Consider the following 57,671-nt stretch of genomic DNA (forward strand, 5'->3'; position numbering starts at 1 on the left):
GGGTCGTGCGGTTGCCCTGGGCGAGCGCGGTGGCGAGTTGGGCGTCGCCGGCGTTGTCCAGGTGGGCGGTGGTCTCGTCCAGCACGAGGACCCTGGGCTGGGCCAGCAGGGCGCGGGCGAGCGCGATACGGGCGCGCTGGCCGCCGGAGAGGGTGGAGCCGCGCTCTCCGACGAGGGAGTCCAGGGGGACGATCCCGTCGACGCCGCACAACCGGGCGGTTTCGGCGAGGAGTTCGTCGTCCGCGTCGGGTGCGGCGAGGCGCAGGTTCTCGGCGAGGGTGCCGTGGAAGAGGGGGGTGTCCTGCCCTACGACGGCGACGGCACGGCGCAGTTCGGTGTCGGCCGCTTCGCGCAGGTCGATCGGGTCGCCGTCTCGGGGCACCAGGTGGACGGCTCCTTCGGACGGGTCCCAGAAGCGGGCCAGCAGGTGGGCGCAGGTCGACTTGCCGGCCCCCGAGACTCCGACCAGGGCGAGGGTCTGCCCGGCAGGAACCGTCAACTCGATCCCGTCCAGCACGCGTTGCCTCCCGTAGTCGAAGCTCACCCCGTGCAGCCGGACGCCCAGCGGGCCCGGCGGGAGCGGGCGGGGCGAGGCCGGCGGCGGGGCGAGAGAGGGGGCCTTCACCGCCGCGTCGACGCGGGCGGCAGCGGCGCGCAGACCCACGGCCTGGCTCAACGCCCTGGCCGACTCGGCGACCGGGCCCAGCACCGACAGGGCGAGGGCCATCGCCGCCGGGGCCCACGCGCCGTGCAGCCGCCCGGAGGTCACGGACTGCGCGGCTGCGGCCACCACGCCCACGACCGCGAGGACGATGAGGAGGTCGCGTACGGCGGCGGCCATGGCCTCCCAGGTGGCCTCGGCGCGCTGGGCCTGGCCCACCCTCCGTCCCTGTTCGGCGAGTTGACCGCGCCGCTCGGCCAGCCCTCCGAAGGCGAGCAGTTCACGCAGCCCGTCGACGGTGTCCACGGTGTCGGCCGACAGCTTCGCGGCGGCCGTCCTGGTCCGGGCCCCGCGCGCCGCACGTCCGCGCGCGTCGGCGAAGGGAGCCACGGCGAGCAGCGCAGCTACCGGCAGCACCGCCACCAGCAGCCACGGCTCCACCGTGGCCAGCGCGGCGGCTCCGCCGGTGAACACCACGCCGGATGCGAGGAGTTGGGCTGTGGTGTGGGCGTAGAAGAACTCCAGCGCCTCCACATCGGCCATCGCGGTGGCGGCCAGATCCCCGCTGCGCCTGCCCGCCACGCGGGCGGGTGCGCTGCGGGCGAGCCCGTCGAAGACCCGTACACGCAGCTCGGCCAGCACCCGGTAGGCCAGGTCGTGCGAGAGGTCCATCTCGCGCCAGGTCATCAGGGCGCGTACGAGGACGAGGGCGACCAGCGCGGTGACCGTGCCGGCCGAGGGGGCGCGGTCCTCGATGACGGCGGTTCCGACGCTGTGCGCGGCCAGCGTCAACAGCGCCACCAGAGAGCCCTGTTCGACGAGTGCGGCGGCACAGGTGCGGGCCATCATGACCCGGTGCCCGGCGAGGGCGGGCAGCAGGGCGCGCAGTGAGCCCCGTGGGGGCACGGCCCCATGGGCCTGAGTGTCGATGGTGCTGCTCATGCTGCGAGCCCTCCTTCGTAGGTGCGACCCGCTTTGACGAGCTCGGCGTAGACGCCGCCGGCGTCGAGGAGGTCGGCGTGTTCACCGATGGCGTCCACGCGTCCGCCGTCGAGCACCACGATGCGGTCGGCGTGCTGGACGGCGGCGAGCCGGTGGGCGACCAGCAGGACGGTCCGGCCGCCCGCGGCGTCCAGCAGTTCGCGGACGATACGAGCCTCCCGGCGTTCGTCCACCGAGCTCGTGGCCTCGTCGAGGACGAGCACCCGGGCGTCGGCGAGCAGGGCCCGGGCGAGGGCGAGGCGCTGGCGTTGTCCGCCGGACAGGGTGGCGCCGCGTTCGCCGAGCACGGTGGCGTAGCCGTCGGGGAGGGCGGCGATCTCGTCGTGGATGCCGGCGGTCCGTGCCGCGCGGACCAGTTCGTCGTCCGTGGCGGCCGGCCGGGCCAGGCGCAGGTTGTCGGCGATGGTGGCGTGGAAGAGGTAGGTCTCCTGGGAGACGACGGCGATGCCCTGCCGCAGTGAGTCGAGCGCGTACGCGGCCACGTCGTGGCCGTCGACGGTGATCCGGCCCTGCTGCGGGTCGCGGTGCCGCAGGAGCAGGGCGAGCAGGGTGGACTTGCCGGCGCCGGAAGGGCCGACGATGGCGGTGGTGCGCCCGGCCTCGGCGGTGAAGGTGACGTCGCGGAGGGCCGGTGCCTCGGCACCGTCGTAGCTGAACTCGACCTGCTCGAAGCACACTTGGGGCGGATCCGGCCAGTGCGCTCGTGCAGTCCCCGTGTTGGGGACCTGAAGTTCGGCGGTGCGCAGCGCCGCGAGCCCGTCGGCGGCCGACACTCCCAGATACCCGGCGTGCCACTCGCGGGACAGGTCGCGTACGGGCCTGAAGCACTCGGAGGCCAGGAGCAGCACCAGATAGGTGCCGGTCGGCGTGGTCGATCCGGTGACGGCCGACCAGCAGGCGAGCAGCGCGGCGGCCACGGTGCCGCCCTGGATGGCCAGGTCGGTGAGTCCGGTGTCGACCAGTGACACGCGGAGCTTGGCGACGGTGGCGCGGTGCAGCGCCGCCGAGCGTTCCTCCAGCCGCTCACGGGTGCGTCCCACGGCGCCCGCGGCCCGCAGCGCGGGCATGCCCTGGAGCGCTTCGAGGTAGTCGGCGCCCAGTCCCTCGTACGTGTCCCAGTGTTCCTTGCCGCGCTTGGCGAGGAGCCGGTCCCAGGCGCGCGGGCCGAACAGGCCGAGCAGCAGGGCGGGTACGAGGCCGAGGAGGGCGACCGGTTCCACGGCGGCCAGGGCGGCGAGCAGCAGGGGCGGCACCGTGAGGGTGATGAGGAGTTGCGGCAGGTAGCGGGAGACGTAGGCGTCGACGCCCTCGACTCCGTCGACGAGGGTGGTGCGGACGGCTCCCGCACGCGCGGTCGTCAGATGCGCGGGTCCCAACCGTCCGAGGTGGGCGAGGAGTTCGTCCCGCAGCCGCACCCGGACCCGCGCCCCGGCACGGGTGGCGGTACGCCGCTGCCAGTAACCGAGCCCCGCCCGGGCGGCGACGACGCCGAGCACCCAGCCGAGGAGCAGCGGGAGCCGGTCCGCGTCGCCCCGGGCCACATCGGCGAGGGCGAACGCGAGCAGCACCGCCTGCGCGAGGTGGGCGAGGGTGACGGCCCCTTGCAGGAGAGTGGCCGCGAGCAGGGGGCGTTGTGCATGCCGTGCGGCGCGGCGCAGCTCGGGGTGGACGATCACGAGGTTCCCTCTTCGGAGTAGGTGGTGCCGAGGGCCAGGCCGTGGACGATCCAGTCCCTGCCCGGCGGGGAGCCGAGCGCGGCGCCGAGGTCGGCCTGCTGCCAGGAGCCGACGGGGCGGCCGGCCAGCCCGTGCCGACCGGCGGTCACGTGAGCCACGTGGACGGCGAAGCCGGCGCGCAGATGGGCCCGGCGGATCTGCGGTGCGTCGGCGTCCGTCGGGCAGCCGTAGCCGAGCAGGACGGCGCCCGCGTCCGCGATCCATGTCTGGCCCGCCGCCCAGGCGGCGAGCGTCGGGCGGGCCTCCCCCGCGGCGAGCCGCAGCAGCGTGCCGTCGGGCGCCAACTCGACGAGTTCGGCCTGCGGTTCACCGACGGCCGCACACCATGCGAGCTCACCGGCGCCCGCCTCGGTGGCGGCAGTGAGCACGGCCCGCAGGGCATCCCGGGGCGGGGTGCCGCGCAGCGGTGGCGGGGCGCTGCGGCGGGTCAGCAGCTCGCGGGGGGTGGGTGCGCCGGTGGCCGGGTGCGCTGCCTCGGGCGGGACAATCCGGCGTGTCCCCTCCGGCCGGGGAACCCCACCCGCCTCCTCGGTCTGGAGAATCCGGCGCGGGCCCACGGCCGCGTGGATGCCGCACGCTTCCTGGGCTGCGGGAACCTGTCGCGCCTCCCCGGGCGGCGCGAAGTGCAGTGCGGCCAGGGGGTCTTCGTCGGCCCCGTCGAGGTGTACCGCCGTCCGGGCCACCCCCAGCGCGCGCCCCGCAAGCGCCAGCGCTCCCGCGGCGTGCCCGGTGTCCAGCAGAACCAATGGCCAGGCCCGGTGGCCGTAGTGCGAAACCGTGCGCTGCGAAGTGACGGACAGCTCGACGGTCGCCCCGGGCAGCGCGCCGTCCGGCTCCGGGCCCAGTCGGTGCACGCGGTGGCCCAGCGGGTCGTAGCCGTAACTCCCGGGCGGCAGTGGGCAGTCGGTGCCCACGACGAGTCGGGCGTCCACCGGGTGCAGCGCGCCCGCGGACGGGGCGGGCCGCAGCCGTCCGGCACCGTCCGAGGCCGCCAGGGACAGACGGAGCAGCAGGCCCAGGTCCAGCTCCCCCGGGCCTGCCTCCGGCAGGGGACGCGAGGGTCCCGGCCACGGGCGTACGGCGGGCCCGGCGGGCGTGTCCGGTCCGGGCTGCTCGGGGGAACGGGCGCGGGCGAGAGCGGTGACGAGATCCACGGGTGGTCCTCACATGTGGGGCGGAGGAGCCAGCGTGAAGTCCTCCGGCGCGCTCGGCGCGGTCGTACGCCAGCCACGGGCGACGGCGGCGTCGGCGAGGCGCGGGGAGCCGAAGTACCCGAAAGCCGCAGGGGCGTTGGGGATGAGGCCGGAGACCAGGACCCGGGCGACGCGCAGCGGCGTTTCGGCCACGTCCTCGGTGGTGACGTCGAACGTCATGACCCGGTGGCCGCCGTCGTGGAGCGCGCGCTCCAGCCGGTCCCGGCTGCCGGGCTCGACCGCGTCGATGGGTACGGTCCCGTGCGCGGGCTCGGTGAACCGCCGGGCCTCGGCCGCCATCCGCTCGTCCAGCCAGACCTGTACGTGCGCGCCCAAGTCCCGTACGTGTGAGAAGTGTTCACCGCATGCGTCGAGGTAGCGACGGTCCTCGCGGTGGTCCAGGTAGAGCCCGCGGGCGAGCAGCCCTGCCTCGACGGCCTGGAACACCCAGCCGTCCGGATCGACGAGGCCCTGCGTGAAGACCCAGGTGTGGACGGCCTCCAGTACGGCCTTGCGGGCGGCCTCGGCCGGGTCGTACTTGCAGGCGAACCCGGCGGCGTAGAGGCCGAGCCGGCGGTCGTGGACGAGCGCGGCCATGCAGGGGGCGAACCCCGAGGGCATCTCGGCGAGATGGACGTCGAGCCCGCATCCGGCGAGGTCGTCGGCGAGGCCGGGCACGCTCGCCGGGTCGATGCCGCGGGTCGGGCCGTCGAGGTGCCACCACAGTTCGAGGGCGTCGCGTTCGACGATCTCCAGCAGTCCGCGCTCGACCGCGTCGTCGAAGCCCTGCCCGGTGGCGATGCCCGCGTAGTTGAGGTGGTGGGTGCGGGGCAGGGAACGCAGCTCGCCCTGACGCCAGTTGAGGTGGGTGAGCGCGACGGGCGCCCAGACCTCGGCCCGCTCCCCGCCGGGCAGCCGTTCCTCGCCGCGCGTCCACAGGGACGGGGTGTCGGGGGTCAGGGGGCGGTACGGGAACTTCTCGCGGGCGTACTGCCAGTCGGCATAGGCGGGCAACTCGTCGGGGCCGTACAACCTGAGGCCCTTCCCCAACAGCTCGGCGGCCGTGGCGCGCAGCGGGGCGTCGGGGTGGCCGGGCGGCGGTACGCGGTTGCCGCAGTACCGCTCGATGCCCTCCGCTATCGCGGCGATCCGGGCACCCTCGGGGTCGCCGAAGGTGGTGCCGAGCGAGACCCGGTCGGCGGGCCACAGGCCGAGCCTGCGGGCGTCGGATATCTCGGCGGTGAGCGCGGTGTAGCGGGGCGGCGCTCCTACGGGGTGCTCGACGGGCTTGACCTTGCGGACGATGCCGCACACGGGGTCGACCAGGGCTTCCATCGGCAGCGCCGTCATCGCAGGATCTCCTGTACGGGATCGGTGGGGGTGGGACGGGAGCGGAGCACGGGCAGCCGCAGCGCCACGTGCCCGGGGTCGACCTCGCGCCGGGAGGCGAGGAGCCGGGTGGCGGTGACCGGGTCGTCGCCGGTGTGGGGGTTGCGGGCGTGGGCGGGGAAGTGGTGTCCGGCGATCTCCAGTCGGAGCCGGGTGCCGGCGGGCAGCCGCCGTGCGAGCGGGCCGAGCCCCACGGTGAACTCGGCGGCCCGCCCCGGTGGATCCGTACGTCGTACGACTCCGACGGCGAGCCGCTCGGCCACCCCTTCGGGAGTGACCACGACGAGCCGCGCCACCCAGTCCGCGGACCGAGTGTCGGCGGTCGCCCTCACCCGGACCTCGGCGGCGCCGATGACGTCCAGCGGGCGCGGCAGCGGCGGGGTGACGAACAGACAGCGGTCGGGCGTGCCTTCCGTGGGGACGGTCGACTCCTCGGAGGAAACGGCCCGTTCGGGATCGGCCGTGAAGCAGGCACCATGCAACAGTCGTACGTTCTGAGTGCGCGGCTCGCCCTGCGTCTCGGCGGGCACCCACAGGGGGCTGTCGCCCAGCGCGACCGCGCCTCGGTGTCCGGACGCGAGGCCCCCGGTGAAGGCGAGCCGGGCCCAGCGCGCGTAGAGCTCGCCGAGGCTCACCCGGTGCGCGGGCCGGGCGTCGGTGCCGGGCGCGGCCACGAGGCCGTGCCCCCAGGGCCCCAGCAGCAGACGCGCCGAGGGTCCGCCCCAGTGGCGCCACAGGGCTACGGTGTCCTCGGTGAAGTGATCGTGGTGGCCGCCCACCGCGAGCAAGGGCATCCCGGCGCGCTCGGCCGGTGAGCCGAGCCGGCCGCGCTCGCGGTGCCGCCACACGCCCGGCCAGGAGGGGAGATTCCGGCCGAGCCGGGCAGGGAGGTCGGTCAGCGGCAGGTGGGCCAGCAGGTCAGGGTCCGTGGCAAGTGCTTTCGCCAGGGCGTCCTCGTCGGAGTCGCGCCGGTCGCCATGCGCGGCCCACCACCCGGCGCGGGCCAACAGCCGTTCCACGCCCGAGAGTTCACGAGCCGTCTCGGCGGCGCCCAGCGCGGGCACGGCGGCGATGACGGCGTCGGGGCGGGCATCCTCGGGCGCGTCGAGCGCGAGGGCGACGGCGCAGTGGGCGGCGTAGGAGGCGCCGACCGCCACGATGCGCCCGTCGCTCCAGGGCTGCCGGCGGATCCAGCGGGCGGCCAGCGCCCCGTCGTCGGCCTCGTTCTCGTACGGGCACCACTCCCCCGGCGACGCGTGCCGACCGCGTACGTCCTGAACCAGCGCGGCGAACCCGCGCCGGGCCCACCCGCGCAGCTCGGCACGGTGCCGGCGCCGGTCGTAGGGCGTACGGATGAGGATGGCAGGGAAAGGACCGTCGCCGTCCGGGAGTCGGACATCGGTGGCGAGGCCCTCGACGGCTTCGGTGAACGTCGTCATCCGGCTCTCGACGGCTTCGGTGACCGGCTTCATCCGGCCTTCCCCGGCATCGGGGCGACGTCGGGAACGGGCAGTACGGGGTGCTCGGTGACGGTCATCGTGCGCAGATCGACGCGCCGGAGCCGACGCCGCGCGGGCAGCCCGCCGGGGTGAGGGGCGTCGGTGGCCCATCGGGTGAGGTCGTCGGCGAGCAGGGAGGCGAGCAACGCGGCTGCGGGCGTGGTGAGTTGTACGGGCGCGCCGGAGGTGCGGGGCCCGCTCCAGTAGGCGGCCAGCTCACGGTGCGCGGGCGTGGCGGCGAGCCTGCGCGCACGGACGTGGGCCGAGGTGACGTCCCCCGGAGCGGCCGCGAGGGGCTCGACGCAGACCTGCCAGCCCTCGCGATGACAGCGCAACCAGGCGATGCCACGCCCGGGCAGCCGGTCGGCGGCGTCCCACAGCCCTTCCGGTACGGGACCGTCAAGACACCACACGACGGCGGCCGGCTCTGCCCCGGCCGGGGCGTCGGGTGCGGCCTGGTGCGCGCGGTCCAGGGCGTCGGGTGCCGGCGGAGTCGCGTTGGCCAGGCGGCCGGGTGCCGCGGGAGCCACGTCGGCCAGGTCGTCGAGTTCCGCCTGCCGCGGCCGTGCACCCGAGGCCCGCAGGAGCGCGGCCAGCGGCTCGGTCAGTACGGGGGCGCCCAGCAGCAGGACATCCCGGCGCTCGGCGGGCCATTCGGCGCACTGCGGCCCGTCCACCAGGTAGCCGGCGCCGTCGAAGGCCCGTACGAGCCGGTCGAGTTCGGCGTCCGGCTCGCCGGTGGATCGGCCGGAGAGCAGGGAGAGCAGAGCGCTGTCGTCCGCATCGCCCGTCCGTACGCTGAGGAACTCCCCGTCGGCCGTGCGGACGGCGAGCCCCCGCTCGGGTACGGCGACGATCTCGACACCGGATGCGAGCTGGCTGCGGGACACGTCGGTTCTCCTGTGGGAAGAGGGCCTGAGGGGGCGTGGGCCCGCCCGCACGGTGACGGGCGGGCGGGCCCACGATCGAGGGTGCTTGACCCGCGCTTACTCCTCGGTGTCGTCGAAAGGGTTCTCGACGAGCGCGTTGGAGTGGGAGGCGGAGTCGTGAGCCAGCTGGCCCGGGTCGGCGATGGGCGCGAAGACCTGCTCGTTGTCCATGAACTCTCCTTTATCGCAAGGGAGGTACGGCGTTCCGTTGAGCGCCGCCCACGAACCTAATGAATACGATTTTCATATTCAAGACCGTGAAGGGGGTGATCTGGGTAACACACCGGCCAACCCCCCTCGGGGTCCTGGCCGACCCGGCCCGCCACCTTGAGCACATCCGCGAGCAGCCCGGGGGTGACGACCTCCTTCGGGGTCCCGTCGGCCACCACGACGCCGTCCCGCAGGGCGACGATCCGCTCGGCGAACCGGGCCGCGTGGGCCAGGTCGTGCAGCACCATCACGACGGTGAGGCCGCGCTCCTCGCGCAGCCGCACCACGGTCTGCAGCACATCGAGTTGGTGATGCAGGTCCAGGTAGGTGGTCGGCTCGTCGAGCAGCAGGACGCGGGTGTCCTGGGCGAGCGCCATCGCGAGCCGGACCCGCTGCCGTTCGCCCCCCGACAGCGCGTCCACGTCCCGGTCGGCCCACTGCTCCACGCCGACGTCGCGCAGAGCACGCCGTACGACGGGGTCGTCGCCCTCGCGCAGCATGCCGAGGGGGCCGCGTGCCGCGTACCGCCCCTGCCGTACGAGGTGACGGACCGTCATGCCGGGGACGGCCGGGGCCGACTGGTGCAGCAGCGCGACCCGGCGGGCGGTGGCGCGCCGGGAAAGCCCGGCAACGTCGTCGCCGCCGAGCAGGACGCGCCCCTCGTCCGGCCGCAGCAGGCCGGCGGCCAGCCTCAACAGGGTCGACTTGCCGCAGCCGTTGAGGCCGATGAGGGCGGTCAGCTCGCCCGGTTCGACGCTCATGTCGACGCCGCGCAGCACGGGGCGGCCGGGGTAGCCGAAGTGGACTCCCTCGGTGCGGATCCCCAGGGGTTCGGTCATGTTCTGTCCTTCGTCGACATCAGAACGTTCGGCTCGGCGCCCGGCGTACGACGATCAGCAGCAGTACGGCTCCGAGGCAGGTGGTGAGCGCTCCGATCGGCAGTGTGAGCCGGTCGGAGTCCAGCGCGACCGCGAGCAGCCGCGAGGCGAGTTGCGCCGCCGCGTCAGCCCCGGACACCACGGCCGCCCCCACGAGGGCGGCGCCGGGCAGCGTCAGCCGCAGGTCCGCGCCGAACACGGCCAGAGCGAGGTGCGGTACGAGCAGCCCGACGAAACCCAGCGCCCCGACGGCGGCCACCGCGCCCGCTGTCAGCGCCACGGCGCACAACAGGGCGAGGGTCCGGGCGCGCGCGGCGGACAGCCCGGCCGCACCGGCGATCTCGTCACCGCAGCGCAGCAGGGTCAGCGGTCCCGTCATCAGCCACGCCATCGCGCCCCAGGCCAACGCCCAGGGCCACAGCAGGTGCCAGTGCTGCCACACCCGGCCCTCCGTCGTGCCGACGAGCCACTGGACGACACTGCCGAGCTCACCCGGCGCGACGAGCAGCACCATGGCGGTGAGCCCGCCGAGCACCGCCGACACGAGCACCCCGTGCACGGCGATCTGCGCGGGGTCGCCCCGGCCGCGTCCGGTGAGCAGCCACAGCAACGCGGCTCCCGTACACCCGCCCACGCACGCGGCGACGACGACGGCGAGGGGCGATTCCCAGCCCGCGAGTCCCAGACCGGTCGCGGTGACGGCCCCGAGCACCGCGCCCGGAGTCACACCCGTGACCTCGGGCCCGGCGAGCGGGTTTCGCAACGCGGACTGCAGGACCAGTCCCGCCACGCCGAGGCACGCCCCCGCGCCGAGGGACACCAGCAGGCGGGGCAGGCGGAGTTGGAACAGGATGTGCCGCTCCGTCGCGTCACCGCCCCCGCCGAGGACCTCCCAGACCACGGCCGGGGACATGCCGCGACCGGCCAGCAGTCCCCCGCAGGCGCACACGACGAGGAGTACGAGGAGTACGGCGAGCGCCCCGAAACGCCGGCTCACCGGGCCTCCTCCGACGCGGTCGCCCCACTGGATGCAAGACGGGTGGGAGACTTCGGCCTTCGCTTTCCCGACCGGAGCAGGGCGACACCGACGGGCACGCCGAACAGGGACGTCCAGGCGCCGACCGGTGTCTCCACGGGCGCCAGCGCAAGGCGGGCCGGAACGTCGGCGACGGCCACCACGACGGCGCCCCACGCGGCCGACCAGGGCAGCCAACGCACCGCGTCCGCCGTCGGGTTGAGCCGTCGTGCCAGATGCGGGGCGAGGAACCCGACCCACGCCACCGGACCGCACACGGCCGTCACGGGCGCGATCAGCAGGACGGCGATGGCCAGCGCGGCGAACCGGGCACGCTGTACGCGGACGCCCAACGCCTGGGCGTCCTCGTCTCCCAGCCGCAGCACCGACAGCACCGGCGCGCACAGCACGAGCGCGGGCACCGCGACGAGCAGCCAGGGCCACAGCCCGGTGACGTCGTCCCAGGTACGGGCGGAGAGCGAGCCGAGCAGGTAGCGGTAGATCAGCTGGAGGTCCAACTGGTCGGCCATCACCATGAGTACGAGCAGCGCGGCCTGCAGGGCGGCGGCCACCGCGGCCCCGGTGAGCAGTACGGCGGACGGGCTTCGCCCCAGCCCGGCGGCGAACAGCGTGAGCGCGCCGCCGAGCGCGGCCCCGCCGATGGCCAGCAGGGGCTGGGCGGCGGCGGGGATGGACACCGCCAGCACCAGGGGCGCGGCGACTCCGAGCGCGGCTCCGGAGGAGATGCCCAGCATCTCGGGGACCGCCAGGGGGTTGCGCAGCGCCTCCTGCAGTACGAGCCCTGCCGCGCCCAGGCAGGCCCCGGCGACCAGCGCCAACACCAGCCGGGGCACGCGCAGTTCGGTGACGACGACACCGGCGAGCGTACTGTCCCCTTCCAGCAGTGCTGCGGGCAAGAGGTGCAGTGGGACGTAGGGCGTGCCCAGGCTCAGCATGCAGGCAGAGGCCGCGACCAACAGCGCGGTGACCACGAGGAGTTGCCACCAGCTGCTGGGGCGCGGGAACCGTACGGACCGCCGCCCGCCCGAAGTCGCGTCACCGGCCGCGTTTTTGGTCGCGGTCGGCACACTCACCGCAGGGCGGCCGTGGCCTCGTCGAGGACGATGCCCAGCGAGCGGGTGCCCCGGCCCTTGGCCCACACCTCGGAGTTCACCTCGTGGACGTCCCCGTTCTTGACGGCCGGGATCTTCCCCCACAGCGGGTTCTTCGCCAGCTTCTCCGACAGCTTGCCGTCCGGCTCGCCGAAGCTGATCGTCTCGACGAACAGCACGTCGACGTCCCGCGCGAGGATCTCCTCGAGGCTGTAACTCCCCTCCACACCACGGGACTTCCAGGGGTAGTCGGCCAGCTTGGGGAACAGCCCGGCGGCCACGTCCGTCCCCGGCGTGGCGACGCCGAAGTTCTCGTCGCTGCCGTAGATGACGATCGTGGTCTTGTCGCTCTTGGTCCGCTCCGCGTCGGCGAGCTTGGTACGGAAGGTCTTCTCGGCCTTCTCGCCCTCGGCACTGCGGCCGGTGAGCGCGGCGACGTCGCGCAGGTAACCGACGCTGTCCTGCCACTTCTCGGGCTGCATGGGCCAGAACGTGGTGGCGTCCTTCAGGGCCGGGGCAAGCTTGCCGTGGGTGTCCTCGAGACCGATCACGAGATCGGGCTTGTGGGAGAGGATCGCCTCCACCTCGGGCGCGATGAACCCGCCGGGGATGACGTCGACCTGCTTCGCCTTCTCCTCCCCCAGGAATTCGGGGTGGGCCAGCAGGGCGCTGTTCGTGGCCGTGGGGACGATGCCCAGCTCGGTCAGGATGTCGTCGCAGAGCGCGAACAGGCAGACGATGCGCTGCGGTTTCTGCTTCAGGGAGATCTTGACGCCGTTCGCGTCGGTCAACTGCTGTGTCGCCTCGATGGGTTGCACGGCGACATCGGTCTTCGGGCCGGCCGCTGCGGCCTCTTCACTCTCATTCGCGGGTTCGGCGGATGTGCCACATCCGACCAGGACGGAACCCACTATCGCCGCGGTGATCCAGCTGCGGATGAATCTCGACGGTGAGCCCAGCATCGATGCCCTCGCTTCTTCTCTTGGTCCCGGAACGCGTCGAAGATACCTCATGATAATCGTTTTCATCAGATGCTCCATCAGGGAGCGCTCTGTCAGGGAGGTCCTAGATGAACGCCGGCCCACTGCTACTCGTCTCCGACCACATAGGCGGATCCGTCCATGTGCTGACCGTCCCGGACGGCGTGGAGGCACACCGGCTCACCGGCCGCCACCTCTCCGAACACGCGGGTTTTCTGGCGCTTCCGGGCGGACGGGCGGCCTGCGTCGACGAGCGCAGGGGCGAGCTGCTGGTGCTCGATCCGTACGGCCCCGAGCTGGTGGAGGCCGCGATACCGGTCGCCGTACCGGCCGAGCATCTGGCCTGCGACCCGTCCGGCCGGTGGGCGGCCGTCACGACGGGCCTGGGGAAGAACGGCGGTCCGTGGTCGGACCTGCTGACGGTCGTCGACCTGTCCACCAAAGACGCCGCCCGGGTACGCACGCGCGTGGGCGAACCGGGCGTGACGGTACTGGGCGGCGGCGCCCCCCTGGTCGTCCTGCGACACCGGGAACCCGGCGCACTCGCCGTCCACCGGTTCGCCGACCTGCTCGGCTCACCGCCCGGCTGCCCGCCGGTCACACCGCACGTACGCCTCCCCCTGCCGGACGACGGGCACGGTGACGCCCAAGACCCGTACACCGGCCGCGTGTTCGCGGCCACGGGCGAGGGCGTGCACCGGGCGCGCCGTGAGGGCGAGGCACTCGTTGCGGAGCCGGTGATCCCGTGGGGTTCGCCCGCCCGGGGCTGGTACCTGCGGCTCGACCCGCGGCGACGGACGCTGTGGTCGACCCTGCGGGGCGGCCCCACGGACCCGCTGCGCTGGCCTCAGTGGACGAACCACGCCTGGCGCCACGACCTGCAAACGGGCCGCACGACCCTGACGGACCTCGGCCCGGGCCTGGTCTTCCGGCTGGCCCTCACCAAGGCCCACACCGCGTTCACCCGCATCCACCCGGACGGCGACGAACTGCTCCTGCTGGACGCCGACGAGGCCGTACGCCGCGTACCCCTCCCCTCCATGGACGGCGCCCCCCGCCGCGGAGGTACACCCTGGGAAGGCGTCCAACGCCGTGCGGTGGCCGCCTCGTTGGCTACCGACTGGGTCGCCGTCACCCGCGGCGGCCACGGCGAAGTTCACGTCATCGACGCCCGAACGGCCTCCGAAACAACCCGCTTGAAGCTGGACACCCCCTTGCACCACGGCGGCCACGCGATGCTGCGCACACGGGACGACGGCGCCGAAGGGGACCCCGTGGGCAGGTGACGGCCGCAGGGCGGCGGCACAACGAGCAGGGACTCGTACGCCATCGCCGACCGCGACGACCGCACCGGCGGACGCCTACGACCACGGCGCCGCCATGGCGCTCGCCCGCACTGCCTCGCGCCTCGAGGGCCATGCCCTGGTGGTGTACGTGTACGACGCCCGGGACTGGCACTGACGAAGACCGGGGCATCACCGCATCCGGGAATGCCTCGGCGCCCTCGGATCAGGCCGTCAGGAACTTCCTGCCCGCGGCCGCGCCCGCCACGGCGTCCGGGCCGCCCTTGCCGATGACAGCGGCCACGTGCTCTTCCGTGATGTCGGCGTCCGCGGCGATCAGCGCGTCGATGGCGTCCTGGGGAGCGGCCGTACCGTCGAGCCCCGGGGCGGTCCGGGTGAACCCGACGATGCGCTCGTGGGTTCTCTCCACGGTCAGGGCGGGCAGGCCCACGCTGTGGAACCCGTCGTCGAGGCCGTACTCGGCGCGCCGCCAGCCGTCGGTGTCGAAGCCGTAGACGAAGCCCACGTAAAGGCCCGTGTCCAAGGTTCGCTGCACCACGGGCTGCCACCAGTCCGGCGCGTCGGCAAGCAGGTCGGTCTCTTCCTCATCGAAGTACTCGGCAGCGGCGCCGTAGTACGTCTGCGAATACTCATGGTCGTGACCGACCAGGACGGCGCGGCCCGCGCCGAGGTGATGCAGATCCAGCCAGTTGCCGCCGCTGTCGTCGAAGTGCCACACGGAGCCGTCGGCGTGGCACGTGCCTCCCCGCCTCCCGGCGGCGCAGACCGCCGCGAACGCTGCCCAGCGGCCGCGCAACTGTCCCGGTGTGGGCAGGCCCAAGGTCACAAGTCCCATGGCGGTCGCCGCCTCTCTGTCATCTGTCGGTCGCCGTCAGGAGATCGCCCGTAACGCTCACACCGCACCTGACGCGCACTCAAAACCGCAGTTCAGGAGCCCTTTCCCACCAGCTTCAGCACCGCCATGCACTCCACATGATGCGTCAGCGGGAAGTTGTTGCCGGACCGGGCGCCGCAGAAGGCCCGCTGCGGCCCGCCGATCACTACCGCGCAGAAGCCGCGCCCGGGGAGCGGGCGAGCTGATGGAGCGCGCGGTGGCGTCAAGGCACACCCGTAGACGGTCACCGGTCGGTGGATCCACCTTCAAAGCTTGAGCACAAATTGCACACACCCTCTCTCCATACTGGCCGCGATGGTCTAGATTGACCGTGCTTCAGATGATCGGACACGGGGTGGACCAATAATGATCTTTAGGTCCAGTTCTTGGAGCCCGGGAGGGGGCTTTGGGTGTGGGGAGCACCCGAGGTTTCGACGGGTTCCCGCACGCCTCGAGAGTCCGGCAGGACATGCGAGTCCACTGCCGTCAGGGCGGGTTGTTCAAGTAGCCCTGAAGTAGCCGGGATGTCATGCGCGGGGGGTGGGAGCCCCCCGGGGGAGGAACAGCGCGGCGCCGGGGGCGGGCCCCCCGAGAGGAGGGACTGCGCGGGGGGCGGGGGCCTCCCGGGGGGAGGAACAGTGTTTGGCGACCACGTCGTACCACTGGGGACCTGGGGGGTTCTGTGCGGCAGGGGGGATTAGTCGGCCCTTTTCCGGCGGCGCGCGGGCGTCTGCCGAATGGGGCGATCAGCCAGCCCACGATCGACTGGGAACAGCGCTACCGCCGTACCGTGATCACCAGCGATACCGTGACCACTGCCTTCGTGGTGGCGGCGATCGGCAACTTCTTCGGGGCCCGGGACGCGGCCAACTGGCACGAGAAGTGGATCATTCTCGCATTCGGCACCGAGCTGCTGGTGCTGGGGGCGCTGGCGGTGAGCCGGTCGTGGTCTCCGGCCGTGCTCGGCCAGGGCGCCGAGGAATTCCGCCGGCTCGGACGCTCGCTGTTCACGGCGACCGTCGTACTGGCACTCGGCGGGATCGCCCTCACCTCGCGCAACATCAAGCTCTGGATCTTCGTCGCGATCCCCGCGATCGCGCTCGTCACCATGACCGCGCGGTATCTGCTCCGCCTTCGGCTGCACAAACAGCGGAAGGAAGGACGGTGCCTGAGACCGGTGCTCGCTGCCGGGAGCCCGGACACCGTGCGCGACCTGATCAGCCGGACCCGCAAGTTCCCGCACCTCGGCTGGCGGGTGGACGGGGTGTGCACGACGGACGGTCGCGGGCTCGACGGTGACCAACTGGACGGAGTGCCGGTCGTCGGCCGGCTGGGGGACGTCGCCAAGCACGTCCGCCACGACGGCTACCGTGTTGTCGCGGTCACACCGGACCCGCACTGGTCACCGGACCGGCTGCAGCGGCTGGCCTGGAACCTCGAAGGCAGCGATGCCGAGATGGTCGTGGCCCCCGTGCTGATGGAGGTGGCCGGCCCGCGGCTGCACGTCGACGCGGTGCTCGGGATCCCTCTGCTGCGGGTCAGCATGCCGGCCTTCACCGGTGGGCGCCGGGCGATCAAAGGGGTCGTCGACCGGATGGCCGCAGCGATCCTGCTGATGCTGTTCGCGCCGCTGATGGTGTTCGTCGCGCTTCTCGTGATGGTGGACAGTCGTGGTGGGGCGCTCTACCGCCAGCGCAGGGTCGGCAAGGACGGCCGTGAGTTCACCATTTTCAAGTTCCGCACCATGGTCGTCGGGGCTCACGGGGCACGTGCCCAGCTGGCCGACCACAACGAGGGTGCAGGCCTGCTGTTCAAGCTCCGCCGGGATCCGCGGGTGACCCGGGTGGGAGCAGTGCTGCGCCGGTACTCGATCGACGAGCTCCCGCAGCTTTTCAACGTGCTCACCGGATCGATGTCGCTCGTCGGTCCGCGGCCTCCGCTACCGGAGGAGACCGCTGCGTACGGCCCGGACATCCGGCGGCGGCTGCTGGTCAAGCCCGGGCTCACCGGCCTGTGGCAGATCAGCGGACGCAGCGACCTGCCATGGGAGGAGGCGGTCCGGCTCGACCTGCGGTACGTGGAGGACTGGTCGCTCGCCCTGGACGCAGTGATCTTGTGGAAGACGCTGCGTGCGGTGTTCTACGGCCAGGGGGCCTACTGATGCGCGGGGGGCTGCAACTCAACGGTCCCGCCCGCGCGCGGACCGCAGGCCGCAAGGGCCTGCCTGGGGGGAGGGACGCGTCATGAGGGTCAGTGTTTTCGGGCTCGGCTACGTGGGCTGTGTGTCGGCCGCGTGCCTGGCCAGCATGGGTCACGAGGTCGTCGGGGTGGACGTGAACCAGGTGAAGGTCGACCTGGTCAACGACGGCAAGGCACCGGTGGTCGAGGAACGGATCGGCGAGCTCATCGCCGAGGTCGTGCGGACCGGGGCGCTCCGCGCCACCGACGACGTCCGCGAGGCGATCATGGACAGCGAGGTGTCGCTGGTCTGCGTGGGCACGCCGTCGGAGCCCAACGGCAGCCTGTGCACTACCTACTTGGAGCGGGTCACCGAGCAGATCGGCGCCGCGCTGGCCGAGCGGGGTGGGCGGCACACCGTCGTGTTCCGCAGCACCATGCTCCCGGGCACCTGCCTGAACCTGCTGGTACCGATTCTGGAGAAGTACGTCGGCGGCACGGCCGGGGTGGACATCGGGGTCGCGGTCAACCCGGAGTTCCTGCGCGAGGGCACGAGCGTGCGGGACTTCTTCGACCCGCCCAAGACCGTCATCGGCGAGCTCGACCCGGCAAGCGGCGATGCGGTGATGGCGCTGTACGACGGCTTGCCCGGCGAGGTGTTCCGGGTGCCGGTCCCGACGGCCGAGGCGATCAAGTACGCGGACAACGCGTTCCACGGCCTCAAGATCGGCTTCGCGAACGAGCTGGGCGCGGTGTGCCAGGCACTCGGGGTGGACTCACACCAGGTGATGGACGTTTTCCTGGCCGACCGCAAGCTGAACATCAGCTCCGCCTACCTGCGGCCCGGCTTCGCCTTTGGTGGCTCCTGCCTGCCCAAGGACCTGCGCAGCCTGGTCCACGCGGCGCAGCGGGCCGACGTCTCGGTGCCCATCCTCGCCCACGTACTGCCCTCCAACTCCGACCATCTGCAGCGCGCTGTGGAGCTGGTCGAGCGCACCGGCAAGCGCCGGGTGGGCCTGTTCGGGCTGTCCTTCAAACCCGGCACCGACGACCTCCGCGAGAGCCCGCTCGTTGAGCTGGCCGAGAGACTCTTCGGCAAGGGGTACGACCTGCGGATCCACGACGCCAACGTGAGCCTTTCCCGGCTGATCGGCGCGAACCGCGAGTACATCGAGACCCGGCTGCCGCACCTCGCGCAGCTGCTCGCGGACTCCGTCGACGAGGTGCTCGAGCACGCCGAGGTGTGCCTGGTCGGGACCAGGGATCCTGCCGTGCTGTCGGCGCTGCCCCATGGCGACGAAGGTCCGGTGCTCATCGACCTCATCCGCCTTCCCGACGCCGAGACGCGTCGGACCGAACCGGGGTACGTGGGCCTTGCTTGGTAACGCAATCAGCAGCGACAGGCCGAACCGGCGCGCGCTGATCCTGGTGGAGAACCTGTCGGTGCCGTTCGACCGGCGAGTGTGGCAGGAGTGCACGACGCTGCGCGACGCGGGCTGGGAAGTGCACGTCATCTGTCCCCGCGGGGAAAAGCGGGACACGGAGCCGGAGGCGGTGATCGACGGGGTGCGGATCCACCGCTACCCGTTGCGCGCGGCCACCGGAGGACCGGCCGGCTACCTGCGGGAGTACGGAACGGCGTTGTGGCACACGGCCCGGCTGGCCCGCAAGGTCGGCCCGGTCGACGTGGTCCACGCCTGCAACCCGCCCGACCTGCTGTTCCTGCCGGCCCTGTGGCTGAAGAGGCGCGGCGCGCGGTTCGTCTTCGACCAGCACGACCTGGTGCCCGAGCTGTACCTGTCCCGGTTCGACCGCGGCGAGGATCTGCTCTACCGCGCCGTGTGCGCGCTGGAACGGCGGACCTACCGGGCCGCGGACGTCGTCCTCGCCACGAACGAGAGCTACCGGGACGTCGCGATGCGCCGTGGCGGCCGACGCCCTGAGGACGTTTTCGTGGTGCGCAGCGCGCCCCAGACCGACCGGTTCCAACCGGTGCCGCCCGAGCCGGAGTTGAAGCGCGGCAAGCCTCATCTGCTGTGCTACCTCGGCGTCATGGGCCCTCAGGACGGCGTCGACTACGCCCTGCGGGCCCTCGCGAAGCTGCGCGACGAGTTCGGGCGGACCGACTGGCATGCGGTGTTCGTCGGCTCCGGCGACGCCTTCGACGCGATGGTGGAGCTGTCCCGGCGGCTCGGGCTCTCCGAGCAGGTGCAGTTCACCGGGCGCATCCCGGACGCCGACCTGGTGCGCTACCTGTCCACCGCGGACGTGTGCCTTTCCCCGGACCCGCGCAATCCGCTCAACGACGTGTCGACCATGAACAAGGTCCTGGAGTACATGGCGATGGGCCGGCCGATCGTCTCGTTCGACCTCCGCGAGGCGCGAGTCTCCGCCGGTGACGCCGCCGTCTACGCGCCCGCCAACGACGAGGCCGAATTCGCGGGGCTCATCGCGCTGCTCCTTGACGATCCGGAGAAGCGGGCCCGGATGGGCAAGATCGGCCAGGAGCGGATCAGCGGACAGCTTTCCTGGCGGAACTCGCAAGCATCGCTGCTCGCCGCCTATGCCGCTGCGTGCCGTGACCACATTCCGGTGTCGGCGGGCGACCCGGTCCGCACAAGGAAGAGGCAGCGCCGTTGAACGATGACACGATCCGCCTGGCCGCGATCGGGCGGATTCTCCGGCGGCGCTGGCGGCTTCTCGCCGTCCTCGCCGTGGTGGGCGCGCTCGTCGGCTACGGCGCCTCGGTGGTGTTCCCGCCGCGTTACGCGGCGTCGGCATCGGTACTGCTGCCGGGGCAGTGGGAGGAGCGCGAGCTGCTGACCCAGGTGGACATCGCGACCAGTTCGACGGTGGTCGACCGCGTGGCCGCCGCTCTCGACTGGAGCGGCGTCAGCGGCACCGAGCTGCGGGATCGAGTGAGCGCCAAGGCCGCCGACGGGAACATCATCAAGATCTCGGGTACGGCCGACACCCCGGAGCGCGCGCAGCAGCTCTCCGACCAGGTGGCCAAGGAACTCGTCGGTTTCGCCGCGCGGATCGCAGGCGGCAGCACCGACTCCGAAGCGGCCACGGTGCCCGAGGCGCTGCGGCAGAAGGTGGAGGAGACCAACCGCCGCATCACCGACCTCGCCGAGGCGGCCGATCCGGGGCAGTCCGTGGAGAGCGTGCAGGCCCGCACCACGCTCGAGAAGCTGCGAACCTCGCTGGAGGAGGCCATGAAGAAGCTGGACGAGGCCAACCCGGCGACCAACCAGGCCGGCATGGTCGTCATGGGGCCGGCGGCCCGGCCGACCGGCGAGGCGCCGCCGACGAGGATGCAGCTCATCGTCGCCGGGGCGCTGCTGTTCTTCCTGGTCGCGGTCATCGGCCATCTCGCCGCCGCACGGATGAATCGCCGACCGCGCACCGAACCGGAGATCGCCGCGGCGCTGGGCTCGGCTGTCCTCGGCACCGTCGACGTGCTTGGCGGACGGGGCGCGCACCGGCCGGAAGGCGGGGGTCCACGAGCCCGGATCCGCCGATTCCTCGGCGTGGACACCCGGTGGGACATGCCGACCCCGCTGAGGTCCGGTGACGAGGCCGGCAGGCGTATCCGCTACCGGCGGGTGTGCGCTCGCCTCCGGGACCAACTGCCCGCCCCCCGGCGGCTGCTGGTTGTCGTACCGGACGACGACGAGATCGCCCGCCGGGCCGCCGATCAGCTCGTCGCCGAGGCCGAGAGCGATCTGCTGCTGCGGGTGGTGGAGGTTTCGGTGGACCGGCCGACGGTGCCGGACCGCGGCACCGAGTCCGGTGCCCTGGTCGTCCTCAGCCCGGGCAACTGGACCGCGGAGGAGCTCGCCGGCATCCCCGAGGCGTGTGCGGACGGCGGGCATGAAGTCGTCGGCATCGTCGTCGCCGGCACGGTGCTGGCCCGTCCGACGCGGTCCGCCGGCCATCCTCCGGACGACGCCACCCCGGCGCTCGCGGTTCGCGGCCACGCGACGGGAGGTTCGGTGTGACGACGAGCACGACTTCGGAGTCGTCGGCAGCCACTCCGCTCTTCGACCTGCAGGCGCTGGTGGTGGCGGTGCGCAGGCGCCGCCGCCTCTGGTGCTCCATGGCGCTCCTTGGGCTGCTGGCCGGCGCGGCGGTGGCGGTCCTGCTGCCGCCGCCGCCGAGCGCGGTGACCAAGGTGCTGGTCGCGCATCGGGAGGACCAGCCGAACGACACCGGGACGCTGATCCGCACCGACGTCGAACTGCTGGGGACCACACGGATCGCCGAAAAGGCCCTGCAGTCCCTCAAGTCATCGGAAAGCCCTGAGGACTTCATGAAGGACTACCGGGGTGCCGGCCTCACCAACAACCTGCTGCAGATCACCGTGGCAGGTGACAGCGACGCGGAAGCGGTGGCCCGGGCCAAAGCGCTGGCCGACGCGTTCGTCGCGGACCATGTGCGGCGGATGCGGCAAACCGCGGAGGCCGAGGCCAAGGCCCTGCTCGACCAGCGTGACCGCATGCAGGACGAGCTCGTACAGGTCAACAAGGACATCGGAGACCGATCGCCGGAGACGGAGAGCGACCCGAGAGCGTCGGCGAGCATCGAGTCGCTCTTCGCCCGCCGGGCCGAACTCACTTCGCGGATCGCGGACTTCAACCAGCGCGCCGAGGAGGCGCGCGTCGGCACGCCCAAGGTCATCGCCAACACGCAGATCGTGGACGCACCGCGCGCGGTGCGGCACTCCCTGCCCAAGGCCGCTGTCACCAATTCCGCGATCGGGCTAGTCCTCGGGCTCGTCGTCGGGCTCGCCCTTGCCGCGATCCGCACGCTGGTGGCGGACCGCCCCGTGCTGCGCCGGGACATCGCGGCGAACCTGGGCGCCTCGGTCATCGCCGAGCTGCCCCGCCGGTCGGGCAAGCTGTGGCAGCGCCGACGGACCCGGGCGGCACGCGAACGGCTCACCGCGCACATGGCCCGCACCGTGCGCGGCTCCGCGGAACCGGTGTCGCTGCTGGAACTGGGCTGTGCGCGCGGCACGAGCGTGATCGCTCTGGACCTCGCCAGGGCACTGGCGGCGGACGGGCCGGTGGTCATCATCGATGGTCTGCCCGGCCTGCAGCTCGCAGGCCGCCGCCCGAAGCCGGGAGACCCGACCGTGGTCAGCGGCGAGCGTGCCGCGGCCGTGTCGCATCAGGAGCGCCGGCTGGGCGTCGGCTCGGTCGCGCCCGGCGCTGCGTGGACCGACCTCCAGTTCCTCGGCACTCAGACCGTGCTTGTCGTGCGTGCCGGGCACGGCAGCGCCGCATGGCTGCACACCGTGGCGCGGCAGCTCGCGGACCAGCGCATTCCGGTGATCGGTGTGGTGCTGATCGACCCCGATCCGCGTGACCGGACCGACGGCACGCTGTGGGACGGGCTGGGCACCGCGCTGCGCGGCCAGAACGAGCGGCCGGCCCGGCAGAACGGTGAGGGTACCTCCCACGCCGTTCAGGCAGTGGGGGAGGGCCGGCTGCGGACGGAGCGGCTGCCGGTGCGGGCCGCACAGGGCCCGGACAACGACCAGGAGGCGCGGTAGGACATGTGCGGCATCGCAGGCACATACCGATGGCCTGACGGCAAGGTCGTGACCGACCGGCTCACCGATACCCTCGCCCACCGCGGTCCGGACGGGGCGGGCCGGTACGGCCACCCCGTCGGTGACGGCGAAGTACAGCTCGGGCACCGCCGGCTGGCCATCATCGACCTGTCCGAGACCGGCGCCCAGCCGATGGTCTCGGGCGGCCTCGCCCTGACGTACAACGGCGAGCTGTACAACGCGCCCGAACTGCGTGCCGAGCTGGCAGCCGCCGGGGTGCGCTTCCGCGGTACTTCCGACACCGAGGTGGTCCTTGAGGCCTGGCGGCGCTGGGGCACGGACTGCCTGCCCCGGCTGCGCGGCATGTTCGCGTTCGGGATCTTCGACGAGCGCACCGGTGAACTGGTGCTGGCCCGTGACCAGTTGGGCATCAAGCCGCTGTTCCTGCTCCGGCGCGGCGCGGGCCTGGTGTTCGCCTCCGAGCTCAAGGCGCTCGCCGCCGCGACCGGCGGGAAGCTGGAGGTGGACCATGCGGCGCTGGTGGCCTCGCTGCTGTACTACTGGGTGCCGGACTCGCGCTGCGCGTTCCGGGAGGCGGAGAAGCTGCCGCCGGGGAGCTGGATGCGGTTCCGGCCCGACGGCCGGGTGGAGCGCGGCCAGTTCTGGAACCTCAAGGACGTCGCCGCGGAGGGCCGGGAGCGGGCGCAGGCCGGCGAGCAGCCGGACATAGCCGCCATCGTCGAGGAGTCGACTCGGCGCCACCTGCTCTCCGACGTACCCGTGGCGACCTTCCTCTCCGGCGGGCTCGACTCCAGCTACCTGACCGCCCTTGCGGCCCGCGACCGACCCGGGATCTCCGCTTACACGATCGGGTTCCGCGCCGAGGACGCCAAGTTCGAGGCGATGCCGGACGACCTGCGCTATGCCCGGCAGGTGGCCGAGCGGTTCGGCGTCGACCTGCATGAGATCGAGATCGCTCCGAATGTGCTCGACCTGCTGCCGCAGATGACGTACCACCTGGACGAGCCGATCGGCGACCCCGCCGCGATCAACACGTTCCTGATCTGCTCGGCCGCCCGGGAGGCCGGGGTGAAGGTGATGCTCTCGGGGATGGGTGCCGACGAGCTGTTTGCCGGTTACCGCAAGCACCTGGCCAACCTGATCGCGCTGCGCTACCAGCGCGTCCCGCGGCCCCTGCGGCGCGGCCTGTCCAGGGCCGTGGACCGGCTGCCGGTCGCCACGGCCCGCCGGGGGTACCGGTCGGTGCGCTTCGCGAAGCGGTTCCTCTCCTTCGCCGATCTGCCGGAGGAGACCGCGTTCCGGCGCAGCTACACCATGTACGACCAGGAAGAGCTGCTCGCCCTGGTCGATCCGGACCTGGCCGGGACGGTCGAGGACGTGCTGACCGAGCATGCGGACATCTACCAGGACAACGACCTCGACGACTTCGTCAACCGCATGTGCCTGGGCGACGCCCGGATGTTCCTGCCGGGCCTGAACCTCGCCTACACGGACCGGTCGAGCATGGCCGCGTCGACCGAGGTGCGGGTGCCGTATGTGGACGTCGAGGTGGTCAAGGCGGCGTTCGCCGTGCCCGGCGATCGCAAGATCGTCGGACGGCAGGGCAAGGCCGTCCTCAAGGAGGCGGCCACTTCGGTCCTGCCCCGGGAGATCGTGTACCGGCCCAAGGGCCTGTTCAGCGCCCCGCTGCGCGCCTGGATGAGCCGGGATCTGGCACCGCTGGTGCGCGAGGTGGTCAACGACGGCGAGCTCGTCCGCTCCGGGCTTCTGCGCCGCGACGCGCTGGCGCGGATGGTCGCCGAGGACGCCGCGGGGCAGCGGGACTTCTCCAAGCATCTGTGGCATGTGCTGACCCTCGAGTACTGGTATCGCGGCGCGACCGCTGGGTCCGGCCAGAGCACTCGGTCAACGGCTTAGGAAATTCAGAGGAGTTGGCGTGAAGCAGGTTGTGCAGAACTACAAGAGCGGCGAGCTGGCGGTGCTCGACGTGCCGGTGCCGGGGTGCAAGCCGGGCGGTGTGCTCGTCCGCAGTGCCTACTCGCTGATATCCACCGGGACCGAGCTCATGAAGGTGTCCGAGGCAGGCATGTCGATGGTGGGCAAGGCCCGCTCACGGCCGGACCAGGTGGCCAAGGTCATGCAGAGCGTGGCCACCAACGGGGTGCCCGCCACCTACCGCAAGGTGATGGGCAAGCTGGACTCCTACACGCCCCTTGGCTACTCGCTGTGCGGGGTGGTCGAGCAGGTGGGCGCCGGCATCGACGACGTGAAGGTCGGCGACCTCGTGGCCTGCGCCGGCAACGAGCACGCGTTGCACGCCGAGCTGAACTGGGTGCCGAAGAACCTCTACGCCCCGGTGCCGGACGGCCTCGCGCCGCGGCACGCGGCCTTCGGCACCGTCGGGTCGATCGCGTTGCAGGGCGTCCGCCAAGGCGAACCGCAGCTCGGTGAAGTGGCACTGGTCATCGGCCTCGGGCTGATCGGGCAGCTGGTGGTGCAGCTCCTCGCCGCCTCGGGAGTCCGCGTCGTCGGCGTCGACCCCGACCCGGTGCGCTGCGAACTGGCCGAGCGTCTGGGCGCCGCGGCCTGCGGCGATCCCGCGTCCGCGGCCGTGGAGTCCGCCGTCGCTGAACTCACCGGCGGTCACGGCGTGGACCAGGTGTACCTGGCGGCTGGCGGCGGCAGCAACCAGCCCGTCGAGCTGGCCGCCCGGCTCTGCCGGGACCGCGGCCGGGTCGTCGACATCGGCAAGTGCCGCCTGGACCTGCCATGGAACGCGTACTACGAGAAGGAGCTCGACGTCCGGTTCTCCCGCAGTTACGGCCCCGGGCGCTACGACCCGGAGTACGAGCTCGAGGGCCGGGACTACCCGATCGGCTACGTGCGCTGGACCGAGCGCCGCAACCTGGCGTGCTTCCTCGATCTCCTCGCCCGCGGCAGCGTCGACGTGGAGCCCCTGGTCTCCCACGTCGCCGACTTCGATGACGCCGTCGAGACGTACCAGAGCCTGAAGGACGGCGATCTGAAGGCCGTGGCCGTGCTGTTCCGGTATCCCGGCCCCGTTGAACACACAGCGGAAGCGGCCGAAGCGGAGGCCCCGGCGATGGCCGTGCCCGCGGTGCGACGCAACGGCGGAGTGTCCGCCCCGGCTCGGGCCGCCAAGACGCCGGTACGCCTTGCGTTCGTCGGCGCGGGCAACTACGCGACGTCGATGCTGCTGCCGCACCTGGCACAGCGCGACGGCGTCGAGTTGTCGACAGTCGTCACCACGACGGCGCTGTCCGCGGCCAACGCGCAGCGGAAGTTCGGCTTCGCCGAGGCGACCACCGATCTCGACGCCGTGCTCGGCGACAAGTCCATCGACGCGGTGTTCGTGGTCACCCGGCACAGCTCGCACGCCGAACTGACCCGGAGAGCGCTCCTTGCCGGCAAGGCGGTGTTCGTGGAGAAGCCTCTGGCCCTCACCGAGGACGAGCTGGCCGGCGTACTCGCGGCGGTGGAGGAGTCCGGCAACGACCGGCTGCAGGTGGGCTTCAACCGCCGGTTCGCGCCGCTGCTGCAGGAGGCCAGAAAGCGGTTCGGCGCCCGGACCGGTCCGGCGAGCCTGCGCTACCTGGTCAACGCGGGCCGGCTGCAGCATGGCAGCTGGTACCTCCAACAGGGCACCGAGGGCTCGCGGTTCGCCGGCGAGGGCGGGCACTTCATCGACACGGCGAGCTGGCTGCTCGAGGCCGACCCGGTCTCGGTGTACGCGGTCGCCCCGTCCGGCAACGAGGACCTTCAGGTCGTGCTGCGCTACCCGGACGGGTCCACCGCCACCATCAGTTACGTCACGACCGGCGCGCCCGGCTTCCCCAAGGAGACGCTGGACCTGGTCGCGGACGGCAAGGTGCTGCGGCTCGACGACTTCGTACGGGCCTCGCTGTATTTGGACGGCAGGGCCGGCCGCAAGAAGTGGGTCAGTTCGCGCCTTCCCAAGGCCCGGGACAAGGGCCAGAACGCCGAACTGGCCGCGTTCATCAAGGCCGTGCGGACCGGCGGGCCGATGCCGGTGCCGCTGGAATCGCTGGTCGCCACCACGGCGGCCACCCTCGCCGTGCAGACCGGCCTGGCCGGTGGTGCGCCGGTGACGTTGGCGGGGGCGCGATGACGATGAGCGCGGGCTGGTATCTGCGACGGCTGTCCCGGATGGGACCGCGGGAGGTCGGCGGCCGGGCGGGCGACGCGGTGCGCAGGCGGCTGTGGCGGTCGGCGCGGCCGGACTGCCCGAGCGTGACCGGCGCCCGGTTCACCGCGGTACTGCCCGCCGGGACGATCGCCGCAGTACCTCCGGACGCCGCGAAACGTCTCATCGCCGAGGCGGACCGGCTGATGTACGGCCACGCCGAGTATTTCGGGGTGGTCCGCGACGACCTGGTCGACCCGGACTGGTGGTGCGACCCGAAGACCGGGCGCCGGGCTCCGTGGGGCTACGCCTTCGACGTGCCGTACCGGAACGAGGACGCGGTCGGGGACATCAAGCAGATCTGGGAACTGTCCCGGCATCAGTACCTCACTCAGCTCGCCGCCGCCTACGCGATCACCGGGGACGAGCGGTACGCCGAGCGAGTGGCCGAGCACCTGCGGTCGTGGTGGGCGGCCAACGCGCCGCTGCGCGGCGTGCACTGGATCAGCGGCATCGAGTTGGGCATCCGGCTGCTGTCCTGGGTGTGGGTCCGCCGGCTGCTCGACGGCTGGCCGGGCGTGGCCGGTCTTTTCGAGGACAACCCGGTGGCGCTGAACCAGATCTGGCACCACCAGCGCTGGCTGGCCGCCTTCCCCAGCCGGGGGTCTTCGGCGAACAACCACGTCATCGCCGAGGCCGCCGGGCAGTTCGCAGCGGCCTGCGCGTTCGGGTGGTTCCCCTCTTCGGCGCGATGGCGGGCCGAGGCGCTGCGGTCCCTTGAGCGGCACCTGCGAAGCAACACCTTCCCCTCCGGCCTCAACCGCGAGCTGGCCACCGAGTATCACGGACTTGTGCTGGAACTCGGCCTGGCCGCGGTGGCCGAGGCGGATGCCGCCGACGTGCCGGTCCCCGCGTCCGTCCGGCTGGTGCTGCTGCGGATGACCGACGCGCTCGCGGCCGTCGTGGACGGCCGGCTACGGCCGCCGCGCCAGGGAGACGCGGACGACGGTCACGGTCTGGTCCTGGACGGCGCGGGCACCGACCGCTGGGCCTCGCTGCTGGCCACCGGGGACGCCGTGTTCGGCCGGCTCACCTGGTGGCCGGCGGTGACCGGCACCGACGTACGCACCCCGCTGCTGGCCGCGCTCATCCGGCCGTACTCGAAAAAGGGAACCGCACCGGCCGTGACCCGCCCGGCGAGCCGACCGGCCCACTTCGCCGACGCGGGGCTCACCATCCTGCGCGGTCCGGAGAAGATCTGGTGCCGCTGCGACGGTGGTCCGCACGGCTTCCTGTCCATCGCCGCGCATGCCCACGCGGACGCGCTGTCCGTGGAGGTCCGGCACGACGGGGTCGATGTGTTCGCCGACCCGGGGACGTTCTGCTACCACGGGCAGCCCGAGTGGCGGCAGTACTTCCGCTCGACCCTCGGCCACAACACCCTGCAGCTGGAAGGCGGTGACCAGTCCATCTCCGGCGGCCCGTTCCTGTGGACCCGGCATGCCAAGAGCCGCGTCCTGGCCGTGGACACATCCGGCGCCTCCGACGGGGGGACGGCCCGCTGGTGCGCCGAGCACGACGGCTACCAGGGCTCCGTGCACCGCCGCCGGGTGGAACTGACCGCCGCGAGCCGGGAGTTGAGGGTCGTCGACGAGGTCCGCGGCCAACACGGCCCGCGCCGGGCCGTGCAGCTGGCGTTCCACCTCGGCCCGGCGATCGCCGCGGACCTGGTGGGGAACCGGGCACAGCTCACCTGGATCCGGGACGGCGAGGGGCGCTCCGCGGTGCTCGACCTGCCCGGGGAGCTGCACTGGCGGGCACATCGCGGCGAGAGTGACCCGCCGCTGGGCTGGTACTCCGCCGGATTCGGGCGCAAGGAACCCTCGACAACGCTGGTCGGCACCGGATTCGCCGACGGCGCGGAGGGCTTCACCACCGTGCTCAGGTTCTGCGGCTAGGGAGGACGCGTGGGGATGAAGTGGCGGAACTGGGCGTTGCCGGCGGCACCGCTGGCGGTGGTCCTGCTGGCGGCGACCGGCTGTACGAGCACGCCGGACGCCCGGCCGGAGCCGACCGACGCGTCCTCCGCGTCCAGGGCGCCCTCCGCGTCCAGGGCGCCCTCCGCGTCCGTGGCACGGGTGTGCGCCAAGCCCGCGGCCGGGCCGGCGAAGGCGCCGGCGGGTGCGGTGACGGTCGACCCCGCGGTGGTCGGTGACCTGGCCAAGAAGACCGAAAGCAGCCCGCCGAACACGACGTTCTGGCTGCGACCGGGCAAACACAGGCTCGTGCCGGAGCAGTACGCCCAGGTCATCCCCAAGAAGGGCAACACCTACCTCGGCGCACCAGGTGCGGTGCTCGACGGCGGCAAAGCCAACCAGTACGCGTTCGGCGGTGAGGCCACCGACGTCACGATCCGCTATCTGACCGTGCAGCATTTCGTCGCGCCGCACGACGAGGGCGTGGTCAACAACGGCTCGAACGACGGGTGGGTGATCGAGCACGCGACGATCCAGAAGAACTCCGGCGCCGGGATGATGGCCGGTGCCCGCCAGAAGATCCGCGCCAACTGCCTGCGCGACAACGGACAGTACGGGATCAACGCATATAAGGACGGCGACTCCATCCGTGACCTGGTGGTCGAGGACAACGAGATCGTCGGCAACAACACCGACGACTGGGAGCGGAAGAAGCCGGGCTGCGGCTGCACCGGTGGCGCCAAGTTCTGGGCCGTGAACGGCGCCGACATCCGCGGCAACTGGGTGCACGACAACCGCGGAACCGGGCTGTGGGCGGACCAGAACAACAACGACTTCCTCTTCGAGGACAACGTGCTCGAGGCCAACGACGGTGCCGCGCTGATGTACGAGACCAGCTACAACGCGGTCATCAGGAACAACACGGTCCGGCGGAACAACTGGGTCGAGAGCCGCAAGCTCGCCGAGCGCGGCGACAACTTCCCGTACGCGACGGTCTATGTGTCCGAGTCCGGAGGAGAACCACGGATCAAGGCCCGCACGGACAAGATCGAGATCTACAGGAACGTGCTGGAGAACAACTGGAACGGGATCACCCTCTGGGAGAACTCCAATCGGTTCTGCAACAGCCCGGCCAACACCTCGACCGGTTACTGCACGTTGCTGGTGAAGGACACCAAGCGCTGCGCGAAGCCGGCGATCGCCACCGCGCCGCTCTACGACGACTGCCGGTGGAAGACCCAGCGGGTGGACATCCACGACAACCGCTTCCTGCTGGACACGTCGGTCGTCAAGTGCAAGGCCGAGTGCGGCCGCATGGCGGTCCTCTCCAACTACGGCACCTATCCGGACTGGTCGCCGTACAAGGCCAAGCGGGTGGCCGAAGCGATCACCCACAAGCAGCACAACCGCTGGCACGACAACGTCTACCGCGGGCCGTGGAACTTCACCGCGGTCGACACGGACCAGAAGCTCGACTCCGGGCAGTGGCAGGGCACGCCGTACCGGCAGGACGCGGGCAGCACCTTCGCCCCACGGGCCGGTGGTTGAGATGGACGGGAGCGTGAAGCCCGGCGTCCTGCCGGGCGGACCGGAAACGGCGCGCACGCGGCCCGGCACCGAACCGGGCGCCGCCGGCACACCGAAGGCCGTCGGGATCGTCTGGGCGCTACTGGCCCTCAACACGCTCGGATCCGCCGGGGCGAAGACCATCGTCCCGCTTCCCCGCTCCCTCATCCAGATGGCCACCATGGGCGCGCTGGCCGCCGCTTTCGCGCTGGCGCTCGCGCTCAATCTCCGGCTGCGCATCCGAGCCAGCGCCTTCGTGTTCCTGCTCACCCTGCTGCTGGTGCCGAGCGTGATCTCCAGCGCGAACCTGGACGTCGGGTTCGGCGCACTGTTCCGCTGTGCCCGGCTGGCTCTGTTCGTCGGCACGCTGTGGCTGCTGAGCCGATGGTGGGACGGCAGCCTGACGTTCGTCCGGCACCACATCCGGATGTACTTCGCGGTGCTCGGGACGGCGGCCGCCGGCCTGGTCATCTCACCGGGTGCGGCCATGCCCGAGACCTACGGCGGCCGGCTTGTCGGCGCGTTGTGGCCGCTCACCCCGCCGCAGATCGGACAGTACGCCGCAGTGATCATCGGGCTCACGGTGCTGCTCGTACTGGGTCGCCGGACCACCAGGGGCAGCGCGGCCGTGGTCATCGTGCCCTCACTCGTACTGCTCGCGTTGACCCATACCCGGACGGCCACGGTCGGCCTGCTCGTCGGCCTTGTGCTGGCGATCGGTTCGCTCGTCCTGAACAGCGCTGCCGCCCGCCGGTTCTTCGCCTGGGCGGTGCTGGTGTCCGCGGTGGCCGCGGTGGGGTTCGCCTCCGCGCTGCAGGCGTGGTTCCTGCGCGGACAGAGCAAGGAGTACTTCACCAGCCTCACCGGCCGGGCCAAGGTCTGGGACGCCCTGCTGGCAGCGCCCCGGACGACTACGGAGCAGGTGTTCGGCGTGGGCCTGGGCGACAAGTCGTTCGGCGGGCTGCCGATCGACAACAGTTGGCTGGCCGTCTACCACGAGCAGGGTCTGATCGGCGTCACCCTCGTCGCGGCGATCCTCATCGTCCTTACCGGCGTCGCGTTGCTGCGACCACCGTCGCTGCCGAGGGCCTGCGCGATCTTCCTGATCAGCTACGTCGCGATCTCGTCATACACCGAGGCCGGCCTCGGTGACGCCTCGGCGTATCTGCTGCATCTGGCCCTGGCCGCCTCGCTGCTCGCGGCACCTGCCGCGGCCACGTCCCTCGCTACGGCCACGCCCCTCACGACGCCCGCAGTCCCGCAACGGCGTATCCCGCGATGGGCCCGGAGGTGACCTTGAGCATGCACGTCCTCGTGGTGCACAACCGCTACTCCTCGGCGCAGCCGAGCGGGGAGAACAGGGTCGTCGACCAGGAAGTGGGGCTGCTGCGCGCGGCCGGCCACCGGGTCGAGGTGTTCGAACGGCGCAGCGACGACATCGCCGGCCGGTCCCTCCGCGGCAAGGCCGCGGTGCCGCTCCTTGTGCCGTGGAACCCGGCGGTCCGCGCGGAGCTCGCCGCCCGGCTGCGCACCTCACGCCCTGACGTGGTGCACATCCACAACGTCTTCCCGCTCCTGTCGCCCGCGGTCCTTGCCGCCTGCGCCGACGCCGGCGTGCCCGCCGTCGCCACGCTGCACAACTACACCCAGGTCTGCCCGCCCGGCACGCTGCACAGGGATGGCCGGCCGTGCACCGACTGCGTCGGGTCGAAGGTGTCGCTGCCCGCCGTCCGGCACGGCTGCTACCGGAACTCCCGCCTCGCGACGGTGCCGCTCGCGGTCAGCCTGACGGTCAACCGGCGGCGGTGGTGGTCCGGCGTGGAGCGGTTCTTCTGCATCTCCACGGCGCAACGCGACGTCCTGGTCCGGTCCGGCATGCCGGCCGAGCTGCTGACGGTGAAGCACAACTTCGTGCCGGAGCCGGGCGCCTGCCGAACGGGCGCCGGCGAGCATGTGCTCTTCCTCGGCCGGCTCGCGGAGGCCAAAGGCGTACGGCTGCTCATGGCCGCGTGGGACGACATCGCCGCGGACGGCGGTGTGGGCGTGCCCCTCGTGATCGCCGGCGCGGGGCCACTGGAGCGAGAGGTGACCGCCTGGGCGGCGGGCCGGGACGACGTGCGCCACGTCGGCCTGCTCGACCCGGCTCAGTGCCGGCAGGCCGTCGCACGGTCGGTCGCCCTGGTGGCTCCCTCGTTGGTCCTGGAGACGTTCGGCCTGGTGGTGGCGGAGGCGATGGCGGCGGGGGTCCCGGCCGTCGCCGCCGGTCACGGCGGCTTCACCGAACTCGTCGAGGACGGGGTGACCGGGTTGCTGCACCGGCCGGGCGATCCCGCCTCGCTCGTGTCCTGCCTGCGCCGGGTCACGGCCGAGCCGGCCCGCAACCGGGAGATGGGACAGGCGGCCCGGCGCCGTTACGAGCAGAGTTTCAGCCCGGATGTAGGGCTGGAGCGCCTGGTGGATGAGTACCGCACCGCGATCGCGGGTCGGTCCGGCGGCGGGGACAGCCCGCCGCCGTTGGGGGACGGAAACACTGGCTCGCGGCGGGGGCACCCGCGCGAGCGGGATGGGGGCAGTAGATGACACGATGCCGACTCTGCGGCTCGGCGGCGCTGGCGAGCGTCGTCGATCTGGGGGCGACCCCGCCGTGTGAGAGCTTTCTCGCCGCGGACCAACTGGATCAACCGGAGCCGGCGTACCCGCTGCATCTGCGGGTCTGCACCGACTGCTGGCTCGCGCAGATCCCTCCGCTGATCACGCCGGAGGAGACGTTCAAGGAGTACGCGTACTTCTCCTCGTACTCGACCTCCTGGGTGGAGCACGCGCACACGTACGTCGCCGACGCCGTACAGCGCCTTGCTCTCGGCCCCGACGCCTTCGTGGTCGAGGTCGCGAGCAACGACGGGTACCTGCTGAGGCACATGGTGGACCGCGGGATCCGCTGCCTCGGCATCGAGCCGTCGGTGAACGTCGGCGCCGCGGCGCGCGAGGCGGGTGTGCCCACGCTCACGGAGTTCCTGAGCCCGGACACCGGCTCGGCCGTCCGCGCCGAGCACGGCCCGGCGAACCTGGTCGTGGCCAACAACGTGTACGCGCACATCCCCGACGTGGTCGGGTTCACCCGGGGGCTGCGCGCCTTGGTCGCCGACGACGGCTGGGTCTCCATCGAGGTGCAGCACCTGCTGACCCTGATCGAGGAGAACCAGTACGACACGATCTACCACGAGCACTTCCAGTACTACACGGTCGCCGCCGCGATCCGGGCCCTGGCGAGCGGCGGACTCGCGCTCGTGGACGTCGAGTTGCTGCCCACGCACGGCGGCTCCATCCGGCTGTGGACCCGGCCGGCCGAGGTGGCCGGCGAGCCGACCCGGCGGGTGGCCGATGTGCTGGCCCGGGAGAAGGCCGCCGGGCTGCAGGAGCTGTCCGGGTACGCCGAGTTCTCCGCCCGGGTGGCCAAGGTGCGCCGGGATCTGCTGCGGTTCCTCATCGAGGCGGCCGAGCGCGGCGAGACGGTCGTCGGCTACGGCGCCCCGGGCAAGGGCAACACCCTGCTCAACCACTGCGGCATCCGGCCCGACCTCCTCCCGTACACGGTCGACCGCAACCCCTACAAGCACGGCAGGTTCACGCCGGGCACCCGCATCCCGATTCTGCCGCCCGAGCAGATCGCCGCCGACAAGCCGGACTACATCCTCGTCCTCCCGTGGAACCTGCGGGCCGAGCTGGTCGAGCAGCTGTCCTTCGTGCACGACTGGGGCGGCCGGCTGGTCTTTCCCATACCGGAACTGAGCATTGTCGAGGTCAAGGCATGAAGGTCGTTCTGTTCTGCGGCGGTTACGGGATGCGGATGCGGAGCGGTGCCGCAGACGACGTGCCGAAGCCGATGGCGATGGTCGGCCCGCGGCCGCTGATCTGGCACGTCATGCGCTACTACGCGCACTTCGGGCACACGGAGTTCATCCTGTGCCTCGGGTACGGGGCTCACCACATCAAGGACTTCTTCCTCAACTACGAGGAGACGGTGTCCAACGACTTCGTGCTGCGGGGCGGGCGGACCGAGCTGCTGTCCACCGACATCGCCGACTGGACCATCACGTTCGCGCAGACCGGCATCGAGTCGCCGATCGGGGAGCGGCTGCGCCGGGTGCGGCACCACCTGGACGGCGACGAGATGTTCCTCGCCAACTACGCCGACGTGCTCACCGACGCCCCGCTGCCGGAGATGATCGACCGGTTCGCCCGGCGCGACGCCGGTGCGTCGATGATGGTGGTGCCGCCGCAGTCCTCGTTCCACTGCGTGGACCTGGGCGAGGACGGCCTGGTGGGGGGCATCACCGCGGTGAGCGACATGCCGCTGTGGGAGAACGGCGGCTACTTCGTGCTCCGCCAGGAGGTCTTCGACCACATCCCGGAGAACGGGGACCTGGTCGCCGACGGATGCGCCCAACTGGCCAAGCGCGGCCGGCTGGTGGCGCACCAGCACCGCGGCTTCTGGAAGCCGACCGACACTGTGAAGGAGCGGGCCGCGCTCGACGACGCCTACGCCCGGGGCGACCGCCCGTGGGCCGTGTGGGAACGGGACGGCGCAGGGGCCGGCCTCCAGGGTGCGACCGGCGGCAGCAACGGCTCCGGAGTGAGAGCGTGATCCGGCTCGGGGCCGGGCGCCTGGACCGGATCGTCGCGGTGGGCGCGCACTGCGACGACATCGCCATCGGCGCCGGCGGCACGCTGCTGACGATGTGCCTCGCACACCCGGGTACCCGCGTCGACGCGCTTGTGCTCTCCGGCGGTGGCAGCGAGCGGGAGCAGGAGGAGCAGGCCGCGCTCGCCGCCTTCTGCCCGGGCGCCGACCTGCGGCTGACCGTGCACAAGCTGCCGGACGGCCGACTGCCCGCGCACTGGGACGAGGCCAAGGCCGCGGTCGAGGAACTGCGCGAGCAGGCCGAGCCGGATCTCGTACTGGCCCCGCGCACCGAGGACGCGCACCAGGATCACCGCGGCCTGGCGAAGCTGGTCACCACCGCGTTCCGCGACCACCTCGTGCTCGGCTACGAGATCGTCAAGTGGGACGGCGATCTCGGCCGTATGGCGGCGTACCAGCCGCTGTCGCCGGAGATCGCCGAACAGAAGGTGCGCCTTCTGCAGGAGCACTACCCCTCGCAGCGGCACCGGCCCTGGTACGACCGGGAGGCCTTCCTCGGCCTTGCGCGGATCCGCGGCATCGAATGCCACGCGCGCTACGCCGAGGCGTTCGCCGTCACCAAACTCACGCTCGATCTGGGGGACTGAACCTTGCGCGTACTGCTGACCGGACACCAGGGCTACCTGGGCACCGTGATGGCACCGGTCCTCGCGGCCGCCGGGCACGAGGTCGTCGGCCTCGACGCCGGCCTCTTCGCCGACTGCGTCCTCGGCCCGCCACCCGCGGACCCGCCCGGGCATCAAGTGGACCTGCGCGACGTCACGGCCGAACACGTGGCCGGGGTGGACGCCGTGATCCACCTGGCCGCGCTGTCCAACGACCCGCTGGGATCGCTGGCGCCGGACCTCACCTACGACATCAACCACCACGCCTCCGTACGCCTTGCCCGGCTGGCCCGCGACGCCGGAGTGCGGCGCTTCCTGTACGCGTCGACCTGCTCGGTCTACGGCGCCGCCGGTGGTGACGGCCTGGTGGGCGAGGAGGCTCCACTGCGCCCGGTGACGCCGTACGCGGAGTCCAAGGTGCGGGTGGAGGACGACCTGCACGCGCTGGCCGACGGCGACTTCAGCCCGGTGTTCATGCGCAACGCCACCGCCTTCGGCTACTCGCCCCGGCTGCGCGCCGACATCGTGCTGAACAACCTGGTGGGCCACGCGCTCCTGTCCGGCGAGGTGCGGGTGCTCTCCGACGGCACCCCCTGGCGCCCGCTGGCGCACGCCGCCGACATCGCACGGGCCTTCGCGGCCGCGCTGACCGCACCGCGGGAAGCGGTGCACGACCGGGCGTTCAACATCGGCAGCGAGATCAACAACGTCACGGTCGCCGAGATCGCCGAGCAGGTCGCCGAGGCGGTACCCGGCTCACAGGTGGTGACCACCGGGGAGAACGGTGCCGATCCACGGTCGTACCGGGTGGACTTCTCCCGGTTCCGCGCCGCGGTACCCGGCTTCGACTGCGAGTGGACCGTGAAGCAGGGCGCGCTCGAACTCGCCGACGCCTACCGGAAACACGGGCTGACGCGGGAGGACTTCGAGCGACGCTTCACCCGCCTTGCCGTGCTGCGCGCGGCGTCCGACGCCGGCACCGTCGACGACACCTTGCGGCGGCGCCGATGACGGCGGCCGGCGAACAGCCGATGACCACGCCCGGCGAGGAGATGCACGCGCTGGTGGAGCGGCTGTACCCGCTGTGCCGGAGCATCACCGGCGACGGTGTGCGCGCCACCCTGGAGATCGTCGGCGAGTACGTCCCGCTGCAGGTGCACGAGGTGCCGACCGGGACTCAGGTGCTCGACTGGACGGTGCCGCAGGAGTGGAACATCCGGGACGCGTACATCGCCGACACCGCCGGCAACCGGGTCGTCGACTTCGCCGCGTCCAGCCTGCACGTGCTCGGCTACAGCGTGCCGGTGTCGGCGACCATGCGGCTGGCCGAGCTGCGCGAACACCTGCACACCCTGCCGGACCACCCGAACTGGGTCCCGTACCGCACGAGTTACTACAAGCCGGAATGGGGATTCTGCCTGGCCCAGGAGACCCTGGACGCGATGCCGGACGGCGACTACGAGGTCCGTATCGACTCCACCCTCGCCGACGGCCATCTCACTTACGCCGAGCACGTGGTCCCGGGGCAGGTCCCGGACGAGGTGATCGTCTCCTGCCACGTCTGCCACCCGTCGCTGGCCAACGACAACCTGGCCGGCATCGCGGTGGCGACGTTCCTGGCCCGGGCGCTGGCCCGGCAAACGCCGTACTACACCTACCGGTTCATCTTCGCGCCCGGCACCATCGGGGCGATCACCTGGCTGGCCCGCAACGCGGAGCGGGTGGAACGGGTCAAGCACGGCCTGGTGCTGGCCTGCGCAGGCGACCCGGGCCAACTGACGTACAAGCAGAGCAGGCGCGGCGACGCGGAGATCGACCGGGTGATGCGGCACGTGCTGGCCGCCTCCGAACGCCCGCACCGCGTCACCGAGTTCACTCCGTACGGCTACGACGAACGGCAGTTCTGCTCACCCGGGTTCGATCTCGGCGTGGGCTCGCTCAGCCGGACCCCGTACGCCGGCTACCCCGAGTACCACACCTCGGCGGACAACCCGGACTTCGTCTCCCCGGAGGCAATGGCGGACACGCTCGCCGTCTGCCGCGAGGCATTCGCCGTCCTCGACCGCAACCGGCAGTACGTCAACCTCAGCCCCTACGGCGAACCGCAGCTGGGCCGGCGCGGCTTGTACGACGCGCTCGGCGGCCGCAGCGACACCAAGCAGGCCCAGATGGCCATGCTCTGGGTGCTCAACCTCTCCGACGGCGAGCACAGTCTGCTGGACGTCGCCGAGCGGTCCGGGCTGCCGTTCGACACCGTCGCCGTCGCGGCCGGAGCCCTGCACGGCGCCGGGCTGATCAAGGCATGACGGCGATGACCACCGAGGGGGAGAGGACGAGACCGAAGGCGGCGAACGCCAGGCGGGCCGTCGTCGGGCGGCTGTCCTGGGGACTGGCCGACCAAGCGGCCTCCAGCATGGGCAACTTCGTGGTGGGCATCTACGTGGCCCGCTCGCTGGGCGTGACCGCGTTCGGCGTGTTCAGCCTTGCCTGGGTGACCTACGGCGTGGTGCTCAACGTCTCCCGCGGACTGGCCACCGATCCGCTCATGGTCCGCTTCAGCGACGTGTCGGACGCGGCCTGGCGCGGGGCGGTGGCCCGGTCGTCGGGTACCGCGCTCGGCGCCGGTGCCGCCCTCGGCGCGGCGTGTCTGGTGGTCGGCCTTGCCCTCGGCGGCCGTATGGGGCCCGCGTTCGCCTGCCTCGGCGTCGTCCTGCCGGGGCTGCTGCTGCAGGACGCGTGGCGGTTCGCGTTCTTCGCCGCCGGCGCCGGGCGGAAGGCGTTCGTCAACGACCTCGTGTGGGGCGTCGCGCTCGTCCCCGCCATGGTGGTGGCGGCGCACGTGGGCAGCGTGGCCGCCTTCGTACTCGCTTGGGGCGGATCCGCCGCGGTGGCCGCCGTGTGCGGCTGCTTCCAGTCCCGCATCCGGCCCCGTCTGACCGGTGCGCGCGAGTGGCTTCGCGCGCACCGCGACCTCGGCTACCGGTACCTCGTCGAGAACGTCAGCAACAGCGGCGCGGGCCAGCTGCGAGCGTATGGGCTCGGCGCGATCGTCGGCGTCAGCGCGGTGGGGGTGGTCCGGGGCGCCGAACTTCTGCTCGGCCCGTTCACGGCTGTGCTGATGGGGCTGTCTCTGGTCACCGTCGCGGAGGCGGCACGGGTACTGCGGCGGACCCCGCAGCGGCTGGGTAAGTTCTGCCTCCTCCTCGGCGGCGGACAGGCCGTCGCCGCGCTGCTCTGGGGCGGGGCGCTGCTGCTGGTGCCGGACCGGGGCGGCGAGTTCGTGCTCGGCGGCGTGTGGAGCTCTGCCTCGGACCTCATCGTGCCGGTCACGCTCGGCGTCGCGGGTGCCGGTCTCGGCACCGGCGCGGCGGCCGGGCTGCGCGCGCTCGGCGCGGCTCGGCGCAGCCTGCGCAGCCAGCTGATCGCCTCCGCCTGTTACGTCATCGGCGGGCTCGGCGGCGCGGCCGCGGCCGGCACGGCCGGCTCGGCCTGGGGCGTCGCCGCCGCGACCGTCTGCGGCTCGGCCGCGTGGTGGCTGCAGCTGCGCTCCGTCCTGCGCGAGCGTCATCAGAACCCCATCCCCGAAGTGAGGACGTCATGACCGCCCATCCCCGGCTGAGCATCGGCCTGCCCGTGTACAACGGCGAGGAGTACCTCGCCGAGGCGCTGGACGCCCTGCTCGGCCAGACCTACGAGGACTTCGAGCTGGTCATCTCCGACAACGCCTCGGCCGACGGAACCCAGGACATCTGCCGCAAGTACGCCGCGCAGGACTCCCGCATCCGGTACATCCGCCTGTCGCGGAACATCGGCGCCGCACCGAACCACAACTACGTGTTCACCGAGTGCCGCGGCGAGCTGTTCAAGTGGGCCTCGCATGACGACCTTTACGCCCGCGACCTGCTGCGGCGCTGCGTGGAGGCGCTGGACGAGCGGCCAGAGGTGATCCTCGCGCACGCCGACCAGGCGGTCATCGACGAGGACGGCCAGGTGAAGGTCCCGTACGAGTACACGCTCGCCACCGCCTCGCCGCATGCACCGGAGCGGTTCCGCAGCATGCTGTTCGAGCCCGGCGGCGACGACTTCTACGGGGTGATGCGGGCCGACGTGCTGCGCCGGGTGAAGCCGCACGACAGCTACCACCACGCGGACCGCACGTTCGTCGCCGAGATCGGCCTGCACGGGCCCTTCCACCAGGTGCCGGAGCTGCTGTATTTCCGCCGCGACCACCCCAGCCGCGCCGAGCGGGCGAATCCCGGCAAGCGCTCCCGGTGCGTCAACCTGGACCCGCGCCGGGCGGGCCCGCTGCACCCGACGCCCCGGCTGCTCGCCGAGTACGTCTGGGGCTTCGTCTCGGCGATCCGGCGGGCGCCGTTGTCCTCGGCCGAACGGCGCGCGTGCTACGGCCACCTGGCCGCATGGATGACCAGCCGGGCCCGGCCGGGCGCCGGTGAGCGGGTCGAGGACCGCGCCCCGGTCGACCCGGCCAAGCTCACCGTCTCCGTCGACGCCCTGGTCGCCGGACGTGAGGGGAGGCAGGCATGACGTCCGGACACGAAACTCCGGTGCGCGTCGGGGTGTTCGGCCTGCTCGGCTCCGGCAACCTCGGCAACGACGGGTCTCTCGAGGCCGTCCTCGGCTACCTCCGCGCCGAGCACCCGGAGGCGGTCGTGGACGCGCTGTGCGGCGGACCCGAGGTCGTCGCGGCCCGGTACGGGATCCCCGCGACGCGGCTGCACTGGTACCGCGGGGAGTACCGGACCGCGTCGCGTGCGGGCGCGATCGCGGCGAAGGGTCTGGGCAAACTCGTCGACGCCGTCCGCACCGCTGCCTGGGTGCGCCGGCACGACGTGGTGATCGTGCCTGGCATGGGCGTCCTGGAGGCCACGCTGCCGCTGCGGCCGTGGGGCTTCCCGTACTCGCTGTTCCTGCTCTGCGCATCCGGCCGGCTGTTCGACACCCGGGTCGCGCTGGTCGGTGTCGGCGCCGCCCCGATCGGCAACCGGCCGACCCGGGCCCTGGTGCGCTGGTCGGCGCGGCTGGCCACGTACCGCTCGTACCGGGACACCCTGTCCCGCGACGCGATGCGGGCGATGGGCGTCGACACCGCGCGCGACGAGGTCTACCCGGACCTCGCCTTCGCCCTGCCGACGCCGACGGCGAGCGCGCCCTCAGACCAGGCCCTGAGCCCGTCGGGTCCGGTCTGCGTCGGCGTCATGGACTTCCACGGCGGCAACGACGACCGTGCCCGGGCCGAGGAGATCCACCGGCGCTACCTCGACGGGACAACTCGCTTTGTCCGCACGCTGGTTCAGGACGGCAGGCCGGTCCGGCTGCTCACCGGCGACGAGTGCGACGCACCGGTGGTCGCCGCGATCCTCGACGCGGTGGACTCGCCGCTGGTCACCGCCGCCGAGGCGGCCTCGCTGGCCGACCTGATGAAGGAGACGGCGGCTGCCGACACCGTGGTGGCGACCCGGTACCACAACCTGATCTGCGCCCTGAAGGTCGGCACGCCGACGCTCGCACTCAGCTATGCGGCGAAAAGCGACGCGCTCATGGACCGGATGGGCCTTGCCGCGTACTGCCACCCGGCCCGCGAGGTCGACGCCGACCGGCTGCTCGAACAGTTCCGGACGCTGGAGAAGCGATCGGCGGAGCTGCGTCGGACCCTCACCGAGCGGAACCTGGTCGCCGCCCGGCAACTCGAGGACCAGTTCGCCGCCTTGACCGCGGCCCTGTTCCCGGCGACCGACCACACCCACGCGCACGCCCACGCTCGGCAGGAGGCTCCATGAAAGCGACCGAAGTCCCGGAGATCGCCGGCGCGTACCTGTTCGAGCCGACGCCGTACGCCGACGAGCGCGGCTTCTTCTGCCGCACCTTCGACGCCGACGTGATCCGCTCGGTGGGCCTCGACCCGGATGCCTTCGTCCAGGACAGCCTGTCCCGCTCGGTCCGGGGCGTGCTGCGCGGCCTGCACCTGCGCTCCGGCGCCGGCGAGGCCAAGCTGGTGCGGTGCTCGTACGGGAGGATCTTCGACGTCGTCGTGGACCTGCGGCCGGACTCGCCGACCTACCTGGGCCGGGCCTTCTTCGAGCTGTCCGACGAGACGCAGGTGACCCTGTACATCCCGGCGGGGTGCGCGCACGGCTTCCAGGCGCTGACCGAAACCGCCGACACCTCGTACCGGATCGACCGCCCGCACGATCCGGCCGAGGACGTGACGATCGCCTTCGACGACCCGGAGCTCGCCATTCCCTGGCCGCTGCCGGTCACATCGATGTCCCAGCGGGACCGGGAGGCGCCGAGCCTCGCCGAGGTCCTGAAGCAAAGAGAGAAGTGAGGGACGGCGTGGACACCGAACACACCGAAGAGACCGAGGAGTTCCTTCTGCCCCGGTCGCGGATGGCGAACGAGCGGCTGCACGCCATGATCCCCGGGGGCGCGCACACCTACGCCAAGGGCGACGACCAGTACCCCGAGAACCTGGCCCCGGTCATCAGCCACGGCCACGGTGCCCACGTGTGGGACATCGACGGCAACCGCTACATCGAGTACGGCTCCGGCCTGCGGTCGGTCAGCCTCGGCCATGCCCACCCACGCGTGCTCGAGGCGGTGCGGCGGGAACTCGACCGCGGCAGCAACTTCGTCCGGCCGTCCATCGTGGAGGTCGAGGCCGCGGAACGCTTCCTGGCCACGGTGCCGACCGCCGAGATGGTGAAGTTCGCGAAGAACGGCTCCGACGCCACCACCGCCGCGGTGCGCCTCGCCCGCGCCGCCACCGGGCGCCCGCGGGTGGCCGTCTGCGGCGACCATCCGTTCTTCTCCGTCGACGACTGGTTCATCGGCACCACGCCGATGTCCGCGGGCATTCCGGAGGCGACCACCGACCTCACCGTGGCGTTCCCATACGGGGACTTGACCGCCACGGAGGAGCTGCTCAACCGCTACCCGAACGAGGTCGCCTGCCTGATCCTCGAACCCGCCGGCCACACCGAGCCGCCGCCCGGGTACCTCGCAGGGCTGCGCGAGCTGGCCGACCGGCACGGCTGCGTACTGATCTTCGATGAGATGATCACCGGCTTCCGCTGGTCCGAGGCGGGCGCTCAGGGCCTGTACGGCGTCGTCCCCGACCTCTCCACGTTCGGCAAGGCACTGGGCAACGGATTCGCCGTCTCCGCGCTGGCCGGGCGCCGCGACCTGATGGAGCGGGGCGGGCTGCGTCACTCCGGCGACCGGGTGTTCCTGCTGTCCACCACGCACGGTGCGGAAACGCACTCCCTGGCAGCCGCGATGGCCGTGCTCACCACCTACGTCGAGGAGGGCGTCACCGCGCGGCTGCACGCCCTCGGCGAGCGGTTGGCGGCCGGTGTCCGCGACGCCGCGGCGAGCATGGGCGTCGGCGACCACGTCGTCGTCCGGGGCCGGGCCAGCAACCTGGTCTTCGCCACCCTCGACGAAAACGGGCAGCCGTCGCAGCAGTACCGCACCCTGTTCCTGCGCCGGCTCCTCGCGGGCGGGGTGCTGGCCCCGTCGTTCGTGGTGAGCAGCGCGCTCGACGACGCCGACATCGACCGCACCGTCGACGTGGTGGCCCAGGCATGCGCGGTGTACCGGAAGGCGCTGGACGCCGCCGACCCCACCCCCTGGCTGGCCGGGCGACCGGTGAAGCCCGTGTTCCGCCGCTTGGCGTGACATGACGTGACGTGACGTCAGCGATGCTCCCGCCGACCGGCGTCGGCCATCCGATCGACCAACCGGTCAGCCATCCGGTCGACCAACCGGTCAGCCATCCGGTCGACCAGCCAGGCGGTCGCCGGGACCACCGCCAGCGCGGTGCACCAGCCGCCGAGGACGTCGGTCGGGTAGTGCGCGCTCAGGGCGACCTGCGCCCAGCCCATGGCGCCGCCGGCAACCAGCGCCGCGGCGAGCACGAGTGACGTGCCGGCCCTCCTGCCGAAGCCGAGCCGGCCGGTCGCGAGCAGCGCCACCACGAGGGCGAACGCGGTGAGGAAGGCGGTGTGCCCGCTCGGATAGGACAGATTGCCGTCGCCGTGGATGGTGCGTCCCACCAGGGGCTTGAGCAGCGTCGTCGTCGCCACGGTCATGCCGGCACCTGCGACGATGAGCACCGCCGCGCGAGGCCACCGAAGCAGCAGGCAGCCCGTCACGGTGGCCACGACCAGCACCGCCGCTCCTGCGGGCTCCCCCAGGAAGTCCGTGGCCAGAGCGACGTTCCGCCAGGGCGGCCGCACACTGTCCGCCGTCGGCTGGATGATCCACCTGTCCAGCCTGCCGGACTCGCTGTGGCCGGCGTACAGCACCCCGAGCACGACGACCACCAGCGCGGCAAGGGCCGCAATCAGCCCGAGCCACACGCGCAGCAATGGGGGCAGCACCGCGGGCGCCGACCGGCCGGTCACACGCCCACCGCGTCCGGTCGGCCTGCGGTCCCAGTGGAAGCCCGCGCTTCGTCACCGAACTCGACCGCGCCGCGACCCCCTACTTGGTGGCCAGCGAGCCGAACACCCCGCTCATGACCGTCAGATGTACGGGCTGGGCTGGGCTCGGCTGGACCGAGCCAGATGGCAAACACGTCAAGCGCGAACTGGGCTGGGCCGACTGCCAGGCCCGCTCCGGTCAGGCGATCCGACGCCACTGACACCGGTCGACGTGGCCTTCGGCTTCTGCCGACGCCAACTCCCCACCACCAAGCCCCCCTTTGTGTCTGACTTGGCCCACGCGGGAGCCAATCAGTCGCTCCTTGCCACCCTAACCAACCAGGCGGTCGCAGCACACCGCCGTCGGAAACACGATCAGGAAGTAGGGAGAGGCCATGTGGTGAGCGGATCGGTGGTGGGTTTGGAGGAGCCTGTGCCCGGTTCGACGGTGATGGCAAGTGAGGCGGCGGTATCGGGCGGGGGGAGGGACACGGTCTGGAAGCCGGCTTTGGCGGGGAGGAGTCCGGCGGGGCGGACTTCGTCCTTGGGGGCGGCGTACCACAACTGATAGGTCCTGTCGGAGGGCAGGGGAGCGAGGTCCTGGCAGAAGTAGGCGGCCTGGTTCAGGTGGCGTGAGACCACGACGGTGCCGGAGCCGCCGTAGGCCATGCCCTTTTTGACGAAAGTGGTGTCGGGAGCCGCAAGGAGCCGAGCAAGGTCGGCGGCGTGGCTCTCGGCTTCCTGGCGTGTCTCCCGCGTCTCCTGGTGCTGCCAGACCGCGAGGCCGCCGAGCGCGGCGGCCGCGGTCAGACTGGCGGCCAGCGCGAGACGCAGCAGACGTGACAGGGATCGCCGGCTGAGGCGCTCGTCCGCCTGGCCGGGGAGCGTCGGTGGAAACTGCGGAGTCCGGGCCACCTCGGCGAGGACACGTTCTTTCAGACTCGGCGGCGGGGTGCGGGCCGCTGCGAGGGCGAGCCAGGCCGCGGCCTCCTGCTGGCGGGCGGTCTCGTGGGCACAGTCGGGGCAGTCGGCGACGTGTCGCCGGAACGCCTCCCGCTCCTCCCGGGTGAGGGCGTCCGCCGCATAGGCACCGGCGAGGTCGTGCGGGTCGGCTGTGCTCACGACGGAGCTCCCAGGCAGTGCCGCAGGCGGGTCAGTGCCCTGCGCAGGCGGCTCTTGACGGTACCGAGCGGCAGGGACAGCGCCGAAGCGATCTCGGTATGGGTCAGGCCCCGGTAGTAAGCGAGCAGTACCGGCTGCCGCAGATCGGCGGTGAGCTCCTTCAGGCAGGAGCGGACTTGTTCGCGTTCCTCGAGCGTCTCCACCGTCTCCACGACATCGTCGAAGGCGGGAGTCGACTCGTGCTGGGAGACGGCGCGCTCGCGTTCAGCGGACCTCCGCGCAGTGCGGACGCTGTCCACGGCGCGATGGTGGGCGATGGTCATCATCCAGGTCATGGCGTGCCCGCTCTCGGGCCGGTAGCGGGGGGCACTCTGCCAGACCTCCAGCATGACCTCCTGGGCGACCTCCTCGGCGCGTGCAGGGTCCTGCAGGACCCTGCACGCGATTCCGTAGATCGGACCGACGGCCACGTCGTACAACCGGGTGAAGGCGTCCTGACTGCCGGCAGCGACGGACACCAACAGTCGATCCGTCTCGGATGTGCCGATGTGTCGGGCCCCGCGGGCCTGCCGCTTCGCCACACCCTCTCCCGCCTGCCCGCCTGCCCGCCTGCCTCAATCCGCCCTGCTGGTTCACCCGCCCTCCCCTACAGTGTCCGAGGCCCAGCCGCCGTCCGCATCCCGCAGTGGGGCGGATTATTCGGCTGTCCAGGAGCCCGGTGACGGCCGACTCGGGCCTGCGGTCGTGGTGTCACCGGCCCAGGTTTCGTCCTCCTGACGCCGGTGGCGCACCCGAGGGCCCGGCGCGGGCACCGGTGGTGCGGAGCGGGCGGCCCGGGAGCCGGCGGCGACTGGCCTGTCGGGATCGAGCACGCCCTCGCCGTAGAGGGCCCGTACCCAGTTGGCCTGGTAGACGGTGTCGAGGTAACGCTCGCCGAGGTCCGGGGCGATGGCCACCGCAGTCAGGCCACGCGTGTCATGCAGAGCCAGCCAGCCCATCGCGCCGCTGACTACGGTGCCGGTGGAGCCGCCGAACAGGAAGCCGCGTCGGGCCAGGCGGTGGCAGGCGCGGATGCTGTCCGCCTCCTCGACGTGCACCGCCTCGTCGACGAAGGATTCGTCGAGCAACGGAGGGCACATGCTCATGCCCAGACCGGGAAGCAGCCGACGTCCCAGAGCACCGCCGAAGGTCACCGAGCCGACGCTGTCCACCGCGACGATCCGGACCGGCCGGTGCCACTCCCGGAAGTAGCGCGCGCAACCCATCAGTGTCCCGGTGGTTCCGGCCCCGACGAACAGCACGTCCAGCCCTGGGAACGAGCGGGCTATCGCCGGGGCCGTCCTGAGGTAGTGCGCCTTCCAGTTGCCCGGGTTGGTGTACTGGCTGAGCCACACGCACCGGTCGTCCAGGGCGCACAGCGTACGGACGCAGTCGATCCGCGCACGGAGGAGGCCGCCGTCGGTGCTCGGCTCGGTGACGACGTGCACATGGGCGCCCAAGGCCTCCATCAGCAACCTGGTCGACAGATTGCAACGGGAGTCCGTCACGCACAGGAACTGGTAGCCCTTACTCGCCGCGATCATGCTGAGTGCTACGCCCATGTTTCCGGACGAGGACTCGACCAGGACCGACTCCGGCGTCAGGACCCCCGCCTGCTCGGCGGCCTCCACCATCTCGGTCGCGGGCTTCAGCTTGATCGAGCCGGCGAAGTTGAAGCCCTCGCACTTCAGGAAGAGCCTGCGCCCCATTATCGGCTGGAGGTCGACGTAGAGATCCTCCTCGTTGAAGGTGTAGGGAGCGGATATGACTGACACGATGGCCTCCGCGGATTGAAGAGCGGCCCGGGCCGGATGTGCTTCATCCGTACCTACGCAGCTCATGAAAGAAGCCGTCGACGACGTGCAGCTCTCCGGAGCCGGCCACCTCGTCGTAGACGTACTTGCCGACTGCCAGGTCGAGCACCCCGAGGCCGAAGGGCGAGAACACCGCCGTGCGGTCTCCCGACAGCGTTACGCGCCCGGCCATCACGTCCGCCAGCGTCCCCGTCAGGAAGTCGCGGTTGCCGGTGAACTGTTCGGCCAGGTGAACGGAGGTGTCCGCCCTCAGACAGTGCTCGACGTCGTCAACGATGTTGTCCGAGGCGAGCACGACCTCCGGAGCCAGGTCGCGCAGCGACACGTGCAGCACGAGCGGACGGTGTGCGAACCACGACGGATCGCGGACGTGCGGCCGACCGGCGACGGTGGCGAAGACCACCAGGTCGCTCATGCGGATCAGCTGCTCGGGGCTGTCGTGCACGGCGATCCAGCCGGGGGCGCCCGACTGCTCCAGGTAGCAGCGGAAACCGGCCGCGCTGTCGGCGGACACGTCGTGCACGCCGATGGCGTCGAACGACCAGCCGGTACCGGTCAGGAAGGTGTGGATGTAGCGGGCGATCAGGCCCGTGCCGAAGAACCCGACGCGCGTCGGGCGCCGTCGGCCGCGGCTGAGCCGGTCCGCTGCCAGCGCGGCCGACGCGGCCGTCCTCGTGGCGCTGATGATCGAGGCTTCCATGCAGGCGAACGGGTAGCCGGTGTGGCGGTCGTTGAGGATGAGCACCGCCGAGGCCCTCGGGATGCCGGCCTCCACGTTCTGCGGGAAGCTGGAGATCCACTTCAGGCCGTCCACCCCTGCCTCCCCGCCGATCGAGGCGGGCAGGGCGATGATCCGGGAGGACGGGCGGTCGGGGAAGCGCAGGAAGTGGGACGGCGGGTTCACCGAATGACCGGCGCTGTGCAGCCGGTAGGTGTCCTCGACCAATTCCACGATCTGCTTCTCGCGCCCCTGCAGCGCTTGCTGGACCTGGCCGCCGGACACGACCGCGAACGGCGGCACGGTGACCGGCTCGGACGGTGCGGACTCCCATGCGGTGGAACGGGTGATGGTCATTCGGTGATCACCTCCACGGTCGGCGAGCAGTCGGCCAGGCGCACCGCGTCCGTCATCGCGACGAGCACCTCGCGCGGCCCTTCGTACGACTCCCTGCTGTGGGCGGTGCGGACGTTGTCGACGAGCATCATGTCGCCGGCCTGCCACGGCTCGCGCACGGTGTGGGACTGGTAGACGTCGTTCAGCAGCTGCACGGTGTCCTCGCCGATCGGTGCGCCGTCCCCGTAGCGGGTGTTGAACGGCAGCCCGTCGGCGCCGTAGACGTCCACCAGGTACTCACGTATCTCGGGGGCCAGGGTCCACTCGTTGAGAAACGCGATCTGGTTGAACCAGCAGCGCCGGCCGGTGACCGGGTGCCGCACCACGGCGCTGCGGCGCTGCCAGGTCCGCAGTCCGCCGTCGGGCTGCCACTCGAACTCGATCGCGGCCGCGCGGCAGTAGCTCTCGACCGCCCCGCGGTCCTCCCTGCCGAAGGCGTCGGCCAAGGACGCCCCGATCTCCTCGTTGTAGGTGCGGGTGAGCAGCCAGCCCTCCCTCAGGAACCGCTCGACGAGATCGGTGGGCAGCGCGTGCAGCACGGTCGGCGCGTCGGCCAGCGCGGTCGCTCCGCCGACGGCGGGAGCACTGAGGCAGGCGAACAGCATCAGGCCGGGGAATTCCAGGGTGTAGCTGAGTTCGTGGTGCATGCACATCGGCTGGTTCGGCGGCCACTTCGACGAGGAGTACACACCGTCGGAGTAGCTCCGCCGGGACGCGAAGGCCTCCCTCTCGGTCATCAGAGTGCCGGCCAGCCGCCGGAAGACGGCCTCGGTCTCGGCCGGGTCGCTCAGCCCGAGGCCGCGGACCAGGACCGCGCCGTGCTCGGCGACGACGGCGCGCAGCGCGTCCCGGTGCTCGGCCGCCCAGCTGGCCGCGTCGCCGGTGGAGCCGACAAGCAGGATCGGGGGTTTGCCGGGCCGCAGGTCGACGCTGAGCAACGATTTCGTTGAGAACCGGGGAAGCGAGGACGGCATCTCGATCTCCTTTCAGTTGCGCTTAGGAGGAAGCCGGCGGCCCGGCGACGCGCGGCACCGGCTGCGGCGGCTCGAACCTGCCGTCGACCATGCGGGCCAGGTCGGCCAGAACGGGGTGGCGCGTGATGTCCGCAATGTCCACGGCCCGGTCCAGGGCGATCGCGAGCCGCACCGCCGCGAGAGAGGTGCCGCCGCGGTCGAAGAAGTGGTCGGGCCGGCGGATCGTGTACTCCGGGATGTCGAGCACCTGGGCCCACAGGGCGGCCAGCCGCCGCTCGGTCGGCGTGCGGGGCGCGTCGCGGTCTTCCTGGACCGTGCCGGGCTCGGTGCCGCCGGATCCGACGTCGGTTACCACGGCGTCAAGCTGTGCGGCGAGCGCGGTCAGCGCCTTCCTGTCGACCTTGCCGTTGGCGGTCACGGGCAGGCTCTCCTGCCAGTGGAACTCCGAGGGGACCATGTACACGGGCAGCGACCGGCCCAGCCGGTCTGTGAGGACGCCGTCCTCCAGTGGTCCCTGACCGGAGTAGAAAGCCACCAGACGCCCGCCCTGCCCGGCCCCCTCGACGGCCACCACCGCACTGTCGCGGACCCCGGGTGCCCGCAGCATGGCGCTCTCGACCTCGCCGATCTCGATCCGGAAACCCCGGATCTTGACCTGGGTATCCCGGCGGCCGAGGAACTCCAGCTTGCCCCCGGGCACCCAGCGGCCGTAGTCGCCGCCCCGGTAGAGCCGCCGGCCCGCGTGGTGCGGATCCGCCATGAAAGCCTGCCGGGTGCGCTCGGGGTCGTTGACGTAGCCGCGGCCGACGCAGATCCCGGAGAAGACGATCGCACCGGGGGCGCCGAGCGGCACCGGTGACAGGTGCTCGTCGACTACGGAGACGTGCACGTTGTTGACGGGGCGACCGAGGGGGATCCGTTCGGTGTCCGGGACCCGGTCCATCACCTCGTGGTTGGTGTCGTCCGAGGTCTCGGTCAGCCCGTACGCGTTGACCAGCCTGATACCGGGCTGGGCCGCGAACCAGCGCTGCACGAGCTCCTTCTTCAGCGCCTCGCCGGTGACCGACACGCACCGCAGATACGGCAGCTCGCGCGGGTGCCGCTCCAGGTAGGACACCACGGCGTCGAGGTACGACGGCACGACCTGGAACACGCCGACCCCGCCGCGGGCGATCGTGTCGACGAACCGCGGGACGTCCAGGATCGCGTCCTGTTCCACGAGCAGGGTCCGCCCGTCGGCCAGGAGCGCGGAAGCCAGTTGCCACAGTGAGATGTCGAAGCACTGGGGCGCGGTCTGGGCGACCACCTGCCCCTCGCCGATCCCCAGGTCGTCGATCTTGGCGTAGAGATGGTTGAGCATGCCCGCGTGCTCGCACATGGCTCCCTTGGGCTCACCGGTGGAGCCGGAGGTGAAGTAGATGTAGGCGAGCTGGTCCGGTGCGACGCCGACGCCGAGGTCGGAGTCCGGGTGGCCCTCCGCGTAGGCCGCGTCGACGGAGAGCGCCCGGACCGCGGGCAGCGCGTCGAGGGCTCGGTCGAGCATCTTGGTGCTGCCCGGCTCGGTCAGCACGAGCCGGCACCCGGCACGGGAGAGCATGGTCGCGATGCGGTCGGCCGGGAAGTGCGGCTCGATGGGCAGGTACACCCCACCGGCTTTGAAGACCGCGAGGACGGCGGCCGCCCAGTCCAGGTTCCGCTCGGTCACCACCGCGACGACGCCTTCGCGGTCGAGCCCTCGCGCCAGCAGGGCCCGTCCCAGCCGGTTGGCCCGCGCGTTGAGTTCCCGGTAGGTCCACCGCTGGTCGCCGCGTACGGTCGCGACGGCGTCCGGGTGCACCCTGACGCGTTGTTCGAACAGTTCGTGGAAGCGGTGGTCGGGGAGCTCTCGGCGGGGTCCGGCGAGTCCTTCGAGCTGGAAGCGGCGCTCCTCGGCGGATAGCAGGCTCTGCCGGCCGTGCACGGCGTCCGGGTCGGTGGCGATCAGCGTGAGCGCGGTGAGGTGGTAGCCCACGATCCTCGCGGCGCAGTCCGCGTCGAGCGCGTCGGTCCGGTACCGCAGCCGCAGCGTTCGCCGATCGCCGCGTCGCGGGATTTCCACCCGCAGTACGGCGTTCTCGGCAAGCTCGCCTCTGTCGCCGGTCGGATCGAACACGGCCTCGGTCGACGGTCCGGGCAGGCCCAGCGCATGCCTGAGACCATCGACGGGGAAGTCCTTGTGCAGCAGCAGTTCCGACTCGGCCCGGTGGGTGTGGAGCACCAGCGTCCGCCACGAGTCGGGTTCGGTGGTCAGCCGGCAGGGAAGCGGCCGGCCGCCCCGCACGGCGACGTAACCGATCGTGACCTCGTGCTCGCCGGACAGAGCGGCGAGCACCTTGGCGTGCGCGGCCAGCAACACCGAGCGGAGGGGTACCGCCAGATCGTCCGCCAGGCGGCTCAACCCGTCCACCAGATCCTCGGGAAGCGTCGCCTCGTGCTCGGCGATGTGGGTCACCGGGTCGAGGGTCCACCGAGGGACCGTGGTGACCCCACCGGCGGTGAGCACGCCCCGCCAGAACTCCCGGCCGGCCTCCGCAAGTGTGGTCATGGATGCCATGGGGCCTGGCTCCCCTCATCCTCGCTGTGCGAGCGGAGCGGCCTTGCCGGATTCCCGCCCCACCACGCCTCCTGCGGGACTACCTCTCCCTTCATCAGGAAGGAGTCAGGGGCGAGTACCGCACCGTCGCCCACCGTCACGCCGTAGTGGACGAAAGCGCCGACACCGAGGGTGCAGCCGGAGCCGATCGTGCTCCGGTCGGACTTGAAGGCGCCGTCCTCCTGCGAGTGGCACTGGACGACGCTCCCCGAGTTGAGCGTGCAGCCGTCCCCGATGGCAGCCATGGCCCGTTCCGTCAGATAGCAGCCGTCGTCGAAGACCATGCGGCCGAGCCGCACCCCCAGCAGCCGCCAGATCACGTTCTTGAACGGAGTGCCGTTGAAGATCTTCAGGTACGTCTCCGACGGCACCTTCCAGTAGCGCTCACGCTGCCAGAAGTCCGGGGTGTAGATCGAGCAGAACAGCGGCCTCAGGGGACGGAACGCTGTGACGACGCGTTCGACCAGCACGAAGTAGGCGATGGTGAACACCACGACAAGGACGTCGGCCAGCGCGATCGCCGACACTCCGAACTGCCCGTACAGCTCCGCGGCTCCTGAGGCGAGCAGGGCGAGAGCGAAGGCGTAGATCCAACGCGTCAGCAGGTACCACCCCATGGTGGCGGCGTTGTGCCTGTTCTTGGCGGCAAGGCCGCGCCGCAGCTCCTCCCGGCTCTTGAACCGGTCGAACCTGCTGTCCCGCAGGACCGAACGGGGAATCTCGAAGCTGGGCGAGCCCAGCAGCCCGACGCCCTCGCGGACCTCCCCGTCGACGGGCACCATCACCTTCGTCGCGAGAAGGCAGTTGTCGCCGGTCCTGCCCTGCGTGGGGTACGCGACCCTGTTCCCCAGGAAGTTGCGCGGCCCGATCGACACCCGGGACACGCGGAACGCGGTACTGGAGAAGTCGGCGTTCATGATCGACAGGCCGTCGGCGACCATCGTCCCGCGCCCGACGGAGCTCAGCAACGGCGTCTCGTGCTTCACCTCCGTGCCGAAGTTCGACCCGGTCTGCTCGACCCGGGAGAGGTCGTACCCGAGCCACCGCAGGTAGTGGACGATGCAGGAGCTGTCTCCGAACAGGCGCTTCGGGAGCTTCCAGTTGGTCAAGAGCGCGATCGTCCGGTGCACCCCGTCGTGAAAGCCGTACAGACGGTAGACCCTGCCCGGCCTGAGGGTCAGGCCGAGCAGACGGGGAACGGTGGTCAGGACGAGGAGACCGGCGGGAACGGCGCCGAAGACGAGCACGAAGGAGAACACCAGGGCCTCGCGGTAATACGCCCAGTCGGCGAAGACCGCGGGCCCCGGCTCCAGAGCCGAGCTGAGCTGCGGGACCTCGACGAGCAGCGCGGCCACGCCGCCGACCGCCAACGGCACGTACAGGCTCAGTGCGATCAGCAGCTGCAGAACGCTGTGGGCCGCCCTGCGCACCGCACCGCAGCGGGCCGCCCCCACCACTTGGTAGTCCACGTCGGTCCGCTGTGCCGGAGACCCGTGCCAGTGCTCGCCGTCGGGCACCGCCTGCCCACGGTGCAGCGAGGAGGCATGGCCGAGCTGGGCCCCGTCGCCCAGCGACGTGTCGATGTCGAGCACCGTGGCCTCGCTGACCAGCACGTTCCTGCCGAGGGTGACCGGGCCCGTCTGGATCAGTCCGGCGTGGGCCCGGTAACAGGCGAAGGACGAGTCCTTCCGGACGACCGCGCTGTCGCCGATGGCGAGCAGATCGGTGCACACCGGCACGCTCCGGGAGAGGACCACGGCGCCACGCCCGACCTTCGCGCCCAGTGCCCTGAGGTAGAGCAGGTAGAGCGGCGAGCCGCTGAACAACACCAGCGGATCCGACCGGACCAGCGTCTTGACGACCCAGAAGCGGACGTACGCAAGACTCCAGACACGGATCTGCTGAGGCTTCCACCGGCCGACGAGCGTCCACTTCACGAGGACGGGAAGGACACACAGGCCCAGAAAGGCCGCACCACCGAACAGGACCGACCGCAGGTACACGTCGAGCACACCCGATCCGGCGGAGATCCACTCGTAGCCCCGGGCGGCGCCGAAGGCGATGAGGTAGGCGTACCCGAGGAAGGCCAGGAACTGCAGCGCGCCGCACAGGACGTACTGCGGCATGCCCGCCGGGGGCTGAGCCGGCACCGAGGCCGGGGCCGACACCGGAAACGGCTCCGGGGCCGGGGCCACGGCCGCCGACTCCGCCCGGGGAGCGGGCGGGGCATCCGCGAGCGCCGTCGCCAAGCTTCTGATCGTCGGGTACCGATAGACGTCCTTCATCGACACCGACGGCAGATCCGCACGCTTCCTGACCCGCGCGCAGAAGTGCGCCATCACCAGCGAGTCGGCGCCCAGTTCGTTGAAGAAGTGACCGTCGACCGGCACCTGCTCGGTCCGCACGACCGCGGCCAGAATCGCGGCGAGGGTCTTCTCGATTGCGGCCGGTTCACCGTACCCGTCCAGGAGGGCCGTGGATTCCTCCGGAACGGAGGGCAGCGTCTCCACCGGCTTGTCCACCATGTCAGCTCCCGGGAAGCTTCCGAGGAAGCGCCGACCAGCACTGACCGACTTGCGTTGGACACCGGTTTCGGACGGATACCGAGTGCGAACGACGCGGGCTGTCGCCAAAACCACCCATGCTCTTGATTCGGTGCCGGGACGCGGACAGATCTCGATATTCGGAAACTTCTCGTGAGCCGGACTCCGCGAGAGGGTGCCGCGAGGTGGGAGTGCTCGACGGCGACGAGGGTTCCATAGGGCTACTAGGGGTGGTCAGCCGCTTGTATCGAGCCGCTGAGCAGGTGCCCTTGTTGTCACCGCGCCGAAGGCGACCAGTCCGAGAACTCCTTTGACCGGTTAAAAGCCAGAACGCTTCAGCCATCCCGAACCGGTGGCAGCCCGGGTCAGGGCAGACAGAAGCGCCTCCGGCGCCCCCTCTGCGCTCATCGAAAGTGCACGGAGCCGCCGGCCTGCGTCTTCGTTCCACACGTTCTGGCTGGGTGGACGCGGACGGCAAGGTCCGGCAGTCAGTGCTGCTGAGCGGGCTTGATGTTCTGGTTGGCGTGGAAGAGGTTGTCCGGGTCGTACGTCCGCTTGACCTGCGCGAGCCGGTCGTAGTGGTCGCGGTAGGTGGCCCGGACCCGCTCCTGGTCCTCGCCCTGCCCCATGAAGTTCACGTACGAGCCGCCCATGGAGTGGGGGTGCGTCTCCTCCCAGTAGTCGACACACCATTGCTTGATGGTCTCGGCGTTGGCCGGGTCGGGGTCGACGCCGGCGAAGACGCCGGACCACACGGCGTCCCGGTAGCTCCACGCGGAGTCTTCCCGGCCCACTCGGTGGGCGGCCGCGTCGACCGGGTAGAGGTGCATCAGCGACAGCGGGGTGGGGAGGTTCTCGCCGTACTTGAGGTGCACGTCCACGGCGGCGTCCGGGATACGGTCGAAGAAGTCGCCGCGCCAGTACCACTGGTACCCGGTGGGGATCAGCTCGTCGAACAGGCTCTGCAACGCGGGATAGGGCATCGGTGCCGTGAAGTGGAAGGCGGGCGGGGCGGGCTCGTTCACCACCGCGAGGGCGTCCTCGGTGCGGTCCGGGTCACCGGTGTGACACCACACGATGCCGCACACCTTCCGGCCGTGGATCTCTTCGGGGAAGGGTGGGCCGGGCGGGATGGTGAACAGCGTGAAGAAGCCGTAGATGTCCTCCGGGGCCTGCGGGAGGAAGTCGCGGTACCACGTGAGCACCTCGCGTGTGTGGTCGACCGGCCACACGGTGATGCCGACCCCGACGGTGTCCACCGGGTGCAGGCGGTAGGTGAACGAGGTCACGATGCCGAAGTTGCCGCCGCCACCGCGCAGGGCCCAGAACAGGTCCGGGTGCTCGGTCTCGCTCGCGGTGACGAAGCTGCCGTCGGCCAGCACGACGTCCGCGGCCAGCAGGTTGTCCACCGTCAGGCCGTACTTGCGGGTGAGGTATCCATGGCCACCGCCGAGGGTCAGGCCCCCCACGCCCGTCATCGACACAATGCCGGTGGGGGTGGCGAGCCCGAAGCCGTGGGTGGCGTGGTCGAGATCGCGGAGCTGGCTGCCGCCGCCCACCTGGGCGGTCCTCGCGGCGGGGTCGACCCGTACCCAGCGCATCGGCGACAGGTCGACGGTGACGCCGTCCTCCACCAGGCACAGGCCGGGACCGCTGTGCCCGCCACCCCGAACGGCGAGTTCCAGGCTGTTGTCGCGGATGAAGTTGACCGCATCCATGACATCCGCGGCGTCCGCGCACCGCACGATGGCGGCGGGACGCTTGTCGATCATTGCGTTGTAGATGCTGCGGGCCTCGAGATATTCGGGATCCTGCGGGCCTATGACCGGCCCCCGCAGAGAGGTCTGCATCGCATCCAAGGTCGCACTGTCCATGGTGATCTCCTCGAGAGGAGCAGATTTCTTGCCCCCGGCTTCGGCCTTCCACGGCTGTCACCTCGATCACCCGCTGCTTGGACCGGGACTTCACCAAGTTGTCTCTGAGCCCGGGATTTCGCGGGCGTCGGCTCATCGGATGCCGCAAGGCTGACTTGTCCAGCGTCCCGCCGACTACCGAGCCCCGCAATTCCTACAGATCGCTGCTCGCCGGGAGTCCAGTCTGTGCTGCGGGGCCGTAGAGGCTCCAGCCCTTCAGATACAGCCGAGCATCGGGGCAGTGACAACAAGTAGGAGTCACTGAGGCCGACCGAAGTCCTGCCACGCCCAATGACGGAGCGCTCCTGCTCGACCGTTTCCCTGGTGAACCGTAACGAGAGTTCTGACATGCGCGGAGCTACACCTGATATCCCATCAGAACGAGCGCCAAATAAGCGTCACGAGCGTCGCGATATCGCCCGTAACGCCCACACCGCGCATAATGCGCACGCACAAAACCGCAGTTCAGGAGCCCTTCGCGGCAGGCTCCAAAATCGCCACGCACTCCACATGATGAGTCATCGGAAACAGATCGAACGCCCGAAGCGTCCGCACCCGGTACCCGCCCTCACGGAAGTACCCCAAGTCCCGTGCCAGCGCCGCCGGATCGCAGGCCACGTACGCGATGCGGCGTGCGCCCAGCCGTGTCAGGTGCTGGACCGTCTTCTTGCCTGCGCCCGCGCGGGGCGGGTCGAGGACGATGAGGTCGACCTCGGTGATGCCGGTGCGCGGGAGGACCGACTCGACCTTGCCCTGTTCGATGCGGACGCGGTCGAAGGCGGCGAGGTTGTGCCGGGCATCCTCCACCGCGCGCTTGGCGGACTCGATGCCGAGCACCGCGCCCTTGTCGCCGAGCCGGTCGGCGAGGGCGCCCGCGAAGAGGCCGACGCCGCAGTACAGGTCGAGGGCCATCTCGCCCTTGCGCGGCAGCAGGCCCTGCATGACCGCCTTGACCAGCGTGTCCGCGGACTTCGGGTGGACCTGCCAGAAGCCGCCGCTGCCGACCCGGTACGTACGGTCGTCCGCGCGCTCGCGCACGAACGGGCGGCCGTGAACCCGATGGACCCCGCCGTCCTTCTCCTCCACGCGCATGACCGACACCGGCCGGTCCAGCTCCACGATCGGCAGCCGGGCGCCGGGCCGTGGCGTCAGGATCACCTGCCGGTCCTGGGAGCCCGTCGCGGCGATCGCCTCGATCGACTCCATCCCGGGCCACTCACGCCGCTCGATGCCCAGCTCGCTGACACCCTGCGCGGCGATCATGCAGTGCTCGATCGGCTCGACCTCGTGCGAACGGTGCCGCCGCAGACCGGCGTGCCCGACGTCGTCCACCGCGTACTGCACGCGCGTACGCCAGGCGGGCACCTCACCGGGGGGCAGCTTGTCGCCCTCGGCGGGCATCACCGTGCCGTCCCAGCCGACCTCCTCGGGCGTCAGGCCCGCGAGCCGCTTCAGCTGCTCGGCGATCACCTCGCCCTTCAGTCGGCGCTGCGCGCCCGGCTTGGCGTGCTGCCAGTCGCA

General features: G+C 71.5%; 44 protein-coding genes (2 of these 44 cut by a window edge). 22 read left to right on the plus strand and 22 right to left on the minus strand.

Annotation, left to right across the window (positions count from 1 at the left end; translation table 11 throughout):
• The 11 genes from OP79_RS05280 to OP79_RS05325 all read right to left on the minus strand — a co-directional run.
• Nucleotides 1–1,603, minus strand: the 5' portion of a protein-coding gene (locus OP79_RS05280; protein ID WP_051744425.1) for an ABC transporter ATP-binding protein. 152 nt of this gene lie to the left of the window's left edge; only the first 1,603 of its 1,755 coding nucleotides appear in the window; the start codon lies at nt 1,601–1,603; the stop codon falls past the left edge of the window.
• Nucleotides 1,600–3,339: an ABC transporter ATP-binding protein/permease gene (locus OP79_RS05285; RefSeq protein WP_033318791.1), complete on the minus strand. Its 1,740-nt coding sequence runs from the start codon at nt 3,337–3,339 to the stop codon at nt 1,600–1,602. Before OP79_RS05285 ends, OP79_RS05280 begins: the two co-directional genes overlap by 4 nt.
• Nucleotides 3,336–4,553: a nitroreductase family protein gene (locus OP79_RS05290; protein WP_033318792.1), complete on the minus strand. Its 1,218-nt coding sequence runs from the start codon at nt 4,551–4,553 to the stop codon at nt 3,336–3,338. The genes OP79_RS05285 and OP79_RS05290 overlap by 4 nt, the downstream gene beginning before the upstream one ends.
• A 9-nt stretch (nt 4,554–4,562) precedes the next feature.
• Entirely contained in the window at nt 4,563–5,942 is a 1,380-nt protein-coding gene (locus tag OP79_RS05295; protein WP_033318793.1) for a YcaO-like family protein, read from the minus strand.
• A complete protein-coding gene (locus OP79_RS05300) occupies nt 5,939–7,453 on the minus strand; it encodes a CocE/NonD family hydrolase (protein WP_033318794.1) in 1,515 nt (504 codons plus the stop codon). Before OP79_RS05300 ends, OP79_RS05295 begins: the two co-directional genes overlap by 4 nt.
• A complete protein-coding gene (locus OP79_RS05305) occupies nt 7,450–8,370 on the minus strand; it encodes a hypothetical protein (RefSeq protein ID WP_033318795.1) in 921 nt (306 codons plus the stop codon). Before OP79_RS05305 ends, OP79_RS05300 begins: the two co-directional genes overlap by 4 nt.
• Before the next feature lie 96 nt (nt 8,371–8,466).
• A complete protein-coding gene (gene amiA, locus OP79_RS56780) occupies nt 8,467–8,580 on the minus strand; it encodes a streptamidine family RiPP (RefSeq protein WP_240661371.1) in 114 nt (37 codons plus the stop codon).
• A gap of 56 nt (nt 8,581–8,636) precedes the next feature.
• Nucleotides 8,637–9,458, minus strand: a complete 822-nt coding sequence (locus tag OP79_RS05310) for an ABC transporter ATP-binding protein (RefSeq protein WP_033318796.1) — start codon at nt 9,456–9,458, stop codon at nt 8,637–8,639.
• Between the two features lie 19 nt (nt 9,459–9,477).
• Nucleotides 9,478–10,494 (minus strand): FecCD family ABC transporter permease, encoded by a 1,017-nt coding sequence (locus OP79_RS05315; RefSeq protein ID WP_033318797.1) that lies wholly within the window; start codon nt 10,492–10,494, stop codon nt 9,478–9,480.
• Nucleotides 10,491–11,468 (minus strand): FecCD family ABC transporter permease, encoded by a 978-nt coding sequence (locus OP79_RS05320; protein ID WP_245685225.1) that lies wholly within the window; start codon nt 11,466–11,468, stop codon nt 10,491–10,493. The genes OP79_RS05315 and OP79_RS05320 overlap by 4 nt, the downstream gene beginning before the upstream one ends.
• A gap of 134 nt (nt 11,469–11,602) precedes the next feature.
• On the minus strand, nt 11,603–12,586 hold the full coding sequence (locus tag OP79_RS05325) for an ABC transporter substrate-binding protein (RefSeq protein ID WP_211270742.1): 984 nt from the start codon (nt 12,584–12,586) through the stop codon (nt 11,603–11,605).
• A gap of 107 nt (nt 12,587–12,693) precedes the next feature.
• Between OP79_RS05325 and OP79_RS05330 the strand changes: the two genes are divergently transcribed.
• Nucleotides 12,694–13,890, plus strand: a complete 1,197-nt coding sequence (locus tag OP79_RS05330) for a hypothetical protein (protein WP_033318798.1) — start codon at nt 12,694–12,696, stop codon at nt 13,888–13,890.
• 223 nt (nt 13,891–14,113) lie between these two features.
• Here OP79_RS05330 and OP79_RS05335 read toward each other — a convergent pair whose 3' ends face one another.
• On the minus strand, nt 14,114–14,743 hold the full coding sequence (locus tag OP79_RS05335; protein ID WP_033318799.1) for a hypothetical protein: 630 nt from the start codon (nt 14,741–14,743) through the stop codon (nt 14,114–14,116).
• A 721-nt stretch (nt 14,744–15,464) separates the two neighbouring features.
• Between OP79_RS05335 and OP79_RS05340 the strand changes: the two genes are divergently transcribed.
• The 21 genes from OP79_RS05340 to OP79_RS05440 all read left to right on the plus strand — a co-directional run bounded on the left by OP79_RS05340 (nt 15,465) and on the right by OP79_RS05440 (nt 43,253).
• Complete coding sequence (locus OP79_RS05340; protein ID WP_078491619.1) at nt 15,465–16,943, plus strand: sugar transferase; 1,479 nt, start codon at nt 15,465–15,467, stop codon at nt 16,941–16,943.
• An 82-nt stretch (nt 16,944–17,025) separates the two neighbouring features.
• Entirely contained in the window at nt 17,026–18,345 is a 1,320-nt protein-coding gene (locus tag OP79_RS05345; protein WP_033318801.1) for a nucleotide sugar dehydrogenase, read from the plus strand.
• Nucleotides 18,335–19,600 carry a glycosyltransferase family 4 protein gene (locus OP79_RS05350; protein ID WP_033318802.1) on the plus strand — a complete coding sequence of 422 codons (1,266 nt, stop codon included), beginning with the start codon at nt 18,335–18,337 and terminating at the stop codon, nt 19,598–19,600. The genes OP79_RS05345 and OP79_RS05350 overlap by 11 nt, the downstream gene beginning before the upstream one ends.
• A complete protein-coding gene (locus tag OP79_RS05355; RefSeq protein WP_033318803.1) occupies nt 19,597–20,964 on the plus strand; it encodes a Wzz/FepE/Etk N-terminal domain-containing protein in 1,368 nt (455 codons plus the stop codon). The genes OP79_RS05350 and OP79_RS05355 overlap by 4 nt, the downstream gene beginning before the upstream one ends.
• Nucleotides 20,961–22,520, plus strand: a complete 1,560-nt coding sequence (locus OP79_RS05360) for a Wzz/FepE/Etk N-terminal domain-containing protein (RefSeq protein WP_033318804.1) — start codon at nt 20,961–20,963, stop codon at nt 22,518–22,520. The genes OP79_RS05355 and OP79_RS05360 overlap by 4 nt, the downstream gene beginning before the upstream one ends.
• A 3-nt stretch (nt 22,521–22,523) precedes the next feature.
• On the plus strand, nt 22,524–24,458 hold the full coding sequence (asnB, locus tag OP79_RS05365; protein WP_033318805.1) for an asparagine synthase (glutamine-hydrolyzing): 1,935 nt from the start codon (nt 22,524–22,526) through the stop codon (nt 24,456–24,458).
• Nucleotides 24,459–24,477: 19 nt separating this feature from the next.
• On the plus strand, nt 24,478–26,691 hold the full coding sequence (locus OP79_RS05370) for a bi-domain-containing oxidoreductase (RefSeq protein WP_033318806.1): 2,214 nt from the start codon (nt 24,478–24,480) through the stop codon (nt 26,689–26,691).
• Entirely contained in the window at nt 26,688–28,664 is a 1,977-nt protein-coding gene (locus OP79_RS05375; RefSeq protein WP_033318807.1) for a heparinase II/III family protein, read from the plus strand. Before OP79_RS05370 ends, OP79_RS05375 begins: the two co-directional genes overlap by 4 nt.
• Before the next feature lie 15 nt (nt 28,665–28,679).
• Nucleotides 28,680–30,230, plus strand: coding sequence for a right-handed parallel beta-helix repeat-containing protein (locus OP79_RS05380; protein ID WP_033318808.1), 1,551 nt, complete (start codon nt 28,680–28,682; stop codon nt 30,228–30,230).
• Nucleotide 30,231: 1 nt separating this feature from the next.
• Nucleotides 30,232–31,542, plus strand: a complete 1,311-nt coding sequence (locus OP79_RS05385) for a membrane protein (RefSeq protein ID WP_033318809.1) — start codon at nt 30,232–30,234, stop codon at nt 31,540–31,542.
• An 8-nt stretch (nt 31,543–31,550) separates the two neighbouring features.
• A complete protein-coding gene (locus OP79_RS05390; protein WP_033318943.1) occupies nt 31,551–32,828 on the plus strand; it encodes a glycosyltransferase in 1,278 nt (425 codons plus the stop codon).
• The gene (locus tag OP79_RS05395; RefSeq protein ID WP_033318810.1) at nt 32,825–34,060 is read left to right on the plus strand and encodes a class I SAM-dependent methyltransferase; all 1,236 of its coding nucleotides are present in this window, start codon (nt 32,825–32,827) and stop codon (nt 34,058–34,060) included. The genes OP79_RS05390 and OP79_RS05395 overlap by 4 nt, the downstream gene beginning before the upstream one ends.
• The gene (locus tag OP79_RS05400; protein WP_033318811.1) at nt 34,057–34,893 is read left to right on the plus strand and encodes a glycosyltransferase family protein; all 837 of its coding nucleotides are present in this window, start codon (nt 34,057–34,059) and stop codon (nt 34,891–34,893) included. The genes OP79_RS05395 and OP79_RS05400 overlap by 4 nt, the downstream gene beginning before the upstream one ends.
• Nucleotides 34,890–35,537 carry a PIG-L deacetylase family protein gene (locus tag OP79_RS05405; RefSeq protein ID WP_033318812.1) on the plus strand — a complete coding sequence of 216 codons (648 nt, stop codon included), beginning with the start codon at nt 34,890–34,892 and terminating at the stop codon, nt 35,535–35,537. Before OP79_RS05400 ends, OP79_RS05405 begins: the two co-directional genes overlap by 4 nt.
• 3 nt (nt 35,538–35,540) lie before the next feature.
• Entirely contained in the window at nt 35,541–36,566 is a 1,026-nt protein-coding gene (locus tag OP79_RS05410) for an NAD-dependent epimerase/dehydratase family protein (protein WP_033318813.1), read from the plus strand.
• Between the two features lie 20 nt (nt 36,567–36,586).
• Entirely contained in the window at nt 36,587–37,861 is a 1,275-nt protein-coding gene (locus OP79_RS05415; RefSeq protein WP_033318944.1) for a DUF4910 domain-containing protein, read from the plus strand.
• Nucleotides 37,862–37,866: 5 nt separating this feature from the next.
• Nucleotides 37,867–39,156 (plus strand): MATE family efflux transporter, encoded by a 1,290-nt coding sequence (locus tag OP79_RS05420; protein ID WP_033318945.1) that lies wholly within the window; start codon nt 37,867–37,869, stop codon nt 39,154–39,156.
• Nucleotides 39,153–40,100, plus strand: a complete 948-nt coding sequence (locus OP79_RS05425) for a glycosyltransferase family 2 protein (protein WP_033318814.1) — start codon at nt 39,153–39,155, stop codon at nt 40,098–40,100. Before OP79_RS05420 ends, OP79_RS05425 begins: the two co-directional genes overlap by 4 nt.
• Nucleotides 40,097–41,353 (plus strand): polysaccharide pyruvyl transferase family protein, encoded by a 1,257-nt coding sequence (locus OP79_RS05430; RefSeq protein WP_033318815.1) that lies wholly within the window; start codon nt 40,097–40,099, stop codon nt 41,351–41,353. Before OP79_RS05425 ends, OP79_RS05430 begins: the two co-directional genes overlap by 4 nt.
• Nucleotides 41,350–41,901, plus strand: coding sequence for a dTDP-4-dehydrorhamnose 3,5-epimerase (gene rfbC, locus OP79_RS05435; RefSeq protein WP_033318816.1), 552 nt, complete (start codon nt 41,350–41,352; stop codon nt 41,899–41,901). Before OP79_RS05430 ends, rfbC begins: the two co-directional genes overlap by 4 nt.
• An 8-nt stretch (nt 41,902–41,909) precedes the next feature.
• On the plus strand, nt 41,910–43,253 hold the full coding sequence (locus tag OP79_RS05440; RefSeq protein ID WP_033318946.1) for a glutamate-1-semialdehyde 2,1-aminomutase: 1,344 nt from the start codon (nt 41,910–41,912) through the stop codon (nt 43,251–43,253).
• A gap of 17 nt (nt 43,254–43,270) precedes the next feature.
• On the opposite strand, the gene OP79_RS05445 is transcribed toward OP79_RS05440, so the two are convergent.
• The 10 genes from OP79_RS05445 to OP79_RS05495 form a co-directional block, all read right to left on the minus strand.
• Complete coding sequence (locus OP79_RS05445; protein ID WP_033318817.1) at nt 43,271–43,981, minus strand: phosphatase PAP2 family protein; 711 nt, start codon at nt 43,979–43,981, stop codon at nt 43,271–43,273.
• Nucleotides 43,982–44,374: 393 nt separating this feature from the next.
• Nucleotides 44,375–45,121, minus strand: coding sequence for an anti-sigma factor (locus OP79_RS05455; protein ID WP_033318819.1), 747 nt, complete (start codon nt 45,119–45,121; stop codon nt 44,375–44,377).
• Nucleotides 45,118–45,702, minus strand: coding sequence for an ECF RNA polymerase sigma factor SigK (gene sigK, locus OP79_RS05460; RefSeq protein ID WP_051744426.1), 585 nt, complete (start codon nt 45,700–45,702; stop codon nt 45,118–45,120). Before sigK ends, OP79_RS05455 begins: the two co-directional genes overlap by 4 nt.
• Nucleotides 45,703–45,816: 114 nt before the next feature.
• A complete protein-coding gene (gene sbnA / locus OP79_RS05465; protein WP_078491621.1) occupies nt 45,817–46,935 on the minus strand; it encodes a 2,3-diaminopropionate biosynthesis protein SbnA in 1,119 nt (372 codons plus the stop codon).
• A gap of 43 nt (nt 46,936–46,978) precedes the next feature.
• Entirely contained in the window at nt 46,979–48,049 is a 1,071-nt protein-coding gene (gene sbnB / locus OP79_RS05470) for a 2,3-diaminopropionate biosynthesis protein SbnB (protein WP_033318820.1), read from the minus strand.
• On the minus strand, nt 48,046–49,062 hold the full coding sequence (locus OP79_RS05475) for a TauD/TfdA family dioxygenase (RefSeq protein WP_033318821.1): 1,017 nt from the start codon (nt 49,060–49,062) through the stop codon (nt 48,046–48,048). The genes sbnB and OP79_RS05475 overlap by 4 nt, the downstream gene beginning before the upstream one ends.
• 22 nt (nt 49,063–49,084) lie before the next feature.
• On the minus strand, nt 49,085–51,646 hold the full coding sequence (locus OP79_RS05480; protein WP_033318822.1) for a non-ribosomal peptide synthetase: 2,562 nt from the start codon (nt 51,644–51,646) through the stop codon (nt 49,085–49,087).
• Nucleotides 51,643–54,219 carry a Pls/PosA family non-ribosomal peptide synthetase gene (locus tag OP79_RS05485; protein ID WP_078491622.1) on the minus strand — a complete coding sequence of 859 codons (2,577 nt, stop codon included), beginning with the start codon at nt 54,217–54,219 and terminating at the stop codon, nt 51,643–51,645. Before OP79_RS05485 ends, OP79_RS05480 begins: the two co-directional genes overlap by 4 nt.
• A gap of 506 nt (nt 54,220–54,725) precedes the next feature.
• Complete coding sequence (locus OP79_RS05490) at nt 54,726–56,111, minus strand: FAD-binding oxidoreductase (protein ID WP_033318823.1); 1,386 nt, start codon at nt 56,109–56,111, stop codon at nt 54,726–54,728.
• 504 nt (nt 56,112–56,615) lie between these two features.
• Nucleotides 56,616–57,671 carry the 3' portion of a class I SAM-dependent RNA methyltransferase gene (locus OP79_RS05495; RefSeq protein ID WP_033318824.1) on the minus strand. It continues 285 nt past the right edge of the window, so the window shows 1,056 of its 1,341 coding nt (coding positions 286–1,341); its start codon lies off the right edge, out of view; its stop codon occupies nt 56,616–56,618.

This window comes from Streptomyces yerevanensis (assembly GCF_000716805.1).
Taxonomy (GTDB): Bacteria; Actinomycetota; Actinomycetes; order Streptomycetales; family Streptomycetaceae; genus Streptomyces; species Streptomyces flaveus.

Excerpts from the sequence above, each read along its gene's own strand:
- OP79_RS05415 (WP_033318944.1), top strand. The coding sequence starts at position 36,587 with ATGACCACGCCCGGCGAGGAGATGCACGCGCTGGTGGAGCGGCTGTAC.
- OP79_RS05390 (WP_033318943.1), top strand. The coding sequence starts at position 31,551 with ATGCACGTCCTCGTGGTGCACAACCGCTACTCCTCGGCGCAGCCGAGC.
- OP79_RS05335 (WP_033318799.1), bottom strand. The coding sequence starts at position 14,743 with ATGGGACTTGTGACCTTGGGCCTGCCCACACCGGGACAGTTGCGCGGC.
- OP79_RS05400 (WP_033318811.1), top strand. The coding sequence starts at position 34,057 with ATGAAGGTCGTTCTGTTCTGCGGCGGTTACGGGATGCGGATGCGGAGC.
- OP79_RS05320 (WP_245685225.1), bottom strand. The coding sequence starts at position 11,468 with ATGCTGAGCCTGGGCACGCCCTACGTCCCACTGCACCTCTTGCCCGCA.
- OP79_RS05330 (WP_033318798.1), top strand. The coding sequence starts at position 12,694 with ATGAACGCCGGCCCACTGCTACTCGTCTCCGACCACATAGGCGGATCC.
- OP79_RS05420 (WP_033318945.1), top strand. The coding sequence starts at position 37,867 with ATGACCACCGAGGGGGAGAGGACGAGACCGAAGGCGGCGAACGCCAGG.
- amiA (WP_240661371.1), bottom strand. The coding sequence starts at position 8,580 with ATGGACAACGAGCAGGTCTTCGCGCCCATCGCCGACCCGGGCCAGCTG.
- OP79_RS05490 (WP_033318823.1), bottom strand. The coding sequence starts at position 56,111 with ATGGACAGTGCGACCTTGGATGCGATGCAGACCTCTCTGCGGGGGCCG.
- OP79_RS05375 (WP_033318807.1), top strand. The coding sequence starts at position 26,688 with ATGACGATGAGCGCGGGCTGGTATCTGCGACGGCTGTCCCGGATGGGA.
- OP79_RS05295 (WP_033318793.1), bottom strand. The coding sequence starts at position 5,942 with ATGACGGCGCTGCCGATGGAAGCCCTGGTCGACCCCGTGTGCGGCATC.
- OP79_RS05325 (WP_211270742.1), bottom strand. The coding sequence starts at position 12,586 with ATGCTGGGCTCACCGTCGAGATTCATCCGCAGCTGGATCACCGCGGCG.
- rfbC (WP_033318816.1), top strand. The coding sequence starts at position 41,350 with ATGAAAGCGACCGAAGTCCCGGAGATCGCCGGCGCGTACCTGTTCGAG.
- OP79_RS05425 (WP_033318814.1), top strand. The coding sequence starts at position 39,153 with ATGACCGCCCATCCCCGGCTGAGCATCGGCCTGCCCGTGTACAACGGC.
- OP79_RS05485 (WP_078491622.1), bottom strand. The coding sequence starts at position 54,219 with ATGGTGGACAAGCCGGTGGAGACGCTGCCCTCCGTTCCGGAGGAATCC.
- OP79_RS05380 (WP_033318808.1), top strand. The coding sequence starts at position 28,680 with ATGAAGTGGCGGAACTGGGCGTTGCCGGCGGCACCGCTGGCGGTGGTC.
- OP79_RS05310 (WP_033318796.1), bottom strand. The coding sequence starts at position 9,458 with ATGACCGAACCCCTGGGGATCCGCACCGAGGGAGTCCACTTCGGCTAC.
- OP79_RS05385 (WP_033318809.1), top strand. The coding sequence starts at position 30,232 with ATGGACGGGAGCGTGAAGCCCGGCGTCCTGCCGGGCGGACCGGAAACG.
- OP79_RS05345 (WP_033318801.1), top strand. The coding sequence starts at position 17,026 with ATGAGGGTCAGTGTTTTCGGGCTCGGCTACGTGGGCTGTGTGTCGGCC.
- OP79_RS05475 (WP_033318821.1), bottom strand. The coding sequence starts at position 49,062 with ATGCCGTCCTCGCTTCCCCGGTTCTCAACGAAATCGTTGCTCAGCGTC.
- sbnB (WP_033318820.1), bottom strand. The coding sequence starts at position 48,049 with ATGACCATCACCCGTTCCACCGCATGGGAGTCCGCACCGTCCGAGCCG.
- OP79_RS05300 (WP_033318794.1), bottom strand. The coding sequence starts at position 7,453 with ATGAAGCCGGTCACCGAAGCCGTCGAGAGCCGGATGACGACGTTCACC.
- OP79_RS05395 (WP_033318810.1), top strand. The coding sequence starts at position 32,825 with ATGACACGATGCCGACTCTGCGGCTCGGCGGCGCTGGCGAGCGTCGTC.
- OP79_RS05480 (WP_033318822.1), bottom strand. The coding sequence starts at position 51,646 with ATGACCACACTTGCGGAGGCCGGCCGGGAGTTCTGGCGGGGCGTGCTC.
- OP79_RS05430 (WP_033318815.1), top strand. The coding sequence starts at position 40,097 with ATGACGTCCGGACACGAAACTCCGGTGCGCGTCGGGGTGTTCGGCCTG.
- asnB (WP_033318805.1), top strand. The coding sequence starts at position 22,524 with ATGTGCGGCATCGCAGGCACATACCGATGGCCTGACGGCAAGGTCGTG.